The organism is Streptomyces sp. Y20 (assembly GCF_043195475.1).
Taxonomy (GTDB): Bacteria; Actinomycetota; Actinomycetes; order Streptomycetales; family Streptomycetaceae; genus Streptomyces.
On record NZ_JBIDDP010000018.1, the window covers coordinates 54,840 to 112,510 of the forward strand.

The window sequence follows — 57,671 nt, forward strand, 5'->3', positions numbered from 1 at the left end:
TGCGGTACGAAGGTGTGGGGGCGCGCTGGGGGCGGGGGTACGGCGTACGCGTGCGGGGGCGGTCATCCGGCCGGCGCGCTCCCCCCGGTCCGGCCGGTGCCGCGGGTGCCTTCGGGCACGGGCACTGGCACGGGCACATGGGCGTGCGGCTGGGGGGTGGGGGGCGGACCCATGTGGTCCGAACCCATGCCGGAAGGCTCCATGACCGGGGCCTGCGCGGTCGCCGGGTCGTCGTACGCCGGGGCCAGGTGCTGCCGGGCCTCGGCGAGTCCGATCCCGCGCTGGAAGGCGGCCATCAGACCGGGGTCGTGGTCGGCGACGGTGTCGGTGTCCTGACGGGGTGCGGGGCCGCCGCGCAGCTGGGGCACGAGGTGTTCCTGGGCGCGGCGCCGGGGCAGCTGGGGTTTGCCCATGGTGCCGCGCACGGCGTCGGCGCGCGGGGTGGGCAGGATGCCGGCATGGGCCTCCACGACCGGCCGGTCCGCGGCACTGACACCGGGCAGGGCCGCGGCGGGGGTGGGCCGCGTCTGCTGGGCGCCGCGCACGGGAAGCGGTGCCGGGACACCGCCGTGGTGTACGGATCCGGCGTCCTCGGCGGTACGCCGCCCGGAACCGTTGTCGGGGCCGGCCGGCCCGGCGCCGCTCGCCGCGCCGCGCCGCCCGGGTCCGCGCTGGGCGTGCCGCCGTCGTCCGGTGGCCGGAGCCTGCCCGGCGCCCGCTCCGGTCTCGGGCGCGCCCGCGGAGCCACTCCGGGCGTCGCCCTCCGGCCCGGCCGCGCCGCCCGTCGCAGCCGGGCCTCCCGCGACGTGCGGGCTCCCGACCTGGGCCATGCTCCCCGCGCCGGACACGCCTGCGGCAGCCGTCGTCACCGCCGTACCCACCTGCCCGGCATCGCCCTGGCCGGGAGTCACGCCGCCCGGTGTCCGCGGCTGTGACGGCGCCACGGCGTCCGCGCCCGGAGCGGCCGGCGCACTGCCCAGCAACGCCTGCGGGACGACGAGGACGGCCTGCACCCCGCCGTAGATGTTGCTCTGGAGACGGACGTGGATGCCGTGCCTGCGGGCGAGTTGGGAGACGACGTAGAGGCCGATCCGGCCGTCGGCCAGCAGGCTGGCGACGTTGACCTGGTCGGGGTCGGCGAGCAGGGCGTTCATCCGGTTCTGCTCGGTGACGGGCATGCCGAGTCCGCGGTCCTCGACCTCCACGGCGAGCCCGGCGGTGACGAGGCCGGCGCGCAGCAGTACCGGGGTGTGCGGGGCCGAGAACACCGTGGCGTTCTCGATGAGTTCGGCGAGCAGGTGGATGACGTCGGCGACGGCGTGGCCGCGCAGTTCGCCGTCGATCGGCGGCACCAGTTTCACCCGGGAGTACTGCTCGACCTCGGCGATGGCGGAACGCAGCACCTCGGTCATGTCGACCGGGTTGCTCCACTGCCGCCGGGAGACCGCGCCGCCGAGCACGGCGAGGTTCTCGGCGTGCCGCCGGATGCGGGTGGCCAGGTGGTCGACGTGGAACAGGCCCTTGAGGAGGTCGGGGTCCTCGATCTCGTTCTCGAGGTCGTCGAGGATCGAGATCTCGCGGTGCACGAGGGATTGCAGCCGGCGCGCGAGGTTGACGAAGACCTCGAGCTTCTGCTCGCTGCCCGCCTGGCTGGAGAGCTGGGCGGCGCGCACGACGGCGGTGACGGCGCCGTCGTGCGCGCGGGCCAGGTCGGCGGCGAGCAGTTCGAAGTCGTCGGCGTCCGCGGGCGGCCGGCGGCGCGGGCCGCGCCGGGGCGGGGTCTCCCCCTGGCGCAGGGCGTCGACCAGGTCGTGCAGGTCGGCCTCGCCGAGCGCGGCCGTGCGGCGCAGGGCGTCGACGCGGTCGGTGACCGAGCGGGCGGCACGGTCGGCGGCCACGGCGGCGATGAGGATGCCGGCGACGGCCACGGTGACCGCTCCGCCGAGCACGGCCCACAGCGTGGGCCCGGTGCGTACGCCGGTGGAGCGGATGCTGAAGAGGACGGCGGCGGTGGCGCCGAGGGCGACGGCGAGGGGCGGCAGGACGGCGAGCCGCATGAGCTGGGGCCGTATGTGCGTCTCCGGCAGTGCGGGAGCGGGTCGGGCGACCGGTCGCCCGTGCCGGCCGCCCTCGCGGCGCTCGGCACGGTTGGCCGGTGCTCGGAGGTGAGACATCTGCGTCCTCGTACTGGTCCGTCGGGCCTGGGGGTGTTCTGCGATGCGCGCCGCGGACATGCGTCGGCGCGCCGTCGGCGACGGAACCGGGAAATCCGGCCGCGCGTCTCCCGACGGACACTCACCGTAGTCGCCTGAGCCTCATGTGCGGTGGGCAGATGACAAACTCCCCCGAGGAGCGTCCCGCTCTGGTATTAAGCGTCGTACGCCGGACCGATAAGTCGACTGAGCAGCCGGGGCCGTTTCGGAAGTCGACGAAAAGACCTGGTCGAAAGCGGTCGGAAAAAGAAGGTGGGGCGGAGCGGGCCGGGGCGGTTCCTGCTCGCCGTCCGGCGGGCGCCCGCCTCCCGACGCGGCCCGCGCGCGCTTCCCGCTGCCGCGCAGGCGCCCCCACCCCCGCCAGGATGTCACGGACGGTGACACTATGGCCTTGGATGGTCGGTGTCTTCGAGGCCGTGCTCAGCCGGCCGGGTGCCGCCTCCTCGGGGCCGAGGCCGTGGAGCCGCGCACCACCAGCTCCGGCATGAACACGAACTCGCTGTGCGGCGCGGGAGTTCCGCCCACCTCCTCCAGCAGCGCGCGCACCCCGGCCTGGCCCATCGCGGGCACCGGCTTGCGGACCGTGGTCAGGGGCGGGTCGGTGAAGGCGATCAGCGGCGAGTCGCCGAAACCGACGACGGAGAAGTCCCGGGGTACCGCCGCGCCGCGCTGCCGGGCCGCCCGTACCGCTCCGAGCGCCATCATGTCGCTGGCGCAGACCACCGCCGTGCAGTCCAGGTCGACGAGGGCCGCCGCGGCGGCCTGGCCGCCCTCCAGGGTGGAGAGGGAGTGCCGGTCCTGTGGTGGCTGCAGCGGCACCCGACGGGCATCACCCCCGTCGTCGGCACCACCCGCCCCGAGCGCATCGGCGCCTGCGGGGACGCGGTGCCCCGCGAGCCGGACCTCACGCACGAGGAGTGGTACGAGTTGTGGATCACCGCACGCGGCGCCTCACTGCCCTGACAGGAGCCGACGCGGCCCCGCGTGCCCGGGTCCGTCCGCGGTCAGCCCTCGCCCACGAAGTCGAGGTCTTCACGGGGCGCCACCGCGGTGATCTCCGGGACCGGCCACGCGCGGTTCAGCGGCAGGGACACATCCCGCCACCAGGGGCGCGTGGGGAGGACTCCGGCAGGCTCGAAGGACTGGCCCGGAACGGGGAAGGCCGCCGCCTGTCCCACCGCCCCGGCCGCGGCCAGCATCCACTCGCCCGGCTCGGCCCAGGGGTGCGGGGCCAGGTTGAACGTGCCCCAGTGGATCGGCAGGAGCACGCCGTGCGGCACCCCGCCCTGGAGGTCGAGGTGGGCGCGCACGCCTTCTTCGGGAGTCATGTGGATCTCGGTCCAGAACTCGCTGTACGCCCCGACCTGGATCATCGTGGCGTCGAACGGGCCGTGCCCGGCGCCGATGTCCTTGAAGCCGTCGAAATACCCGGTGTCACCGCTGTGGTAGATCCGGTGCTCCTCGCCGGCTACGGCCCAGGACGCCCAGAGGGTGTGCTGGGTGTTGCGCAGGCCCCGGCCGCAGAAGTGGCGGGCCGGGGTGGCGGTGAGGGTGAGGCCGCCGATCCGGGTGGACTCGTGCCAGTCCAGCTCGCGCAGCCGGTCCGGGGAGACGCCCCAGTGTTCGAGGTGGGCGCCCACGCCCAGCGGCACGGCGAACAGCGTGTCGGTGCCGGCCAGCGCCTTGATCGTGGGCAGGTCCAGGTGGTCGTAGTGGTCGTGGGAGATGACGACGACGTCGACCGGTCCCAGCGCGGCCAGCGGCAGCGGCACCGGGTGCAGCCGCTTGGGCCCGGCGAACGGGAACGGGGAGCAGCGCTCGCCCCAGACGGGGTCGAACAGGACCCGGTGCCCGTCGATCTCCGCGAGCACGCTGGAGTGGCCCGCCCAGGTGAGCCGGAGGCCGGTGGCGGGCGGCCGGGCCAGGTCGGCGTAGGTCGTGGGGTGCACCGGGACGGTGCCCCTGGGGGCGCGCAGGGGCCGGGTGTCCTTGTCCAGGAACACCTTGGCGACGTCGAGCGTGGAGCCGGCGGGGCGGGTGCGTGCGGGGCCGCCGGGGTTCTGGAAGACACCGTCCTTGAAGTGGGGCGAGCGGCGGATGCGTGCCAGGCGCTCGCCGCCCGGGTCCGCGCCGAAGGCCGCGGGCCGCAGCGCGCGGAGCCCGGAGTTCGGGGAACGCAGACCGGTCACGGTACCTCCCGGTGGAGTGGGTGAGGTTTCCATTATGGTCGGCCCCGCCGACAGGCCCGACGTACCGGGGTGCCGACTGCCGCCGGCGGGCTTGCGCCGAGCACGTTGACAGGTGCCGGACCGGGTCCGAATACTGACCCACCATTCAGTATCACCAGCTGTCGCACCGACCGGCCGGCAGCCTCGGAGCCGCGCCCCGGCCCCCTTTGGAGACCCCGTGACCGCCCCTTGGATGTCGCTCGTCTGGACCGACCACCTCACCGGCCGCCAGGGCTTCCTGGTGGTGGACCGGCTGGTGCGGGGCGTGGCCAGCGGCGGACTGCGGATGCGGCCGGGCTGCACACTGGAGGAAGTGGCGGGACTCGCCCGCGGCATGACCGTGAAGGAGGCCCTGCACTACCGCCCCGGCGCCCGCTACATCCCGCTCGGCGGCGCGAAGGGCGGCATCGACTGCGATCCGCGGGACCCGGGGGCGTACGGGCTCCTCGTGCGGTACCTGCGCGCCGTGCGGCCGTACATCGAGACCTGCTGGACCACCGGCGAGGACCTCGGCCTCGGTCAGGAGACGGTGGACCGCGCGGCGGCCGAGGCGGGGCTGGTCTCCTCCGTCCAGGCGGTGTACCCGCTGCTGGACGACGAGACGGCGGCCCGCGGGCGGCTCGCGGACGCCTTCGCGGTCGAGGTGGACGGCATCGGCCTGGACGAGCTGGCCGGCGGCTGCGGGGTCGCCGAGTCGGTGCTCGCCGCCCTGGACCGTGCGGGGGTGCCGTACGCGGGGACCCGGGTCGCCGTACAGGGTCTCGGCACGATGGGCGGGGCCACCGCCCGCTTCCTCGTTCGCGCGGGCCTGACGGTGGTGGCCGTCGCCGACATCAAGGGCACGATCGCCAACCCGGCGGGGCTCGACGTCGAGGCCCTGCTGGCCGCTCGGGACGGCTACGGCACCGTGGACCGCCGGGTGCTCGGCCCGGACGACCTCGAACTGTCCGGCGACGCCTGGTTGTCCACGGAGGCGGAGGTGCTGGTGCCGGCGGCCGTGTCGTACGCGATCGACACCGTGAACCAGGAGGAGATCGGCGCTCGTTGGATCGTCGAGGCCGCCAACATGCCGGTCGTGCCGGGGGCGGAGGAGCTGCTCGCCGCGCGCGGGGTGACGGTGCTGCCGGACGTGGTCGTCAACTCCGCGACCAACGCATGGTGGTGGTGGACGCTCTTCGGTGACATCGGTGCCGACGCCGAGGAGGCGTTCGCGTACATCCGCCGGTCGATGCGCGCCCTGGTCGGCCTGACGCTCGACCGCGCGTCGGCCGACGGGACGAGCCCGCGGGCGGCCGCGCACGCCCTGGCGGCGGACCGGCTGCCGCTGATCGCGGAGCGTTTCGGCTGGTACCGGTGACGAGCCCGGGAAGGGAGCGGACGGCGTGGGCCGGGACGGGGACGCCGGACGGCTTCGGCGCCCGCGGGACAACGGCTAGGGTGACCGCGTGGCGAGAGTGCGTTTGAGCGTGGCGGAGCGGCAGGAGGAACTGCTGCGGGCCGCCATAGAGCAGATCGAGGCGCGGGGCGTGGCGGCGGTCAGGATCGCCGACGTGGCCGCGACCCTCGGTGTGAGCAACGCGCTGGTGCTGTACCACTTCTCGACGAAGGAGAAGCTGGTCGCCGCCGCCTTCACGTACGCGGCGGCGGACGACCTCGCGCATCTGCGCGGGTTGCTGGGGCGCCGGACGACCGCGCTGCGCCGGCTGCGGGCGGCGGTGCGCTGGTACGCGCCGACGGGGCAGGCCAAGGGCTGGCGGCTGTGGATCGAGGGCTGGGCGGTGGCCCTGCGTGAGCCCGCGCTCCGCGATGTCACCCGGGACCTGGACAGGCAGTGGAAGGCGGCCATCGCGGAGGTCATCGCCGAGGGCGTGGCGGCCGGTGAGTTCGTGTGCGCGGACCCGGCCGGTGCGGCGCTGCGGCTGACCGCGCTGCTGGACGGTCTGGCCGTACAGCTGACCTCCTACCCGGGCGGGGTGCCGCGGGCCCGGGCCCAGGAGTGGGTGGAGGACGCCCTCGCCCGGGAACTCGGCCTGGACCGGCAGGCGTTGGCCGGCCGCGAGCGCTGAGCGCGCCCACCCGGGTAGCGGCGGGCCGTACCGCCCCGGCGGCACTTTCCCGCACCGGGCGGCCGCCTGGGCCCGGCACCGGGCACGCACCCGGACCCTAGGCCGGGCACGCGCCGAAGGGCGGGACCGCGCACGCGCCGGAACCCGTACCGGGCGCGCGCCGGGCCTCGCGTCCGGGACGGCGGTGAGCGGCGCGGGCGGTGAGCGGCCGGCGGCAGTAGGGCCGAACGTGCCGCACGCCCGGTACCGTCTGCCCCCCCACCGCGCGTGCGGGGCAGACGGTACCGGGCGTGGACCGGCCATGAAGTCAGGCCACCGCTTCGATCCGCATCCTGATGTCGTCCGGCGACAGCAGTCCCTTGGCGATCACGTGGTCGCCGGAGGACTCCCCGCGCAACCGGCGCCCGATCCAGGGGACGAGGTGCTCGCGGGCCCAGTGCACGTCGTCGCGACGGATGTCCAGGGTGCCCCGGGGCGGCAGGGGCGGCCACGGCTGCTCGGGGTCGGCCGGGACCTCCAGGCCGAGGACCTGCCCGGCCCGCAGGGCCACGCGCGTGTGCCCCTCGGGCGAGAGGTGCAGCCGGTCGCGGTCCCACGCCCTGCGGTCCTGCACGGACTTCAGGGACCACAGGTCGAGCACGGGGCAGCCGTACCGGTCGGCGATGGCGCGGACGTGCCCGTTGTACGTGGCGATCTTGCCGCGCAGGTGCTTGAGCACGGGCACGCCACGGGTGTCGAAGCCGGTCGTCACCAGCACCGTGCCGACGGCCTCGGCGAGCCGGGCCACGGCGCGCTCGAAGCGTTCGGCCACCTCGTCGGGGTCGGTGCCCGGGCGGATGATGTCGTTGCCGCCCGCGCAGAAGGAGACCAGGTCCGGGGCCAGTTCGACGGCCTTGGGGAGCTGGTCCGCCACGACCTGGTCCAGCAGTCTGCCGCGTACGGCGAGATTGGTGTACTGGAAGTCGCCCTCGGGACGCCGGTCGGCGAGCAGGACCGCGAACCGGTCGGCCCAGCCCACGAACGCCCCGTCGGGGCCCAGGTCGCCGACGCCCTCGGTGAAGCTGTCCCCCACCGCTACGTACGACCCGATCACTGATCTGTTGTCATTCTTCGAATCGTCTGCCACGTCGGATCATGATTCACCTTCGGATGTGACCTACGCGACCGTAGGCGGGGATTGACTAACGGTGAGATGAGCCACTCCCACGGAATCCGCCGACTCCGGAATAGGGCCGCCGTCAGGCGCGTTGAACGCCCCGCAAGCGGAACACCGAGGGCCGGGCCCCGGGTTCGGGGTCCGGCCCTCGGTGACAGGTCGGGCGGGCGGTGCGAGGGCCGGGCGTCAGCCCACGGCGAGGCCGTGCCGGCGGAGGTAGCCGACCGGGTCCATGTCGGAGCCGTAGTCCGGCGTGGTGCGGATCTCGAAGTGCAGGTGCGGGCCGGTCACGTTGCCGGTGGCACCGGACAGGCCTATCCGCTGGCCCGGGGTGACGCTCTGGCCGGCCGAGACGGAGAGCTGGGAGAGGTGGCCGTACTGGGCGTAGTAGCCGTCGTTCAGCCGGATGACGACCTGGTTGCCGTACGCGCCGCCCCAGCCGGCGGAGACGACGGTGCCCGCGGCGACGGCCTTCAGGGGCGTGCCGGTCGGGACGACGAAGTCGACGCCGGTGTGGTAGCCGCTGGACCACATGCCGCCCGGTACGTGGTAGCCGGTGCCGGTGGCCGCACCGGCCACCGGGAGGGTGTAGCCCGTGGCGGCACCGGTGGACGTGGAGGCCGAGTCGGAGGACGGGGCGGCTTGCGAGGTCCGGGCGGACCGGGTGGACCGGCTGGACTCCTGGGCCGCCGGGGTGTGCCGCGGGGCGGCGGTCCCGGTGCGGGTCTGCGCGGCCTTCGCGCCGAGGCTGAGCCTCAGGCCCGGGTGGATCAGCGACGGATCGGCGCCGACGGCCTGCCGGTTGTCGTCGTAGAGGCGCTGCCAGCCGCCGCTGACACGCTGCTCGTCGGCGATTTTCGAGAGGTAGTCACCGCTGCGGACCGTGTAGGTGCGCAGATCCGTGCCGGGCCGCGCGGCGGCCTTGTCCGCCGTGTCCGGGAGGGACTGCGCGGTCTTGCCGGACACGGTCTGTACGGGGGCGGCGGCCTGCGCGGCGTGCGCGCCGGTGGCCCCGATCAGCGGGAGTGCCAGCGCGGCGCCACCGGTTCCCGCGGCGGCGATGGAACGGGAGAAACGCTGGGGCTTGGGACGTCGGTGCTTGCCCTTGGCGGACATGGCGCGGTTCCTCTCCGGCGCCTGCGAGGTCAGCTGTCGGGTTCGGGCTGGAGCTGCCCGGCCGTGCACCGCACGGCTGCACCCCAAAGCCTGTCGCGGAGACCGGGACAGGCAGTCGTACCTGGTGGGTCCCCCGCTCCTGCCGGACGCGGGTCAAGTGTGTGGGGCTCCGGGCGGCGGCAGGATTCGGCGTTCCGTCCGGATTGGTGGTGAACGTAAGCGAGGGGGAGGCGAGGAAACAAGCATGAGGTTCCCGCTGTTCGTGTTTCGGATGACCCGATACGGGAACTCACGGTCACCCTGCGTACACTTCCGTCTCCCTCGTCCCACAAGTCCCCTTGCCCTGACCGGCATTACGTGGACATGACGTATGACGCAAGGTCACGGATATGACGCTCGTCACGCACGCTCTTCCCACGTCACCCCATTTCGCGCCGAAGGTGGGTGGAAGCGTCTAATTCAGGCAGGTGGCTCAAGTGCGATGCAGCCGGATGACCGCCGCATCCAGGTCGCCCTCGAGCCCCGTACGCAACCCGTGGTGCAGCAGCACCGCCCCCCGATACGTTTCTCCCGTTTCACGGCATTCGTACGATGCCGCCGGGTCGAGTCCGCGCAACCGGACCGCCGGCGCCGGTTCGCCGTAGCGCTGCGCCTGGAGGCAGGCGAGGACCACCGTCTCCTCCCCCAGGAGGTACTGGACCGCGCTGAGGCCGCCCGTCGGGGGTCTCAGCCGGTACAGCTCGCCCCGCTGCACGACCGGCCGGATCTCCTTGTACAGCTCCACCCACCGCCGGGCCTCGGCCAGCTCCCCCGGGGTCCACCGGGTGAGGTCGCCGCCGATGCCGAGCACGCCCGCCATCGCGCTGACGAAGCGGAGACGCAGCGTGCTCACCCTGCCGTTGAGCTGGATGTTCGGGCTGTCGGTGACCCAGGCGGCCATCACGCGGGCGGGATGGATCTGGCTGAAGCCGTTCTGGATGGCCAGCCGGTCCAGCGGGTCGGTGTTGTCGGAGGCCCACACCTGGTCGGTGCGGCTCATCACACCGAGGTCGACCCGGCCGCCGCCGCCCGAGCACGACTCGAAGGCGACCCGGGGGTGGGCCGCGCGCAGCCGGTCCAGCAGGGCGTACAGGGCGTGGACGTGGTCGACCCACAGGCGCTGCGGGTACGGCTCCCCGGGCCAACCGGCGTCGGTGAAGCAGCGGTTGAAGTCCCACTTCACGTAGTCGATCGGGGCGCCGGACAGCAGGGCGTCCAGCCGCTCCCACAGGTGCTCGCGGACATCCTCGCGGGCGAGGTTGAGGACGAGCTGGTTGCGCAGTTCCGTGCGCGCGCGTCCCGGCTGGTGCTGCACCCAGTCGGGATGGGCGCGGTAGAGATCGCTGTCCGGGTTGACCATCTCGGGTTCTACCCAGATGCCGAACCGCATGCCCAGGTCGTGCACCAGGTCGGCCAGGGGCCCGAGGCCGTGCGGGAAGCGGTCCGGGCTGGGCGTCCAGTCGCCGAGTCCGGCGCGGTCGCCGGTGCGGGCGCCGAACCAGCCGTCGTCGACGACGAACAGCTCCACCCCGATGCCGGCCGCCAGCCGGGCGAGGGCGGCCTGCTGCTGCTCGGAGATGTCGAAACCGGTCGCCTCCCAGGAGTTGAAGAGCACGGGCCGGTCCCGGTCCGCGTCCGGGACGACGTACGCGCGCTGGTAGGCGTGCCAGGCGCGGCTCGCGCCGCCGAAACCGCCGTCGCTCCACAGGCCCGCGAAGACGGGGGTGGTGTACGACTGCCCGGGCCGCAGGAGCAGCAGGCCCGAGTCGTCGTGCCCGGCGCCGCCGGTGATCTGCACGCGCGCGTCCGGGAGCTGGGCGACCGCGATGCGCCAGGAGCCGGACCAGCCGAGCGCGCAGCCGTAGACCTCGCCGCGTTCCTCGGTGGCGTCGGTGTCGAGGGCGACCCAGGGCAGGTGCTGGTGGCCGGTGTGGCCGCGGCGGCTGCCGATGACCTTCTCACCGTAGGTGAGGGGGGCGGTGGTGAGCCGGGACTCGGCGGCCCAGCGGCCGTGCAGCTGGGACAGCCGCCAGCCCTCGCGGTCGGGCAGGGTCCAGGTGGCCGCGTCGGCCCGCAGCAACTCCACGGGCGCGGGGCCGCCGTTCGCGACGGTCACCCGTCGCTCCACCACGTCCCCCCGCATCCGGTAGTGCAGCGTGATGGCCAGACCGTCGTCGTCGAAGCGCAGCCGCAGCTCGTCGCCCTCCGTGCCGTACGTGACGAAGCGCCACTCGGTGCCGCGCCGCTCGTCCGTGCGCACGGACAGGGCCGGGCGGACGAAGCGGGGGCCGCCCTCGACGGGATACTCCTCGCGGCCGTCGAGCGGGGACTCGAACGGCCGGTAGCAGGGCGGCGGGCCGGCCGCGAGGGCTTCGGCGTCGGCGAGGGCGATCCGCGGCCCCCAGTGCAGATGGAGCAGTTCGCCGGCGTCGGTGAGATGCAGGGCGTAACTGCTGCCGGGGCCCGACAGGAGCCAGGTACGGCCGTCTTCGGCGATGTCCACCATCGAGACCTCACAGGTGCCGACAATTACGCTCAGACACCAACATCATCGAGGGCGGCGGACCGCGTGGCAATGCCTGTGGACAACTGGTCGCCCGGGGAAATCGATGTCGTATGGTCGTCGCAGTGCCCGCCGGTGAGCCGCGCCGGCGGGGCCGACCGGGAGGAGCCCCCGTGACGCAGCAGGTCCCGTCGACCGAGCCGGAGCTGGCCGGAGTGCGCAATTTCCGTGACGTGGGCGGGCTGCCGACCACGGACGGACGGCGGGTGCGCCACGGCGTGCTGTTCCGCAGCGGGCATCTGGCGCACGCGACCGAGGACGACGCGGCGTTCCTCGCCTCACTGGGCCTGCACACGGTCTTCGACTTCCGCAATACGGCCGACCAGCGGCTGGAGGGCCCCGACATCGAGCTGCCCGGCGTGCGGAACGTGAACCTGCCGCTGAGCGACCCGGCGGACGGCGCCGAGTTCTGGACGATGGTCCGGGACGGCGACCTCGACCAGCTGCGCGCGATCCTCGACGACGGCAAGGCAGCGGCCCGGATGGTCGCCTCCTACCGGAAGATCGTCAGGGAGCGCACCGCCGAGCACTCCCGGGTGCTGCACGCGCTCGCCGACGACAGCGTGCCCGCCCTGATGCACTGTGCGGCCGGCAAGGACCGCGCGGGCATCTCCATAGCGGTGACGCTCCTCGCCCTCGGGGTGGAGCGGGACGCCATCGCCGCGGACTACCTGGAGTCCAACGCCAGGCACCGCCGCTACAAGGTCCGCCGCAGCGGCAGCGCGGACTCCGCGTACACCCCCGAGGTCATGGAGCTGCTCGACCCGCTCTTCGACGCCCGCGCCGAGTACCTGGAGGCGGCCTTCGAGAGCATCCAGGAGAACTGGGGCGACGTCGGCACCTACCTGCGTCAGGGCCTGGGCCTCTCCCCCGGTACCCGGGAACGGCTCCGCGAGCGCCTGCTGGACTGACCGGGGGCGCCGACCCGGCCGTGGGCGCCCGGCGGCTCACGACTTGGCACCCACCGTGAACAGCAGGTACAGGAAGGCGGCCAGGACATGCCCGAGGGCGATGTAGATGACCAGCCGGATCCACAGGGAACGGGGGAACTTGGTCTCGAAGTCGCTCATGGCAGCTCTCCGGTCAGCGGTCCCAGGCACAGCGTGGCCGTGGGACTCTGCAACAGGGTGTGGACGAACAGCAGGTCGACGCCGTCCTGGTCCTCGGCGGCGAGGCGGTGCGGGGTGAGGGAGTCGAAGTGCGCGCTGTCGCCGGCGGCGAGCAGATGCGCGGTGTCGCCGAGCCGCAGCCGCAGCCGCCCCCTCAGGACGTACAGCCATTCCTCACCGGGGTGGACGCGCACGATGTCGCCCTGTGAGCCGTGCGGCACGCGCACCCGCAGGGCCTGCATACCGCGTCCGGGCGCCCCGGCCTGCACATACGTCCATCCACCCGCTCGCGTGGGCTCCATGTCGGCGGCCCGCACGATCGCGTCCCGGTCGGCGACCGTCTCACCGAGCAGCTCGGAGACGGTCGTACCGTAGATACGGGCGAGCGCGAGAAGCATCGGCAGCGAGGGCTGGCGGTGCCCGGTCTCCAGGCGGGACAGATGGGCCGGCGAGAGCCCCGCGGCATGCGCCGCGGCCTCCAGGGTGAGCCCCGCACGCCGGCGCAGGGCGCGCAGCTGGGGCGCGACGGCGGGCAGGCCGTCACCCGGCCCCGTCGGCGGCGGGACGTCTGAGGCGTTCATGCCTCCATTCAGCCGGATTTTTGCCTCTGCGGCAATTTTCTTGCCTCTGAGGCAAATCCGGCGCGCCTGATGACGGCCGAGCCCGGACGCGTACGCCTCGAAGAGGGGATCGCCCCGGCGGATCCGTGGTCAGCGGTTCGCCACCGCCTGTTTGATCAGGGTCTTGCCGAAGTCCCACAGCAGGCCGCTGCCGGTGTGCGCGTCGTCCATCACCGCCGTGAAGGCATCCATGAACCGGTCCACGTCGGTCTCGTCGATGATCAGCGGCGGGATGAGCTTGATCACTTCCAGGTGGTCGCCGGAGACCTGGGTGAGGATACGGTGCCGTTGCAGCAGGGGGACGACGACCATTTGGGCGAACAGTCCCTTGCGTGCCGCCTGGAGCACGGTCCAGCGGCTGCGCAGCGCCAGCGAGGACGGCCGGCCGAACTCGATGCCGATCATCAGGCCCCGGCCGCGCACGTCGGCGAGCAGCTCGTACCTGTCGATGAGCGCGGCCAGCCGGGACTTCAGCAGCTCACCCGTCCTGCGCACCCCGGCGACGATCTGCTCGTTCTCCATCACCGACAGCACGGCCAGGCCGGCCGCCATCGCCTGCGCGTTGGAACCGAAGCTCGCCGAGTGCACCAGGACGCGGTCCATGGAGGAGTAGACCTTCCTGAAGATCCACTCCTTGCCGAGGGTGGCCCCGACCGGGACATAGCCGCCGGACAGCGCCTTGGCCACGCACACCAGGTCGGGTTCGACGCCGTCCTCGTGCTGGTAGGCGTAGAAGTCGCCGGTGCGGCCGAGCCCGGTCTGCACCTCGTCGACGATGAGCAGCGCCCGGTGCCGGTGCAGCAGGTCCTGAGCGGCGCGCAGATAGCCGGGCGGCGTCCGGTGCACGCCCTTGCCCTGGATCGGCTCGACGATCAGGGCGGCCACGTCGCCCTTGCCCAGCTCCCGGGCGAGCGCGTCCAGATCACCGAGGGGGACGGATGTGTCGGGCAGCAAGGGGTCGAAACCGTCCCGGAAGCCGCTCTCGCCGTTCACCGACAGGGACCCGGTGGTCAGGCCGTGGAAGGCGTGGTCGCAGTAGAGGACGCGGGGCCTGCCGGTGGCGTAGCGGGCGAACTTCAGGGCCGTCTCGACCGCCTCGGTGCCGCTGTTGCCGAAGAACACCCGGTCCAGGTGCGGGCTGTGGGCCAGCAGCCGCTCGGCGAGCAGTCCGGGCAGCGGCTGGCAGTCGAAGCGGGTGAGGTCGGCGAGGTCCATGTCCAGGACGTCGCGCAGCGCCTTGCGGACGACCGGGTGGTGCCGGCCGAGCCCCATCACCCCGAACCCGGCGAGCATGTCCAGGTAGTCGTTGCCGTCGGCGTCGTAGAAGTGGGCGCCCTCCGCCCGCTCGTACACCCTGTCGAAGCCGATGGTGTGCAGCATGCGCGGGAGCTGCGGGTTGAGGTGCTTGGCGTGCAGCTCGTAGCGTTCGGCTCCGCGCTGGGCGAGCAGGGCGCCGAGGTCGAACTCGGTGGTCATTCACTCTCCTTGGCTGTGCCGTCGGCATCCTTGACGGCCAGGCCGGCGCTGATCCGGCCGGCGATCTCGACGGGTGTGAGGCCGATGTCGGCCAGCACCTCGTCGCGTCGGGCGTGTGCGAGGAACTGCTCCGGGACACCGAACCGCCGTACGGGCACGTCGACGTCGGCGTCGCCGAGGGCCAGGGCCACGGCCGAACCGACGCCCGCCGCACGGCTGTTGTCCTCGACCACGGCCACCATCCGGTGGCCGGCCGCGAGTCCGGGCAGGGCGGGGTCGACGGGCTTGACCCACCGGGGGTCCACCACCGTGCAGCCGAGGCCGCGGGCTTCGAGCAGCCCGGCGGCCCGCAGGCACACCGGGGCCATCACGCCGACGGCGACGAGGAGCACGTCGGGGTGTGCGGCGCGGTGCAGGACGTCCATGCCGCCGACCCGGCCGAGGGCGGGGACGGGCGGACCGGCGGTCTCCTTCGGGAAGCGGACCAGAGTCGGGGCGTCGTCCACGGCGACCGCCTCGCGCAGCTGCGCGCGCAGCTGGTCGGTGTCGCGCGGGGCGGCGATCCGCAGCCCCGGGACGACCTGGAGGACGGACATGTCCCACATCCCGTTGTGGGAGGCGCCGTCCACACCGGTGACGCCGGCCCGGTCCAGGACGAAGGTGACCCCGCAGCGGTGCAGGGCGACGTCCAACAGCAGCTGGTCGAAGGCGCGGTTGAGGAAGGTGGCGTAGACGGCGACCACCGGGTGCAGACCGCCGGTCGCCAGCCCCGCCGCGGAGACGACCGCGTGCTGCTCGGCGATGCCCACGTCCCACACCCGGTCCGGGAAGCGTTCGGCGAACCCGCCGAGGCCCACCGGGTGCAGCATGGCCGCCGTGATCGCGACGACGTCCTCCCGCTCCTCCCCGATCCGCACGATCTCGTCGCCGAACACCGAGGTCCAGGACGGCCCCCGGGAGGGCACGAGCGGTGCGCACGTCAGCGGGTCCATCACGCCGACGCTGTGGAAGTGGTCCTCCTCGTGGGCGAGGGCGGGTGCGTAGCCGCGGCCCTTCTCGGTGAGGCAGTGGACCAGGACGGGCCCGTGGAAGCGTTTCGCCCGGCGCAGCGCGGACTCGACGGCGCCGATGTCGTGGCCGTCGACCGGGCCGACGTACTTCAGGCCCAGGTCCTCGAACATGCCCTGCGGGGCGAAGGCGTCCTTGAAGCCCTTCTTCGCGCCGTGCAGCAACTCGTAGAGCGTGGTGCCGACGACGGGGGTGCGCCGGAGAAGGTCCTTGCCCCGGGCGAGGACCTTCTCGTAGCCGTCGGTGGTGCGCAGGGCGGCCAGGTGGCCGGCGAGGCCGCCGATGGTGGGGGCGTAGGACCGCTCGTTGTCGTTGACGACGATGATCAGGGGCCGGTCCCTGGCGGCGGCGATGTTGTTGAGCGCCTCCCAGGCCATGCCGCCGGTCAGCGCGCCGTCCCCGACGACCGCGACCACATGGCCCTCCTCCCCGCGCACCCGGCGGGCCTTGGCGAGGCCGTCGGCCCAGCCGAGGGCGGTGGAGGCGTGACTGTTCTCGATGATGTCGTGCTCGGACTCCGCACGCGAGGGATAGCCGGACAGGCCGCCCTTGCCGCGCAGTTTCGAGAAGTCCCGGCGCCCGGTGAGCAGTTTGTGGACGTAACTCTGGTGGCCGGTGTCCCACAGGATGCGGTCGACCGGCGAGTCGAAGACCCGGTGGAGCGCGACGGACAGTTCCACCACGCCCAGATTGGGCCCGAGGTGGCCGCCGGTTCGCGACACCGCCTGAACCAGGAACTCGCGTATCTCCTCGGCGAGTCCACCGAGTTTCGCCTCGGACAGCGCTTTCAGGTCGCGTGGTCCCCGGATGCTCTCCAGAATGGTCACGCTCGGCCCCCTCTCGGTCCGTGCCTTGCCTCGACCCGCTCGTCGCGCCCCACCGCACCCGGCCGCCGCCGGCCCGACGGGGGGGGCGGCGGCCGTCGCGTCAGTCGCGGTTCCCGGAGACGGTCTCGCGCATCGCCCGCAGCGACTCCTTCAGGGAGCCCATGGTGGCGAGGACGGCCGTGGGCTCGTACCCGCAGTGCGCCATGCAGTTGGCGCAGCGCGGGTCCTTGCCGCGGCCGTACTTGTCCCAGTCGGTCTTCTCGATCAGCTCGCGGTACGTCGGCACGTACCCGTCGCTCATCAGGTAGCAGGGGCGCTGCCAGCCGAAGAGCGAGTAGTTGGGGATCGCCCACGCGGTGCACGGGAAGTCGACCTTGCCCTCCAGGAAGTCCAGGAAGAGCGGGGAGTGGTTCAGCCGCCACTTGCGGCGGTTGCCGCCCGCGAAGGCCTTCCTGAACAGCTCGCGGGTCTGCTCGACGCCGAGGAAGTGCTCCTGGTCGGGTGCCTTCTCATAGGCGTACGCGGGCGAGATCATCATCTCGTCGACCTGGAGGTCGTCGTTGAGGAAGTTGAGCACCTCGATGATCGTCTGGGGGGTGTCGGTGTTGAAGAAGGTGGAGTTGGTGGTCACCCGGAAGCCGCGCCGCCTGGCCTCCTTGATGGCCTCCACGGCCTCGTCGAACACCCCCTCCTTCGCCACGGACTCGTCGTGCCGCTCGCGCAGCCCGTCGATGTGCACCGCGAAGGCGAAGTAGGGCGACGGAGTGAAATTGTCGATCTTCTTGCGCAGCAGCATCGCGTTGGTGCACAGGAAGACGTACTTCCTCTTGGCCACCAGCTGCCGCACGATCTCATCGATCTGCGGATGCATCAGCGGTTCGCCGCCGGCGATGGAGACCATCGGCGCGCCGGACTCCAGCACCGCGCCCACGGCCTGCGCCACCGGCATGCGCTGCTTGAGTACACCGGCCGGATGCTGGATCTTGCCGCAGCCCTCGCATTTGAGATTGCAGGCGAAGAGCGGTTCGAGCTCCACAATGAGCGGGAACTTGTCCCGCCTGCGCAACTTCTGTTCAGCCAGGTATGTAGCGACCTTGATGGACTGACGCAACGGCATGGCCATCTGGCTCACCTCCGGGGGAGCGACAAAGAACGGTGCCATTCGAAAAAAGCGGGAAGAACGGAGCGGAGAACACGGAAAGCTGATATTCCCCCGCGTACAGTGCCGATCCGGACGAGTTCGTGTTCGGGAGCGTCCACGACCACCCGGACAGCCGCGGCCGGGCGCGGGCCCGCGCGGACGGCCGCGAGGAGCGTCGCCGCCGACTCCATGTCGACGGCGATCGCTCCGGTCGCGAGCAGGCCGGACCGCTCCTGACCCCGGACCACGTGGTCGGAGCCGGTGAGCGGACCGGTGTGCACCGTGCGTCCGGGCAGCCGGCGCACGAGTTCCTCCACCAGCGCCGCGGTGCCCGCGCACGGGACGGTCCCGCGCGGATCCCGGGTCTCCTCGGCGACGACGAGGTCGCCGGGGTGCATGCCGGGGGCGAGTCCGGCGCAGAAGCCGGTGGCCAGGACGGCCGCGCCGGCCAGTGCGGGGTCACCGAGGTACCGGGTGACGGAGCGTTCCGCCGCGCGGGGGCCCATGCCCGTGCGGACGAGGGTGACCGGCCCGTCCGCCCCGCTCCTGTCGCCGGTGCGCAGGGCGAGGTGCTCGATGCCGAGCGCGCAGGCGATCAGCAGCGGGGCGGCGACGGGCGCGGGTCTCACTCAGGCCCCCTTGGCCTCGGTGAGCGGTCTCCCGGCCCGGGCGAGCGGCCGCCGCTCGAAGGGGTCCCCGTGCAGGTACCGGCCGAGCGCGGTGAGCGGGAACACCTGCCGGTAGAGGTGGTAGTTGATGGAGAAGTCCCAGGGGAAGCCGGTGCCGGTGAAGTACGGCTCGTCCCAGGTGCCGTCCGGCCGCTGGGTGGTGGCCAGCCACCGGATGCCGCGCTCCACGGCCTTGGAGTCCCGTTCGCCCGCCGCGAGCAGGGCCATCAGCGCCCACCCGGTCTGGGAGGCGGTGGAGGCACCCCGGCCGCTCCACTCCTTGACGTACTTGTAGGAGCGCAGGTCCTCGCCCCAGCCGCCGTCGTCGTTCTGGACGCTCTCCAGCCAGACCACGGCCCGCCGGATCGCCGGGTGCGAGCCGGGCAGTCCGGCCGCGGTGAGCGCGGGCACCACCGACCCGGTGCCGTAGAGGTAGTTGACGCCCCAGCGGCCGAACCAGGAGCCGTCGGGCTCCTGTTCGGCGAGCAGCCAGGCGATGCCGCGCCGGGTGCGCGGATCGTGGGCCAGGCCCTCGGCGGCGAGCATTTCCACGACGTGCGCGGTGACGTCCGCGGACGGCGGGTCGATGACCTCCCCGAAGTCGCAGAACGGCAGCCGGTTGGGGAACGGGCTGGTGTTGTCGGCGTCGAACGCGCCCCAGGCGCCGTTCCTCGACTGCATGCCCAGGTTCCAGCGGACGGCCCGGCCGATGGCCCGGTCCACGCGCTCGGGGTCGTGGTGGCGGACCCGGCGCAGCGCGAGCGCGACCTCGGCGGTGTCGTCGATGTCCGGGTAGTTGTCGTTGTGGAACTCGAACGCCCAGCCGCCCGGCGGGAGATGCGGGCGCTTGACGGCCCAGTCGCCGGGCCGGACGATCTCCTCGCCGAGCATCCAGTCGGCCGCCTTGACCAGTTGGGGATGGTCGACCGGGAGTCCCGCGTCGACGAGGGCGATGGTGGCCAGGCAGGTGTCCCACACCGGGGACTGGCAGGCCTCGATCATCCGGGCGCCGTCCTCACGCCAGACCGCGAACCGGTCCAGGGAGGCCAGGCCCTCACGCATCACGGGATGCTGGAGGTCGTAACCGAGCAGGTACAGCGCGATGATGGAGTACACGGCCGGGGGCTGGATGCCGCCCCAGCAGCCGTCGTTCTCCTGGCGTTGGATGATCCAGCGGGCCGCCGAGTCCATCGCCGCCTTGCGCACCCGGCGCGGGGCGACCCTGCGCAGCCGGTGCAGCGCCTTGTCCAGCCGCTGGAAGGCTCCGTCCCAACTGGCCAGCGGGGCGCGGGGCCTTGGGGGGTGGGGCTGGGCGGGGTCGGTGTGCAGCTCGTCCAGCGGGAAGGGCGCCGGACGGACCGGGCGTTTGGCCGAGACGATGGTGAGCGGCACGATGGTCTGCCGGGCCCAGCAGCCGAAGTCGTAGATGTTGAGCGGCATCCAGGTGGGGAACCAGATCAGTTCCGGCGGGAGTTCGGGAAGGTCCTCCCATCTCCACCAGCCGAACAGGGCGAGCCAGATCCGGGTGAACACGCGGGCGGCGGCGATGCCGCCGCGCTCGCGGACCCAGGCCGACGCCTTCGCCATGTGGGGGGCGTCGGGCGCGTCACCGGCCAGCCGGAGGGCGACGTAGGCCTCGACGGTGGCGGACAGGTCACCGGGCCCGCCGTAGAAGGTGGCCCAGGTGCCGTCGTCCCGCTGCTCGCCGCGGATGAACCTGGCGGCGGCCTGCGTGGTGTGCTCGTCCAGGATGTCCAGGAACTGACGCAGCAGCAGGTCCTCGGCGTCCATGGTGACGTTCGTCTCCAGGTCGCCCTTCCACCAGCCCTCGGCGTCCTGCCGGGCCAGCAGGAAGTCGGTGGCGCGCTGCGCGGCGCGTGCGGCGGCTTCGTGTACCCCGGCCGTCTCGGGGATGGTGAAGGTGGTGTCGCTGGCCGCGGCAGCGCGGGACGGCAAGGTCGCCCCGGTGCTTCCGTCGGTCGTCGCTGTCATGGCTTCCCCTTCGTGCAGTCGTGCGAAGTCGTGCTGCTGTGGGAACGCCGTCGGCCGGTGTGCGGACACTCGTCACCGGCCGGCGACTACGCGAGGCCCGTCGAGCCGATGACGGTCATCTCTTCCGTACGACGACGAAGTCGGCGAGGGCCGTGAAGGAGTCCCGCACCCGGCCGGGCATGTCGACGGCGTCGAGGGCCTCGACGGCGATGGTGTGCTGACGGCGTGCCTCCCGCGCCGTCCATTCGCGGCCGCCGGCCTCCTCGATGAGGGCCGCCCGGGCCGCGAACTCCTCCTCGGAGAAGTTCGCGAAGTCGCTGCCCTTGGCGTCGGCGGCGAGGATCTCACCCAGCTGCTCCGAGGCGGGGCCGCCGGCCGCGAGCGCGGCCACCACCGGCAGCGACTTCTTGCGCTGGCGCAGGTCGCTCCACGTCTGCTTGCCGGTGGCCTCCGGGTCGCCCCAGATGCCCAGGAGGTCGTCGACGGCCTGGAAGGCGAGGCCGAGGTGGTATCCGTAGCGCTCCAGCGCGTCGGCGGTGGCGTCGTCGGCGCCGCCGAGGACCGCGCCGATGGAGGAGGCGCAGGCGAGCAGCGCGCCGGTCTTGTTGCCCTCCATCTCCAGGCACTCCTCGACGCTGACGCGGTCGCGGTGCTCGTAGGAGATGTCCTGGGCCTGGCCGTCGATCAGAGCGCGGGTGGCCGTGGTCAGCCGGCGGGTGGCGCGGCCGGCCTCGACGGTGCCGAGTTCCAGCAGGACCTCGTTGGCGAGGGCGAACAGGGCGTCGCCGACCAGGATGGCCTGGGCGGGGCCGTGCACCTTCCAGACGGTGTCCCGGTGCCGGCGCTGCTCGTCGCCGTCCATCAGGTCGTCGTGCAGCAGGGAGAAGTTGTGCACGAGTTCGACGGCTACCGCGCCCGGGATGCCCGCCTCGGGTGCGGCGCCGGTGACCTCGGCGGAGAGAACGGCGAGCGCGGGACGGACGGCCTTGCCGCCGTCACCGTCAGCGGGGTTGCCGGCGGCGTCGATCCAGCCGAAGTGGTAGGCGGCGACGGTGTCCATGGGAGGCGCCAGGCGGTCGACGGCCGCACGCAGAACCGGTGTGGCCAGGGTCCGGCCGCGCTCCAGCAGCGCGGTCACGTCCACCGCGGCCCGTGGAGCGGGCGTCGAGGCCGGGGGCACAGTGGGCACAGTCTCTCCTCTTGTCGCGGTACCGGGGGTGCGGGGGCCTGCCGCCTGCTGATCGGGCATCAGGCCGCCTCCTCGAATCCGAAGAGGCGGCGGGGGCGGGGCCGGCCCAGGGCGCCGAGCGCGGCGTCGGCCGCGCTCACTCCACTTCGGACCGCACTCTCCATGGTCGCGGGCCACCCGGTGGCGGTCCACGCTCCGGCCAGGTACAGGCCGGGGGCCTTGGTGCGGGCGCCGGGCCGCAGCCGCCCGACGCCGGGGGCGGGGGCGAACGTGGCCGCGCGCTCACGGGTCACGAAGAAGTCCTCCACGACGGCCGTGCGCGCGGCCGGGATCAGCCGGGCCAGCTCGGGCAGGTAGCGCTCACGGAGTTCGGCGACCGGGGTGTCGATCTCGTCCTGCGCGGCCGACTGGGACAGGGCGAGGTACTGGCCGGTGCGCAGTCCCGAGGCGTCGGTGCGGTCGAAGACCCACTGCACCGGGGTGCCGAGCGCGGCGAAGAAGGGTTTCGCCAGGACCCGGCGGTCGTAGACGACGTGGACGTTGAGGATCGGCGCGGTGCCGATCTCCAGCAGCCGCCGCGGCGCGTCGAGGGAACCGGACGGCAGCAGTTCGTGGGCCTCCCGCTGGGGTACGGCGAGGACGACGGCGTCGGCCTCCAGCGTCTCGCCGGGGACCTGAACGCTCCAGGAGCCGTTCGCGTGGAGAGAGAGGGAGGTGACGCGTGTACGGACCTCGGTACGCACGCCCGCGGAGTCGAGCGCCCTGCGGGCCAGCCGGTCGTGCAGTTCGCCCAGCGGGACGCGGGCCCAGCCGATGTCGGCCGCGCCCGGGTCGGACAGCAGTCCGGTCTTGAACACCATCGCGGCCAGTCCCAGCGAGGCGTCGCCGGCGACCGCGTTGAGGGTGGCGACCCCGACCAGGTCCCACAGGGCCTCGATGGCGCGCGGCGACTGGCCGTGCGCGGCCAGCCAGCTGCCGAAGTCCTGTCCGTCCAGGGCCGGATCGGCGAGGTCCAGTCCCTTCAGCGCGAGCGCGGCGCGCCCGACGGCCGCGCGCTCGGCGAGCGAGAGGTGCGGATAGGCGGCCAGGCTGCGCCCCAGGTGGAGGGGCACGGGCAGCGGGTCGCGCCGCAGCCTGCCGAGCCGCCTGCCCGCGGGCTTGGTGACATCGACGACGGGCACGTCCAGGCGGTCCTGGAGCGGTGCCAGCGCCGCGCCCCCGATCCGGTCGAGGAACCAGCGGTAGGCGGTGCAGCAGCGCAGGTACACGTGCTGGCCGTTGTCGACGGTCAGCTCGCCGCGCCGGAAGGAGAAGGCGAGGCCGCCCAGCCGGGGCCTGCCTTCGAGCAGGGTGACGCGGACACCGGCGTCGGCGAGGGCGAGCGCCGCGGTGACGCCGGCGAGTCCGCCGCCGACCACGACGGCGCTGCGGCCCGCCGGCTGCGGGGTGGCGGCGTGCGCCGGTGCGGGGCGTGGGCCGTCACTCATCGCGCGTCCTTCCGTGCGGGGCGGGCGTGCTGGTCGAACGCTGCACGCCCGGCCGTCGCAGTGAGGGACGCCACGCCGCGGCGCAGGGTTGCCCGCCCTGCGCCGTCCGGTCCCGGGAGGTCCATCAGGCGCGCCTCCTGAGGGAGCGCCGGGAGACGGGGCGGGTCACGTGCCGGGTGTCGAGCCCGGACAGGCCGCGCACGGCGACGTAGGCCTTCTCGTGTCCGGGCAGCGAGACCCGGCCGCGCAGGACGGCCTCCGGGTCGCGCTCGATGCGGTCCAGCAGCCTGCGGTAGATACCGGCCATCGCGGCCACACAGGCGCCGCTGCGCCGGTCGAGCATGGGCAGCAGCCGGTAGCCCTCGGCGAACAGGGCGCGGGCGCGGCGCACTTCGAAGTGGACGAGGCCCGCGAAGTCGGAGCCGTCCGGTGGTGTCGGTCCGTGGAACCCGGCCGAGCAGCCGAACTTGGCGAGGTCGTCGGCGGGCAGATAGGTACGGCCGTCCCCGGCGTCCTCGCGGACGTCCCTGAGGATGTTGGTGAGCTGGAGCGCGAGACCGAGGGTGTCGGCGTACTCGGGTGCGCGCTCGGCGCCCCGCGCCCCCGGTTCGGTGCCGAACACGCCGAGCGAGAGGCGGCCGATGGCACCGGCGACACACCGGCAGTAGGCCTTCAGGTCGTCCCAGGTCTCGTAGGCCTGGCCGCGCGCGTCCATCTGGACGCCGTCGATCAGCTCGTCCAGGCCGCCGAGCGGGATCGGGAAGGCCTGGGCCGCGTGGGTGAGGGCGACGGCCACCGGGTCGGTGTCGTCCTCCTCGACCTTGCCGTCCCTGACCCGGGCGAGCAGCGTCCGGGTGTCCTCCAGGCGGGCCAGTTTGACGTCGTCGGCCAGGTCGCCGTCGCCGATGTCGTCCACGCGCCGGGAGAACGCGTACAGCGCCGACATGGCGCGGCGCTTGGCCGTCGGCAGCAGCCGGATGCCGTAGGCGAAGTTCCGGGCCTGCTGCCCGGTGACGGCCTCGCAGTAGCTGTAGGCGGCGAGTACCGGTGCGGACACGTGCGGCGGAGAATCCACGGTCCGGATCACCCCTCTCCTCGCAGGATCACGCCCGCCTCACGCAGCAACTGCAGCGTGCCGGGCTTGGGCGGGCCGGGAAGTACGTCGAATTCGGCGGCGGTGATCGCCCGGATCGCCGCCCTCCCCCCCGCCACGAACCCTGCGAGCAGCAGTTTGAGCCTGCCGTGGACGCTACCCACCAGGGGGGCGCCTTCATTCAGCAGATCGCGGGCGCGTTGTGCCTCGTACGCCACCAGGGCGCGCACCGATGCGCCCGCGGTTTTCGCGGCGAGGTCCGATTCCCGGACGTGGAAGCGCTTCATGTCCTGCGCGGGCAGGTAGATCCGGTCGCGGCCGAGGTCCTCGGCGACGTCCTGGAGGTGCTCCACGACCTGGAGGGCGGTGCAGACCGCGTCGGAGAGCCGGATGCGCTCGGGGGTCGAGGTGCCGGTGACGGCGAGAACCAGGCGGCCGACGGGGTTGGCGGACAGCTCGCAGTAGGCGAGGAGGTCGTCGTAGGTCTCGTAGCGGGTGACGAGCTGGTCCTGGCGGTTGGCGGCGATCAGTGCGAGGAACGGCTCGGGCGTGAGGGCGTGGCGGCGGACGGTGGGCGTCAGGCGGCGCAGCAGCGGATGGCGCGGGGTGCCGTCGAAGACGCGGCGCAGGTCGGCCTCGAAGGCGTCGAGGAGGACCAGCCGGTCCTCGGCCGCGTCCGGTGACACGCCGAGCAGACGGGCGTCGCCACCGCCGGGGGCGAGGTCGCCGTCGCCGATGTCGTCCACCAGACGGGCGAAACCGTAGACGGCCATGAGGTCGTCGCGCCACGCCCGGGGCAGGAAGAAGGGGGCCACGGGGAAATTCTCGCTCGCGGCCTTGTCCAGGGTGGCGCGTGCCAGGTCCGGCGCCGGGTCGGTGGCCGTCATCGCACGCTGCCCGGGGCGGGGACGGCACATGCTGCGTCGAGCAGGGGAGTCTCCGTAGCCATTGCCGTCACATCTCCCGTTCTACACTGCCGACCTGATACACACTATTTCGGACACGCCGCCCGGCCGCGCGCGCGGCGCCCTGACGGGGGGTGTCGCGCGTTATCGCCCCACTTGCCGGGTTCGGGCGCCGGTACAGCTTACGTTGTACGACGCAGCACGGACCGCCGGGGTGTCCTGCGCATCACAACAACACACCGATTGACTCCAAGATTCCTGCCACCGGCGGGAGTTGGCCTTTCTTTTGCGGCGCAGGGCCCCCCGGACGCATACCGGCGGGGCCCTGGCCGAAGCGGGTCACTTGCCCGTGAACTTCTCGTACTCCTTCAGGACCTCCTCGGTGGGCCCGTCCATGCGCAGCTCACCGCGCTCCAGCCACAGCACACGGTTGCAGGTGTCACGGATCGACTTGTTGTTGTGACTGACCAGGAACACCGTTCCGGCCTCCTTGCGCAGTTCCCGGATGCGCTCCTCGGAGCGCTTCTGGAACTTGCGGTCACCGGTGGCCAGCGCCTCGTCGATCATGAGCACGTCGTGGTCCTTGGCGGCGGCGATGGAGAACCGCAGCCGGGCGGCCATGCCGGAGGAGTACGTGCGCATCGGCAGGGTGATGAAGTCGCCCTTCTCGTTGATCCCGGAGAAGTCGACGATGTCCTGGTAGCGCTCCTTGACCTGCTCCCGGGACATGCCCATGGCGAGGCCGCCGAGGATGACGTTGCGCTCGCCGGTGAGGTCGTTCATCAGGGCCGCGTTGACCCCGAGCAGGGAGGGCTGGCCGTCGGTGTAGACCTTGCCCCTCTCGGCGGGCAGCAGACCGGCGATGGCACGCAGCAGGGTGGACTTGCCGGAGCCGTTGGAGCCGATCAGGCCGATCGCCTCGCCCCGGTAGGCGACGAAGGACACCCCGCGCACCGCGTGCACCTTGCGCACTCCTCGCGCCGCGTCGTCGGAGCCGCGCCTCAGGATGCGGCTCAGGGCCGCCGTCGCGCTGCCCTTGCCGGTCCTGGCGCCGTTGACGCGGTAGACGATGTGCAGCTCGTCGGCGATGACCGTCGGACGACGCTCGCCGTTGTCGTGTTCAGCCACGGCCGTACCGCTCCTCCGCCTTCCAGAAGTACACGAAGCCGCCGGCGAAGACCGCCACGGCCCAGAACAGGGCGATGGCCCACGCGTGCGGCGGCAGGTTCGAGGCACCGTAGCCGTCGATCAGCGCGAACCGCATCAGGTCCATGTAGATCGCGGCCGGGTTGACCTGGAGCAGCCGGACGATCCACTCGGGGCGCCCCTCCAGCATCTTGTTGATCGAGAACATGACGCCGGAGGTGTACATCCAGGTGCGCAGCAGGAACGGCATGAGCTGCGCGAGGTCCGGCGTCTTGGCGCCCATACGGGCCACGATCATCGCCAGTCCGGTGTTGAACAGGAACTGGAACACCAGCACGGGCACGATCAGCAGCCAGGACACGCTCGGGTAGCTGCCGAAGCCGATCGCCACGACGAACAGCACGATCATCGAGAACAGCAGCTGCTGGAGCTGCTGGAGCGAGAAGGAGACCGGCAGCGAGGCGCGCGGGAAGTGCAGGGCCCGCACCAGGCCGAGGTTCCCGGAGATCGCGCGGACGCCGGACATCACCGAGCTCTGCGTGAAGGTGAACACGAATACGCCGGTGACCAGGAACGGGATGTAGACGTCCCGGGACATGCCGCGGCTGGCGTGCAGGATCAGGCCGAAGATGAAGAAGTACACGGCCGCGTTCAGCAGCGGCGTGGCCACCTGCCACAGCTGGCCGAGCTTGGCCTGGCTGTACTGGGCCGTCAGCTTCGCCTGGGAGAAGGCGAGGATGAAGTGGCGGCGCCCCCACAGCTGACGGACGTACTCCACGAGCGAGGGCCGGGCGCCGCTCACGGTCAGCCCGTACTTGGCGGCCAGCCGGTCCGCCGGCAGTCCCTCGTCGGGCGACGGGGCCGCGGTCACCGCGACCGTGCCGTCGTGCGTGGTCTCACTCACAGGGGGAAACTCTCGTCTTCGGGTTCGCGTTCGTCGTCCGGTGCGTGCGTCCGCGGACGCACGCAGCCCTCACGGACGAGCTTGTCAGATGACCGGGGGACGGCCCAGTCGGGTGAGGCGCCACACCGTACGCCAGCGCATCGGGCGGCGCGGACCGCACGGTGTGGTCCAGCCTTCCCGGAACCCGCCGAACCAGGCCGTCAGGGCCGGCCGCGAGGGGCGGCGCAGGAGGGTGAGCAGCAGCCAGACCCCGAGGTAGACGGGGACCAGGAGGGCGGGCAGGTTGCGGCGGGCCAGCCAGACCCGGTTGCGGGCGACCATGCGGTGGTAGACCGCGTGCCGCGAGGGCGCGGTCGTCGGGTGGTACAGCACCATGTCGGACCGGTAGTCGATCATCCAGCCCGCGTCGAGGGCCCGCCAGGCCAGGTCGGTCTCCTCGTGGGCGTAGAAGAACTCGTCCGGCAGCCCGCCGACCTCGGCGAAGACGCGGGTGCGTACGGCGTTGGCGCCGCCGAGGAAGGTGGTGACCCGGGAGGAGCGCATCGGGTCGGCGGCGCGCAGCCGGGGCACGTGCCGGCGCTGGGTCTCGCCGGTGCCGGGGTCGGCGATGCGGAAGCTGATGATGCCGAGCTCCGGGTCGGCGGCGAAGGCCTCCCGGCACAGCTCGGCGGTGTCCTGCCGGGCGAGCAGGCCGTCGTCGTCGAGGAAGAGCAGGATGTCGGCGTCGCGGCCGCTGGGACCGAAGGCCTCGATGCCGACGTTGCGTCCGCCGGGGATGCCCAGGTTCTCGGGCAGCTCGATGGTGCGTACGCCGGCCGGCACGTCCGGGACCGGCGAGCCGTTGCCGACGACGACGACCTCGACGGGGTCGCCGTCCTGCTTGGCGACGGAGTCGAGCAGGGCGCGCAGCTCCTCGGGCCGGTTGCCCATGGTGATGATGACGGCGCCGACCTTCACGCCACTCACCGCAGCCTGCTGGAGGCGAGGACGGACACCAGGTGCAGCAGCGTCTGGAGCAGGGCGATGCCGGCGAGGACGGCGGTGCCGAGCCGGGTGAAGAACAGGTCCCCGCGGGCCTGGTCCACGATCGCGAGGACCAGGATGAGCAGCGAGGCCTCGATGCCGAGGATGAGCCGGTGGAACCTCAGCGCCGAGGCGGCGCGGCGGGCCAGCGCCATGCCCGCGGAACGCGGCTCGGCGACACCCGCCGCGTCCTGCACCGGCGGCATCCCGGCCTGGTGGCGGGCGACGCCGACCAGGTCGGTCTCGGCCTTGATCAGGATGGCGCCGAGCGCGGCGAGGGTGCCGAGGAAGGCCCACAGCCAGTCGATCCGCCCGCTGCCCCACAGGTCGGCGGCGCGCAGGCCGAGGCCGACCAGCACGGCCGCGTCGGTGAGGTAGGCGCCCACGCGGTCCAGGTAGACCCCGCCGAGCGAGTACTGCTTCTTCCAGCGGGCGATCTCGCCGTCCACGCAGTCCAGCAGGAGGTACAGCTGGGTGGCGACGATCCCGAGGACGGCGCCCGCGATCCCCGGCACCAGCAGGGCCGGGGCCGCGAGCACGCCGCAGACGGTCATCAGGTACGTGAGCTGGTTGGGCGTGACCCTGGTGTTCACCAGGTAGCGGTCGACGCGCAGGGACACCTCACGCATGTAGAGGCGTCCCGCCCAGTGCTCACCGCTGCGCCGGTCCTTCACCCCCGCGGGGTGGACGACCGGACGGAGTTCAGCTACCGATGGCCTTGACATAGTCGGCGTAGATGTCCTTGATCTGATTCGTCTTGAGGTCGAGGTGTTCGATGATCGTGTAGCGGCCGGGCCTGGTCTCCGGGGCGAACTCCACGACGCGGACGAACTCGTCCACCGTGAAGCCGATCTCCTCCGGCAGCACCGGGAGCCCGTGCCGGCGCAGCACCCCGGCCATGTACGCCGACTCCTCGTGCGCGCCGCGCAGGTACATCGCGAAGGCGGCACCGAGGCCGCACTGCTCGCCGTGGGCGGCCGCCCGCTTGGGGTAGAGCAGGTCGAAGGCGTGGTTGATCTCGTGGCAGGCGCCGGAGGACGGGCGGGAGTCGCCCGACACCGACATGGCGATGCCGGTGAGGACCAGCGCCTCGGCCAGTACCTGGAGGAAGCCGTCGTCGCCGACCCCGCCCGGGTGCCTGAGCACCGCCTCGCCGGCCTGACGGGCCATGGCGGCGGCCAGACCGTCGATCTTCTCGCCCTTGACGCGGTGCGCCAGCTCCCAGTCCGCGACCGCGGAGATGTTGGAGATGGCGTCGCCGATGCCGGAGCGCACGAACCGGACGGGCGCCTCACGGATCACGTTCAGGTCGATGACGACCGCGATCGGGTTCGGCACACCGTACGAGCCGCGGCCCGCGTCGTTGTCGAGGGTGGCGACCGGCGAGCACAGGCCGTCGTGCGCGAGGTTGGTGGCGACGGCGACCAGCGGCAGGCCGACGCGGGCCGCCGCGAACTTGGCGCAGTCGATGATCTTGCCGCCGCCCAGGCCGACGACCGCGTCGTAGTGGCCGGCCTTTATGTCGCCCGCCAGCCGGACCGCGTCGTCGATGGTGCCGCCGCCGACCTCGTACCAGGTGGCGCCGGGCAGCGAGGGGGCGATCCGGTCGCGCAGCCGGGCGCCCGATCCACCGCTGACGGCGATGGCGAGCCGGCCCGACTGCGAGATGCGCTCGTCGGCGAGGACACAGGCCAGATCGTCGAGGGCACCCGGGCGGATGTCCACGACGACCGGCGAGGGAATGAGCCGGGTCAGTACTGGCACGCGATCTCCCGTCCCCGGGCGAGGTCGTCGTGGTTGTCGATCTCCACCCACGGAACCTCGCCGATCGGCGCGACGTCGATCCTGAAGCCGCGGTTCACCAGCTCCTGGTACCCGTGCTCGTAGAACTGCTGCGGGTCGGTCTCCCAGACCGTCTTCAGCGCGTCCGCCAGCTCGGGGGCGGCGTCGCCCTCGATCAGGGTGACGCCGATGTACTCGCCGGTCGCCTCGGCCGGGTCCATCAGCTTGGTGATCTTCCGGACGCCCTTGGCGGGGTCGACGACAACCTTCATCTCCTCGTCGGCGAGGGACTTGACGGTGTCCAGCGCGAGGATGATCCGCCTGCCCTCGCCGCGGGCGGCGAGCAGCGTCTTCTCGACGGAGACCGGGTGCACGGTGTCGCCGTTGGCGAGGATGACGCCGTCCTTCAGAGCGTCGCGGCCGCACCACAGGGAGTAGGCGTTGTTCCACTCCTCGGCCTTGTCGTTGTCGATGAGCGTGAGCTTCAGACCGTACTTCCGCTCCAGGGCCGCCTTGCGCTCGTACACGGCCTCCTTGCGGTAGCCGACGATGACCGCGACCTCGGTCAGGCCGATCTCGGCGAAGTTGCCGAGGGTCAGGTCCAGGACCGTCGGTTCGCCCTCTATGCCCGCGGGGCCCACCGGCACCAGAGCCTTGGGAAGGCTGTCGGTGTAGGGGCGCAGACGCCGTCCGGCGCCGGCCGCCAGCACGAGGCCGATCATGCGGGTTCTCCTTCATCGTGTACGGCGGGCGCGCCGCCCTTGTGGGCGGACACCCAGAAGCGGATGCTCTCGACGAGCACCAGCAGGGCGACGGCCACGGCGAGGACCGTGAGCGCGGCCTTGAACTGCGTGGCGGTGAGCACCGCGGCCAGGACGGTGACGAGCAGCGTCCGCCCCTCCTGCCCCCCGACGGCACGCACCAGCCAGGCCGGGGGCGCTCCGGCGTCGCCGCGGATGCGGTACACCGTGTCGTAGTGATGGTAGGCGACGGCGGCCACCAGGCCGAAAGCCGCGGGAAGCGCCCCGTTCACCCCCGCTTTGCCGGCCAGGGCGAGCACGGTGCCGTACTCGGCGGCCCGGAAGACGGGCGGCACCAGCCAGTCGAGGGCGCCCTTGAGGGGGCGGGCGACGGCGAGGGCGGAGGTGAGGACGTACACGAGGGCGCCGGCGACCGGCAGGACCCCGCCGAAGCCGGTCAGCGCCGAGCAGGCGACGACCGCGGCACCGCCGAGCAGGGCGGCGGCGGGCACGGCGAGACCGGGCAGGCCCCGTCCGGCCACGCGCCCGACCGTCTCGGCGAGCGGGCCTGAGTCGGTGAGGTCGGCGAGCGCCCGCGCCGCCCGGTCGGTGCGCCGGGCCCGCCGGGTCACCGAGCGCAGCACGCGGCCGGCCGTGGTGTAGGTGGCCGCGAAGGCGCAGCCGGCGAGCAGGACGTAGAACGTGATCCGCGGCGTCGTCACGGCCGTGAGGACGGCGATCATCGCCCAGCGCTCGCCGATGGGCAGCACGATCATGCGGCGCAGCCAGACCGTCCAGCCGACACTGTCGAGCTTGTCGGAGAGGGCGGCGGTGGGGCTGGTGTTGGCGGTGGCGTCGTGGTTGGCCTCGTTGAAGGAGAAGTCGACCACGTGCCGGCAGGTCTGGAGGATCATCGCGCCGAGGGCGAGGGCCCACACGTCGTCGCCGCCGCGGGCCGCGCCCAGCGCGAGGCCGGCGTAGTAGGCGTACTCCTTGGCCCGGTCGAAGGTGGCGTCGAGCCAGGCGCCGAGCGTGGAGTACTTGAGCGCGTAGCGGGCGAGCTGGCCGTCGGTGCAGTCGAGCACGAAGGACGCGATGAGCAGCACGCCGGCCGCGACGAACCCGCCGCGGGTGCCGGTGGCCGCGCAGCCGGCCGCGATGAGCGCCGTGAGCAGCGAGGCGGTGGTGACCTGGTTGGGGGTCAGGCCGCGGCGGGCGCACCAGCGGGCGAGGTAGCGCGAGTAGGGGCTGATGAAGAACGTGGTGAAGAAGCCGTCGCGGGCCTTCACGGCCGACTTCAGGCGTACGGCCTCGTCGTCCACGGCGGCGACGGCCTGCCGGGCCTCGTTGCGGGCCTGCGGGTCGGCGGGCACGGTGGCGACCAGGCGGCCCAGCTCGGGCCGGTGCACGGCGCTGCCCTCGGCGTCGAGGGCGGTGACCACGTGGTCGGCGAGGCTGTCCGGAGCGAGGGCGGGGGCGCCGCCCGGTGCGAGCGCCGCCTCGCCGGCCGTGCCGGGGCCCGCGGAGGTCTCACGGGCCACGGCCCGGGTCAGCGCCTGCCGGGCGGCCGGCTGGGCGGTGACGGCTCCGGGGACGGCGGCGAGCGGGAAGCGCGGGTCGGTCAGGCCCAGGCGCAGGGCGTGCGGGTGGCCGACGAAACGGGAGTCGACCAGGGCCACGCGCCGGTCGGCGGGCACGGCGGCCAGCAGGGCCTCCGCCCCGGCGGCGTCGGGGGCCGCGCGCACGTCGAAGCCGAGGGAGCGCAGATCGTTCTCGAGTGACGATCCGGGCACCGGCTGACCGGTGACGATGGCGGTCGACAACCGAACTCACTCCCTGGGTGCCGACGCGCGGGCGCCGGTCTTCTGCGTGGTGGGGCGCCCTGCCTGCGGCACCCGGGCGGCATGTCGGCAGAGGCTATCGGATGGGCCGGAGCCCGTGTTCACCGGCCGTTCACGGCCCGGCCCACCTGGGCTGCCCCGGCCTTCGCCGCGATCATCATCGGGGATCCGGGCCCCGGCCCACAAACCCGCGGGCGCAGACCCGGGCATCCGGGACACCGGCCGGCCCGGCATAGGGTGGGCGACCATGACGTGGCTGATCACCGGCGGAGCCGGATACATCGGGGCGCACGTGGCACGGGCCATGGCGGGCGCCGGGGAGAGCGTCGTGGCGCTGGACGACCTGTCGGCCGCCGTGCCCGCGCGGCTCCCGGCCGAGGTCCCGCTCGTCCGGGGCTCGACGCTGGACGGGGCGCTGCTGAGGCGGGTCCTCACCGAGTACGGCGTGACGGGCGTCGTCCACCTCGCGGCGCGCAAGCAGGTCGCGGAGTCGGTGGCGCAGCCCACCCGCTACTACCGGGAGAACGTGGGCTCTCTGGCCACGCTGCTGGACGCGGTCGCCGAGGCGGGCGTCGGCCGGCTGGTGTTCTCCTCGTCGGCGGCGGTGTACGGCAACCCGGACGTGGACCTGATCACCGAGGACACCCCGTGCGCCCCGGTCAACCCGTACGGCGAGACCAAGCTGGCCGGTGAGTGGCTGGTGCGGGCGGCGGGACGGGCGCACGGCATCTCCACGGTGTGCCTGCGCTACTTCAACGTGGCGGGTGCGGCGGCGCCGGAACTCGCGGACACGGGGGTGTTCAACATCGTGCCGATGGTCTTCGACCGGCTCTCCCGGGACGAGGCACCGCGGATCTTCGGCGACGACTACCCGACGCCGGACGGCACCTGCGTGCGGGACTACATCCATGTCGCCGATCTCGCGGAGGCCCATCTGGCGGCGGCGCGGCGGCTCGCCGAAGGCGACGTCACCGGTGACCTGACGCTGAACATCGGCAGGGGCGAGGGCGTCTCGGTGCGCGAGCTGATCACGGTCGTCGGGGAGGTCACCGGGGACCGCAGGGCGCCCGTGGTGGAGGGGCGCCGCCCCGGTGACGCGCCCCGCGCCGTGGCCTCGGCGGAGCGGGCCGCCGAGACGCTGGGCTGGCGGGCCCGGCGCGGGGTGCGGGAGATGACCGAGTCGGCCTGGCGGGGCTGGCGGCTGCACCACGGGGGGTGAACCGGCACGGCACGCGGGTGACGGGGCCGCAGCGCTCTGACCTGCGGAACGTTTGCGCAGGTCAGGGCACATGACAACGGTGTTCAGTGCCGCGTTGCCCGATACCCCCGCCCCGTAGTTGACTGGCCTCCCGGCAGGCACTCGGAAGGCGGTAGTCATGGGGGCAGGGCACGACCACGGGCACGGGCACTCCCACGTGCCGGCCACGGGTACGGCCACGGCCGCGTACCGGGGCCGGCTGCGGATCGCGCTGGGCATCACGCTCACGGTCATGCTGGTGGAGATCGCCGGCGGCCTGCTCGCGGACTCGCTCGCGCTGATCGCGGACGCGGCGCACATGGCGACCGACGCCGTGGGCCTCGGCATGGCACTGCTCGCCGTCCACTTCGCGGGCCGCCCGCCGAGCACCAACCGCACCTTCGGCCTGGCCCGCGCGGAGATCCTCGCCGCGCTGGCCAACTGCCTGCTGCTGCTCGGGGTCGGCGGATACGTCGTGTACGAGGCGGTGCAGCGGTTCGTCGAACCCGCGGACACCCGGGCCGGGTTGATGATCGTGTTCGGTCTGGTCGGCCTGGTCGCGAACTCCGTCTCGCTGGTGCTGCTGATGCGCGGGCAGAAGGAGAGCCTGAACGTGCGCGGCGCCTTCCTGGAGGTGGCCGCGGACGCCCTCGGCTCGGTGGCGGTGCTGATCTCGGCGGCCGTGATCCTCACCACCGGGTGGCAGCCCGCCGACCCGGTCGCCTCGCTGGTGATCGGGCTGATGATCGTGCCGCGGACCGTCAGGCTGCTGCGCGAGACGCTGGACGTCCTGCTGGAGGCGGCACCGAAGGACGTCGACATGGCGGAGGTCCGGGCGCACATCCTGGCGCTGGACGGCGTCGAGGACGTCCACGACCTGCACGCGTGGACGATCACCTCGGGCATGCCGGTGCTGTCGGCGCACGTGGTGGTCAGCTCGGAGGTGCTGAACGCCATCGGCAACGAGAAGATGCTGCACGAACTCCAGGGGTGCCTGGGCGACCACTTCGACGTGGAGCACTGCACCTTCCAGCTGGAGCCGGGCGGGCACGCGGAGCACGAAGCACGGCTGTGCCACTGACCGTCCGTACAGTCGTTCGAGGCCCACGGGTGGTTCCCGGAGGCGGGCGGCGGGCACGATGATCCACCGGATCCGGCGTCGCGTGCCGCACCGCGCGCGGACGGCTCCCGCGCCGGGAAGTGCCGGGAGTGCCGGATTCGTACGGCAGACTTGGGGTGCGAAGACCGAGGCGAAGGATGGGTATGCCGATCACACCTGCCACCGCGACGCACAGCTCGTCGGAGGGCACCGAAGAGGCGATTCTGCTGGAACTGGTCGACGAGAAGGGTGTGACGACCGGTACGGCGGAGAAGCTCGCCGCCCATCAGCCGCCGGGACAACTGCACCGGGCGTTCTCGGTGTTCCTCTTCGACGAGCGGGGCCGGCTGCTGTTGCAGCAGCGGGCGCTCGGCAAGTACCACTCCCCCGGTGTGTGGTCCAACACCTGCTGCGGCCATCCGTACCCCGGCGAGGCGCCGTTCGCGGCGGCCTCCCGGCGCACGTACGAGGAGCTCGGTGTGTCGCCGTCGCTGCTCGCGGAGGCCGGCACGGTCCGGTACAACCACCCGGACCCCGCCTCGGGCCTCGTGGAGCAGGAGTACAACCACCTGTTCGTCGGCCTGGTGCAGGCCGCGCTCGGGCCGGATCCGCAGGAGGTCGCCTCGACGGCCTTCGTGACGGCGGCCGAGCTGGCCAAGCGGCACGCCCGGGAGCCGTTCTCGGCCTGGTTCATGACCGTGCTGGACGCGGCCCGTCCGGCGATCAGGGAGCTGACGGGCCCGTCCGCGGGCTGGTAGGGGCCTCAGGAGAAGTCGGGCTTGAGCGGCAGGGCGGCCCAGATCACCTTGCCGCCGCTCGCGGTGTGCTCGACGTCGACCACCCCGCCCGCCTCCCGGGCCACCTCACGGACCAGCAGCAGGCCCCGGCCGCCGGTCCGGGCGTGGTCGGCCTCCAGGGCGGTCGGCCGGTAGGGGTGGTTGTCCTCGACGGACACCCGCACCCACTCGGCCCCGACGGCGACCTCGACGGCCAGCACCGGCGACAGCAGCGCCGCGTGCCGGACCGCGTTGGTGACCAGCTCGGAGACGATCAGCAGCAGCCCGTGCACCAGGTCGTCGGGGACCGGCACCCCCTGGCGCAGCAGCAGGTCCCGTACCGCGTGCCGGGCCTGCGGGACCGAGGCGTCCACCGCGGCCGCGGTGAACCGCCAGACGCCTTCGTACGGCAGTGGATCGGGCGGCCGGTCGCCGCCCCCCGCTGGGCGCCGGCCGTCCCCGCGCCCGTGGTCGTCCATCGTCAGGTCGCCACCCTCGCACTCGATTGTCACCACGCGTCGAGTGTTGGTAACGATCCGCTCCGATCCGGCTGCCTGAACGCAAGTCAGCGGGTATCGAACGGATTCTGACCGAGTGCGTGTGCCGGGGTCGAGGACGGGACCGTTTCTGTCGCCCGGGCGCCGGTTCGCGAACTAGTCCGACGATACGGCGCCTTCGGTTACGATCCGCCGCATGGAGCCCCAGCTGTCCCACCAGGTCACCGACTCCGTCGCCACCGTGGTGATCCGCCATCCCGCCAAGCGCAACGCCATGACGGCGCGGATGTGGCGGGACCTGCCGCCGCTGCTGGACGCCCTGGGCCGCGACCCGGGCGTGCGGGCGCTGGTGCTGACCGGCGAGGGCGGCACCTTCTGCGCGGGCGCCGACATCTCCTCGCTGCGAGGGGCACCGGAGCGGGCGCAGGGCCTCGCGGTGGCGGCCGAGGAGGCTCTGGCAGCGTTCCCGAAGCCGACCGTCGCCGCGGTGCGCGGGCACTGTGTGGGCGGCGGTGCGCAGCTCGCGGTGGCCTGTGACCTGCGGCTGGCGGAGGAGGGCGCGCTGTTCGGGGTGACACCGGCGAGGCTCGGCATCGTCTATCCGGCCTCCTCCACGCGCCGGCTGGTGTCCCTGGTCGGTCCGGCCACGGCCAAGTACCTGCTGTTCACGGCCGAGTTGATCGGCGCCGGACGGGCCCTGCGGACCGGCCTCGTGGACGAGGTGCTGCCGGACGGCGAACTGGACGGGCGGATCGCCGGGTTGACCCGGGTTCTGGTGTCCCGCTCGCAGCTCACCCAGGCCGCCGCCAAGGAGTTCGCGGACGGCCGCACGGACCGGGACGCCCACTGGGCCGGGCAGGCACAGGGCAGCGGCGACACCGCGGAGGGGGTCGCCGCGTTCCTGGAGCGCAGGCAGCCGCGCTTCACCTGGAACGTGGCTACGTCAGGATGAAACGGCTCGCGGAGCGGAACTCCGCGACGAGGTGGGCGGGCGCCTTCTCCGGCGACCCGGCGTCGTAGGGCGGCTGCGGGTCGTACTCCGTCAGCAGCTGCACCGCCTGGGCGTGTTCGTCACCGGCGATGGTGCCGAGCAGCGTGAGGCCCATGTCGATGCCGGACGACACGCCTGCCGCGGTGACGTACCTGCCGTCCACGACCACCCGCTCCCCCGTCGGCTCGGCCCCGAAGCCGCGCAGCTGGTCCAGGGCCAGCCAGTGCGAGGTGGCACGGCGCCCCCGCAGCAGCCCCGCGGCGGCCAGCAGCAGCGAGCCCGTGCACACGGACGTGGTCCAGGCGCTGGTGGCATCGGCCGTGCGCAGCCAGTCCAGCAGGACGCGGTTGTCCATCTGCGACGCCTGGCCGGGGCCGCCGGGCACGATCACGATGTCCGGACGCGGTACGTCGGCCAGGGCACGGTCGGCGGTGAGCGCGAGGTTCCCGGTGTCGGTGCGGACGGGTCCGGTCCGCTCGGCGACGAACACGGTCTCGGAGTCCGGGAGCCGGCCGAGGGTCTCGTAGGGACCGACGGCGTCGAGGGCGGTGAAGCGGTCGTAGAGGACGACGGCGATCTGCACGCTGTCTCCTTCTCTCGGGGGCGGCCTCGGATCAGGGCGGCCGGCGGCGGCCGGGGAGGGCCGGCCCTGGTCAGGTCACGGGGGTGGGGCGGAAGCGGCGGCGGTACTCGGCCGGGGAGGTGCCGAGGGCGCGGAGGAAGGCGCGGCGCATGGCCTCCGGCGTGCCGTGGCCGCTGGCCCGGGCGACCCGCTCGATGCCGTCGGAGGTGTCCTCCAGCAGGCGGCGCGCGTGTTCCAGCCGGACCCGGTCGACGTACCGGCCGGGTGTCATGCCGGTCTCCGCCCGGAAGGCACGGGCGAAGTGCCGCGGGGAGAGGGCCGCGCGGGCGGCCAGCGCCTCGACGCCGAGGTCGGCCTCCGGGTGCTCGGTGATCCACTGCTGGATGTCCCGGAGGGGGTCCCGCCGAGCCGTCTGGACGGCCAGCTGGGCACTGAACTGGGCCTGGTTGCCCGGCCTGCGCAGGAACACCACGAGGTGGCGGGCGACGGTCAGCGCCGCCTCCCGGCCCAGGTCCTCCTCCACCAGCGCGAGGGCGAGGTCGATGCCCGCGGTCACCCCGGCCGAGGTGGCCACGTTCCCGTCCCGCACGAAGATCGGATCGGGGTCGACGTGGACGGCGGGGTGGTCCCGGGCGAGCTTGTCGCAGTACGCCCAGTGGGTCGTGACACGCCGGCCGTCCAGCAGCCCGGCCCGGGCCAGCGGGACGGCGCCCGTGCAGACGGAGACCAGGCGCGTGGCCCGGGGGCCGTGCACGCGCAGCCACTCCACCAGCCGAGGATCCGGGTCGCGGGTGCCCGCGCCGCCGGGGACCAGCAGGGTGTGGGGATCCGCCGCGTCGGTCAGGGAGCCGTCCGGTACGAGGGTCAGCCCGCTGGAGGTGCGCACGGGGCCGCCGTCCGGCGAAGCCGTACGGATCCGGTACGAGCCCGGGGTGTGCCGCTCCGCACCGGCGAAGACTTCCACCGGGCCGGTGACGTCGAGGCTCTGGAGGCCGTCGAAGACGGTGAGGAGTACGGATCGCTGCGGCATGGCACCGATTGTTCGCGGCCCCGGCGATGGCCGCAATGACGTGTTTCCCACCTTTCCGGCCACGCGGAATCCCGCGGGGCAGGGCGTCCACGATCGGGGGCCGGCGCCCCGCCGCGTGTCGCCTGATCCCCGCTTGCCGGTGTCACCTGCCACAATTGCCGCGCAACCTCAGTGGAGAAGGCGGTACGGGCTCGTGACGACACCCGGTTCCCTGGCAGCAGGGTCCATCGAAGGCAGGATCGCCGAGGAACTCGGCGTACGGGAGCGGCAGGTGAAGGCCGCGGTGGAACTGCTCGACGGCGGATCCACGGTGCCCTTCATCGCCCGCTACCGCAAGGAAGCGACCGAGATGCTCGACGACGCGCAGCTGCGCACGCTCGAGGAGCGGCTGCGTTATCTGCGGGACCTGGAGGAGCGGCGGACCGCGATCCTGGCGTCGGTGCGGGAGCAGGGCAAGCTGACCGAGGAGCTGGAGGCCCGTATCCGCGGCGCCGAGACCAAGGCGCGCCTGGAGGACGTCTACCTGCCCTACAAGCCCAAGCGGCGCACCAAGGCGCAGATCGCGCGGGAGGCGGGCCTGGAGCCGCTGGCGGACGGGCTGCTGGGCGATCCCGCCGTCGATCCGGCGGCCGCCGCGGCGGCGTTCGTCGACGCGGACAAGGGCGTCGCCGACGCGCAGGCCGCGCTGGAGGGCGCGCGGGCGATCCTCACCGAGCGGTTCTCCGAGGACGCCGACCTGATCGGTGAGCTGCGCGAACGCATGTGGGTGCGCGGGCGGCTGGTCGCGAAGGTGCGGGAGGGCAAGGAGGAGGCGGGCGCCAAGTTCGCCGACTACTTCGACTTCGCCGAGCCGTTCACCGCGCTGCCCTCGCACCGCGTCCTGGCGATGCTGCGCGGCGAGAAGGAGGAGGTCCTGGACCTCGTCCTGGAGCCGGAGGAGCCCACGGAGGGCCCGTCCTCGTACGAGGGCGTCGTCGCCGCGAGGTTCGGCATCGTGAACCGGGGCCGCCCGGGTGACAAGTGGCTGAGCGACACGGTCCGCTGGGCCTGGCGCACCCGCCTGCTGGTCCACCTCGGCATCGACCTGCGCGTGCGGCTGCGCACGGCGGCCGAGGACGAGGCGGTGAACGTGTTCGCCGCGAACCTCCGCGACCTGCTGCTGGCCGCGCCGGCCGGCACCCGCGCGACGCTCGGCCTGGACCCCGGTTTCCGCACCGGTGTGAAGGTCGCCGTCGTCGACGCCACCGGCAAGGCCGTCGCCACGGACGTGATCCACCCGCACGTGCCGGCCAACAAGTGGGACGAGGCCATCGCCCGGCTGGCGGAACTGGCCCGGGAGCACGCGGTCGAACTGATCGCCATCGGCAACGGCACGGCCTCCCGCGAGACCGACCGGCTCGCCGGCGAACTCATCGCCCGGCATCCCGAGCTGAAGCTCACCAAGGTCGTGGTGTCCGAGGCGGGCGCGTCCGTGTACTCCGCCTCGCAGTACGCCTCCCAGGAGCTGCCCGGCATGGACGTGTCGCTGCGCGGCGCGGTCTCCATCGCCCGGCGCCTGCAGGACCCGCTGGCCGAACTGGTGAAGATCGACCCCCGGTCGATCGGTGTCGGCCAGTACCAGCACGACCTGTCCGAGGTGAAGCTGTCCCGCTCGCTGGACGCGGTCGTCGAGGACTGTGTGAACGGCGTCGGCGTGGACGTCAACACGGCGTCGGTGCCGCTGCTGTCACGCGTCTCCGGCATCTCCGCCGGGCTCGCCGAGAACATCGTCGCGCACCGGGACCAGAACGGTCCCTTCGTCTCCCGGGCGGAGCTGCGGAAGGTTCCCCGGCTCGGCCCGAAGGCGTACGAGCAGTGCGCGGGCTTCCTGCGCATCCGGGGCGGCGCCGACCCGCTGGACGCCTCCAGCGTGCACCCGGAGGCGTACCCGGTGGTGCGCCGCATGGTGAAGACCACGGGTCAGGAGGTGGCCTCCCTCGTCGGCAACACGGGCGCCCTGCGCTCGCTGCGGCCCGCCGACTTCGTGGACGACACGTTCGGTCTGCCGACCGTCACCGACATCCTCAGGGAGCTGGAGAAGCCCGGCCGCGACCCGCGTCCCGCGTTCCGCACGGCCACCTTCAAGGAGGGCGTGGAGAAGATCTCCGACCTGTCCGCCGGGATGATCCTGGAGGGCGTGGTGACGAACGTGGCCGCGTTCGGCGCGTTCGTGGACGTCGGTGTCCACCAGGACGGTCTGGTGCACGTGTCGGCGATGTCGAAGACGTTCGTCAAGGATCCGCGCGATGTCGCGAAGCCGGGTGACATCGTCCGGGTGAAGGTCCTGGACGTCGACATTCCGCGCAAGCGGATCGCACTGACGCTGCGCCTGGACGACGAGGCGGCACCCCAGGGCGAGGACGGCGGCAGGCCGCAGCGGGGCGGCGCCCGGCCGCCCCAGCAGCGGCAGAGCGGCGGCGGCCGGGGACAGCGGCAGGGCGGTGGCGGCCAGGACCGGCGCCAGGACCGTGCGGGTGGCGACCGAGGCGGCCGGCAGGCGCCGGCACCGGCACCGGCCAACAGCGCCATGGCCGACGCCCTGCGCCGTGCGGGCCTGCTGAATCCGAAGAAGCGCTGACCGGCCGGGGCCGGAGCCACCCGGCTCCGGCCCCGGGGAGCCTCCGTCCCGCGAACATCAGCGCCGCAGAGCATCCGGCCCCTCGGACGGCGCCCCGCGGCGGCACCCGCTGTGGATCACCGGCCGCTGGAGGTGACGACCGCCCCCGGCGGGGTCAGAGCTCGGTCACCTTGCCGGCCGTCACCTCGAGGCGTCGGGTCACCCGGACCGCGTCCAGCATGCGCCGGTCGTGGGTGACCAGCAGCAGGGTGCCCTCGTAGGCGTCGAGGGCCGACTCCAGCTGCTCGATGGCCGGCAGGTCCAGGTGGTTCGTCGGCTCGTCCAGGACCAGGAGGTTGACGCCCCGGCCCTGAAGCAGGGCGAGGGCGGAGCGGGTGCGTTCGCCCGGGGAGAGGGTCGCCGCCGGGCGCAGGACGTGGCCGGACTTCAGGCCGAACTTGGCGAGCAGCGTGCGGACCTCCGCCGGTTCCGTGTCGGGCACGGCCGCGCAGAAGGCGTCGAGCAGGGACTCGGGCCCGTGGAACAGCTTGCGGGCCTGGTCGACCTCGCCGACCAGGACACCGGAGCCCATGGCCGCATGCCCCGCGTCGAGCGGGACCCGGCCCAGCAGCGCACCGAGCAGCGTGGACTTGCCCGCGCCGTTGGCTCCCGTGACCGCGACCCGGTCGGCCCAGTCGATCTGCAAGGACACCGGGCCGAAGGAGAAGCCGCCGCGGCGCACCTCGGCGTCGCGCAGCGTCGCCACGACCGCGCCGGAACGCGGCGCGGACGCGATCTCCATGCGCAGGTCCCACTCCTTGCGCGGCTCCTCGACCACTTCCAGGCGCTCGATCATGCGCTGGGTCTGGCGGGCCTTGGCGGCCTGCTTCTCGCTGGCCTCGCTGCGGAACTTGCGGCCGATCTTGTCGTTGTCGTTGCCGGCCTTCCGCCTGGCGTTCTTGACGCCCTTGTCCATCCAGGACCGCTGCGTCTGGGCGCGGTCCTGGAGGCCGGCCTTCTTGTCGGCGTACTCCTCGTACTCGTCGCGGGCGTGCCGGCGGGCCACGTCCCGCTCCTCCAGGTAGGCCTCGTAACCGCCGCCGTAGAGGTTGATCTGCCGCTGCGCGAGGTCCAGTTCGAGGACCTTGGTGACCGTGCGGGTGAGGAACTCGCGGTCGTGGCTGACGACGACCGTGCCCGCGCGCAGGCCGGTGACGAACCGTTCCAGACGCTCCAGGCCGTCCAGGTCAAGGTCGTTGGTGGGCTCGTCCAGGAGGAAGACGTCGTACCGCGACAGCAGGAGGGACGCGAGGCCGGCACGGGCCGCCTGACCGCCGGAGAGCGAGGCCGTCGGCTGGTCCAGGTCCACGGCCAGGCCGAGGGAGGAGGCGACCTCCTCGGCGCGTTCGTCCAGGTCGGCGCCGCCGAGACCGAGCCATCGCTCGAGGGCGGTCGCGTAGGCGTCGTCGGCGCCGGGCGCGCCGTCGACCAGCGCCTGGGTGGCCTCGTCCATGACCCGCTGGGCCTCGGCGACGCCGGTGCGGCGGGCCAGGAACTCCCGGACGCTCTCTCCCGGCCGGCGCTCCGGCTCCTGCGGGAGGTGGCCGACGGTCGCGGCCGGCGGGGACAGCCGCAGTTCGCCCTGCTCGGGCGGGGTGAGGCCGGCGAGCATCCGCAGCAGGGTCGACTTGCCCGCGCCGTTGGCGCCGACCAGCCCGATGACGTCGCCGGGCGCGACGACCAGGTCGAGCCCGGCGAACAGGGAGCGGTCGCCATGGCCGGCGGCGAGGTTCTTGGCAACGAGGGTGGCAGTCATCAGACGTCGATCCTAATGGCCGCACGTGCCTGGCCCAGCCCCGTTTCCGCCGCTCACCGGCGCGTGGGGCACGCCTGTCCGGTCCTTCGGCCGCCTTCGGCCGCGGGGTGCCGCCGGACACTCGCGGAGCCTATCGTCCTGCCGTGGACAGCGAGCCGAGTGACGAAGTGATCGTGGTCGGAGGCGGGATCGCCGGACTGACGACGGCCGTGCTGCTGGCCGGGTCCGGACGGGCGGTGCGGGTGTGGACGCGGGAGCCGGCCGAGCGGACGACCTCCGCGGTGGCGGGCGGCCTGTGGTGGCCGTACCGCATCGAACCGGAGCCGCTGGTCGGCGCCTGGGCGCTGCACTCCCTGACGGTGTACGAGGAGTTGGCCGCGCGGCCCGGGGAGACGGGCGTGCGCCTGGTGGAGGGCGTGCACCACGGGGCACGGCTGGAGGAGCTGGGCGCGTGGGCGGCCCGGGTGCCGGGGCTGCGGGCGGTGGCCGGGGGGCTGGCGGCGCGGCTGCCGGTCATCGACATGCCGGTGCACCTGGCGTGGCTGCGGGAGCGGCTGGTGCGGGCGGGAGGGGTGGTGGAGGAGCGGGCGGTGACCGACCTGACGGCGGTGCCCGCCGCCGTGGTCGTCAACTGCGCCGGTCTGGGCGCCCGTTCGCTGGTGCCGGATGCCGCGGTGCGTCCCGTGCGCGGGCAGCTGGTGGTGGTGGAGAACCCGGGCGTCACGACCTGGTTCACCTCCGTCGACCACTCCTCGGCCGCCTCCGCCTACTTCATCCCGCAGCCGGGCGGGCTGCTCCTCGGCGGTACGGCGGAGGAGGACGACTGGTCCCTGGAGCCGGACCCGGACACCGCCGCGGCGATCGTCGCCCGCTGCGCGGCGGTACGGCCGGAGATCGCCGGGGCCCGGGTGCTCGCCCACCGGGTGGGACTGCGCCCGGCCCGCGAGGCGGTACGGCTGGAACGCCGGCCCCTGCCGGACGGCCGCACGGTGGTGCACAACTACGGACACGGCGGCGCCGGCATCACGGTGGCGTGGGGCTGCGCCCGGGAGGCGGCCGCGCTGGCACACCCCACGGCATGAAACACGCCCCACGACGGACTCCCTGCCTCCGGAGACGCAGGGCACCACCACGAGCGGGGTCCCGGCCGGGGTGGAGTGGGTGACTCCGGCTTGGCGTGCGGTTTCCGGTCGGGATGGGCGTGCGTCTCCCGTCGGGCGCGCGGCTCACGGCCGAGGCGGGCAGGCGACTCCCGTCGGCTGTGCGCGTCCCGGCCCAGGCGGGCAGGCGACTGCCATCGGCTGTGCGCGTCGCGACCGGGCGGGCAGGCGACTCGGGTCTGACGACGGGGTCGCCGACCGGAGTGGGCGAGTGGCTCACGCCTGCTGCACGGGGCCCGGCCGAGGCAGGGCGGTGACTCGGCTCTGATGCACCGGGCCCGGCCGAAGCGGGCGGGTGACTCGGCTCCGTTGCGCGAGCCCCAGCTGCGTGCGCGAGCGGTTCGCGCCCGGTGCACGGGCCCCCAACCGGAGTGGGCGAGCGGATCAGACCTGATGAACGGGGCGCAGCCGCGTGAGCGGGGCGTACGTCGCCGTACGCGGCGGGCACGGGCGCCTGCGAGTGCCGGGGCCCGGTGCTGGGAGTAGACGGACCCGGCCGCCTGTCGTGGCGGCAGGCGGCCGGGGTGGTGCGAGGGGGCGGGTCGTCAGGCCGCCGGGAGGTGCCGGACGGCCCGGGGCGCGTGGACACCGGACAGCGTCCGTGGCGCGGGCTCCGGGGCGCTGCCCGACGTGGCGCGGGCGAACGCCGCCGCGCCGCCGACCAGCGGGAGCCGCGCGCTCGTACCGGACAGGTCCAGCGTGAGCGTCGGGCCGGCCGCCGGGGGCGGGTCGATGAGGTCGCGGTCCGTGCCGGCGACGATCAGCGCCAGCCGGTGCCCGGCGGGGACGACGTGGTCGGTGGCGGCGAGGTCGAGGGTCATCGTGTACGGCTTGCCGGGAGTGAGCGGGACGCCCTTGTCCAGGGAGGCGTGATGGCCGAGGTCGGCCCAGCCGCGGCTGAACACCGTGTAGTCGACGGCGGCCGTCCTGGCCCTGGTCTCCTTGAAGCAGGCGCTGTCCCCGGCCGTGCTCGCGCCCCAGCAGGTGCGGTCGGTGAGGGTGGTGATGCCTTCGGCGCTGTCGGCGTAGTCGCGGATGGTGTCCGGGCCGAGGTCGACCAGGACGGCGGACAGGTGGGCGGAGGTGGTGGTCGGGGTCGCGGTGACCGTCACCCGGGAGGAGCCGGACAGGCGCAGGTCGCGGGTGAGCGGTGCCGTGAGGAACCCGGCCTTCTCGGGGGTGGGCGTGGTCAGGTGCGCGGCCCAGTCGGTCTCGCTCAGCCTCGGGTCGTCGGTGAAGGTCTCGGTGCCGGTGGCCGGGGGCCGCCCGAGCGTGCCGACGCCGGCCCGGGTGCCGGGGGCCGGGTGCAGGACGGTGGCGCGGGTGCCGCGCGGGGGCCAGGCCGCCGAGGTGACCCACTGGTCGGGGTGGCGTTCGACGTCGGCCACGGGTTCGCGGTCGATGCCGTTGTCGTAGCCGAGGAGTTCGTGGTCGAACCAGCGGTGCAGGGTGTCGACCCAGGCGCCGCGCCGGTAGTCGAACGGGTCGACGTGACCGGTCTGCGACAGCCAGATCTTCCGCTCGACGCCGTGCTCGGCGAGGGCGTCCCACCACTGCCCGAGGTGCTTGGTGCGGACGTTGAGGTCCTGCATGCCGTGCACGAGGAACACGCTGGCGCGCACCTTGCCCGCGTCCTTGACGTAGTCCCGTTCGCTCCACAGCGGGGTCCGGTCGCCGCTGCGCGGGCTGCCGTCGGCGAGTTTCCGCTGGACGGCGGCGCAGTGGGCCTGCGCGCCGTCGCTCTCGACGTAGCCGGCCAGTTCGGCGGGGCCGCCGTCGTAGAGGGGGGCGCCCTGCGCGAAGTAGTAGTCGTACCAGGAGGAGATGGCGCTGATCGGGACGATGGTCCTCAGGCCCTTGACGCCCGTGGCGGCGACGCCGTTGGCGATGGTGCCGTCCCAGCTCTTGCCGATCATGCCGGTTCTGCCGTTGGTCCAGCCGGCCCGCACCGGGGTGCCGCCGGTGCGGCCGGTGTACGCCCGGGCGCGGCCGTTCAGCCAGTCGACGACGGCCTTCGCGGACCGGACGTCGGAGCGCCCGCCGACGTCGACGCAGCCGTCGGAGCGGTCGGTGCCGGCGAGGTCGACGCCGACGAAGGCGTAGCCGCGGGGCACGAAGTAGTTGTCGTAGAACAGCGGCATCTGTACCACGCGGCCCTGGGCGTCGTACGTCTTGCGCTGGCTCTCGTTGCCGCGTCCGCAGCAGGAGTAGTAGGGGCTGGCGTCCATGATGACCGGCACCTTGCGGCCCTGCCGGGCGGGTTCGGCGGGGCGGACGATGTCGGCGGCGACGCGGTCGGTGTGTCCGTCGCGGTCCTCGTCCAGGCCGGTGTCCACCCACACGGACTCGCGGATGGCGTCGGCGTAGGAGTAGACGGGTCTGCTCTCCCGGGGTGCGGCCTGTGCGCCGGCCGGGGCGAGGAAGACCGCCGTCAGGGCGGCGACGGCGGCGATGACGAGCGTTCTCCGGAGTGTGGAGCGCTGGCGTTTCGGCATGCGCGGACGGTACCGCCGTCAACTGCCGTGCAGAAGAGGGCTCTCCGGGAGCCGTGACGGCTGAATGGCGATCGTGTGACAGCAGGGGTCATGGACAGGTCAGGGGCCACAGGGTCTGAATAGGCTGCGAACAGACTTCTCCGAACGGACTCTCCCTCCCGACGACTTGGAGCTGACGTGCACCGCAGAATCATCGCGCCGGGCACCCTGGCGGCGGCCTCCCTCCTGCTGGCGATCCCGGCATCGGCCGCGAGCTACTCCCCGGGCGCGCCGGGCATCGGCGACCCCTACTACCCGGACTACGGCAACGGCGGCTACGACGTCTCCCACTACGACCTGAGGCTCCGGTACCAGCCGGCGACGGACGAACTGGAGGGCACCGCCACCATCCAGGCGAAGACGACCCAGGACCTGTCCAGCTTCGACCTGGACTTCCTGCTGGACGTCGGCGAGGTGCGGGTCAACGGCACGAAGGCGGCCTTCACCACCTCCGGCCAGCACGAGCTCGTCGTCACCCCGAAGACTCCGCTGGCGAAGGGCACGCCGGTCACGGTCGTCGTCCGCTACCGAGGCGTGCCGTCCACGAAGAGCGCCTACGGGTTCACCGCGTGGCACCGCACCCCGGACGGCGGGGTGGCCGCCGACGAGCCCGAGGCCGCCTGGTGGTGGTTCCCCAGCAACGACCACCCGAGCGACAAGGCCACCTACGACGTGTCGGTGGCCGTGCCGGACGGCACCCAGGCCATCTCCAACGGCACCCTCCAGTCGACCGCGTCGAAGCTGGGCTGGACCCGCTACAACTGGCGGCAGAACAAGCCCCAGGCGACCTACCTGGCCACCCTGGCGCTCGGCGGGTTCGACATCACCACCGGCACCTCCGACGGCGGAGTGCCCGTGATCAACGCCTACAGCAAGGACCTCGGCGACAACGACGGGGCCGCGCGGGCCAGCGTGGAGCGCACCGGGGAACTCGTCGACTGGCTGAGCGGCTACTTCGGGCCGTATCCCTTCAGCTCGGCGGGCGGCTACGTGCCGAACACCACCACCGGGTACGCGCTGGAGACGCAGGGCCGCGTCTACTACAGCCCGAAGCAGTTCGCGAACGGCTCCAACACCTCCGTGGTCGTGCACGAGCTGGCCCACCAGTGGTACGGCGACGACGTCTCGGTGAAGGGCTGGAAGGACATCTGGCTCAACGAGGGCTTCGCCCGGTACGCGCAGTGGCTGTGGTCCGACGCGGAGGGCGAGGGCACCACGCGGGAACTCGCCGACTACGTGTACGCCTCGCACCCGGCCGACGACCCGTTCTGGACGGTCAAGCCCGGCGACCCGGGCCCCGACGAACAGTTCGGCGCCGCCGTCTACGACCGGGGTGCCCTCGCCATCCAGCGGCTGCGCGAGACCATCGGTGACGACGCGTTCTTCGCGATCCTCAAGGGCTGGCCGAAGACGCACGCGTACGGCAACGCCTCGGTGGCCGACTTCCAGAAGTACGCCGAGCAGGTGTCCGGCAAGCCCCTGTCCGCGCTGTTCGACACGTGGCTGTTCCAGCCGTCGAAGCCGGCCGCGACGACGGCCCGCGCGCTGGCGGGGACGGGTGGGCCGGTGGCGCAGCCGAAGTCGTGGAAGAAGATCGAGGCGACGAACGACGTGCACGGGCGCTGACCCGCGCGGCCGGGAGGTAGGCGGCGGCGAAGACGCGCGCCCGCGCCGTGGGTGTCACCACCGGCGCGGGCGGGGCCGCCGCCGCTGTCCGGGCGGGCGCCGCAGAGCTACTTCGCGGCCGGGGCGTCCGTCGTGTCCTGGCCGGTGTTCCGGGCCACCCGGCGGCGGACGCCGAACCAGCCGGCGACCAGCATCACGGCGATCACCGGAATGAGGAGGAGGGTCTTGCGGCCGACCTCGGCGTCGTTCCACATCAGGCCGAGGCAGACCATGAGGAAGGCGATGGTGGCGATCTCGGTGACCGGAGTGAACTTCAGCTGGAAGTGCGGACGGGTCACCAGCCCCGCGCGGGCGCGGCGGACGAAGACCACGTGACAGACCATGATGATCACCCAGGTGCTGATGATGCCGAGGGAGGCGACGTTCAGCACGATCTCGAAGGCCTGGTCGGGCAGGCGGTAGTTCAGGGCGACGCCGAGGACGCAGACCGCGCAGGTCAGCAGAATGCCGCCATAGGGGACCTGGCTGCGGTTCATGCGGGCGGTGAACTTCGGGGCGGAGCCGGCCGTGGCCATGGAGCGCAGGATGCGGCCGGTGGAGTACAGCCCGGAGTTGAGCGAGGACATGGCGGCGGTCAGCACCACCAGGTTCATGACGTCACCGGCCGCCGGGATGCCGATCTTGGACAGCACGGTCACGAACGGGCTCTGGTCGGCGGAGTACACCGAGCCGGGCAGCAGCAGCGCGAGCAGGACGACCGAGCCGACGTAGAACAGGCCCACGCGCCACATGATCGAGTTCACCGCGCGCGGGACGATCTTCTCCGGCTCGGCGGTCTCGCCGGCGGCGACGCCGACCAGTTCCAGGGCGGCGTAGGCGAAGATCACGCCCTGCATGACGAGGACGACCGGCATCATGCCGTGCGGGAAGACGCCGCCGTGGTCGGCGATCACGCTGAGGCCGGGCTTGGTGCCGTCCACGTCGTGCTGGGTGGCCAGCAGGAAGATGCCGATGAGCATGAAGCCCACGAGGGTGGCGACCTTGATGATCGCGAACCAGAACTCCATCTCACCGAAGATCTTCACCGAGATCAGGTTGACGGTGAGGACCACCGCGAGGGCGATCAGCGCCAGCACCCACTGCGGGATGGAGGTGAACATGCTCCAGTAGTGGGCGTAGAGCGCGATCGCGGTGATGTCGGCGATACCGGTGGTCGACCAGTTCAGGCAGTACATCCAGCCGGCGACGTAGGCGCCCTTCTCGCCGAGGAACTCGCGCGCGTACGACACGAAGGAACCGGACGACGGGCGGTACAGGACCAGCTCGCCGAGGGCCCGGACGACGAAGAAGGCGAAGACGCCGCAGACCAGATAGGCCAGGGCGAGCGCCGGGCCCGCGTTGTGCAGGCGTCCGCCGGCGCCCAGGAACAGACCGGTGCCGATGGCGCCACCGATGGCGATCATGTTGACGTGGCGGGCCTTGAGGTCCTTGCTGTAACCGGCGTCGCCCGCGTCCGCGGGCGTCCGGGCCACCTCTGGACGGTCGGCGGCCTGAGCTATGTCCACGGCGTCCTTGCTGCTCACGGGTGGTTCCACTTCCTGGTGCGCCCGGACCTCGTGGGCCGGGGTTCGTGCAGGTCCTGGCCCGCACCACCCTGGTGTGTCGCGGCACAGACCAAGACAGCAGCTTCCCAGAGAGTTCCGCCGACACGCGGTGGCCCACGTCACACAGCGGCCTTTCTCACAGGCCCGAAGGGCGGGAAAGCAGACGTCACGGGACGTTTCACTGCGGCGCGTGAGGTGTTACAGCGTTGGTGGGACAGCGATACTGCTGCACATGACGACCGAGACCACGGAGCAGACGGATCCGGGCGGGCCCACGCTGACGATCGACGAGCTGGCCGCCCGGGCGGGGGTCACCGTCCGTACCGTCCGCTTCTACGGCACCAGAGGGCTGCTGCCTCCTCCGGCGCTCGGTCCACGCCGGGTCGGGCACTACGGACCGGAACACCTGGCGCGTCTCGCCCTGATCGACGAGCTGCAGCGGCAGGGCATGACGCTGTCGGCGATCGAACGGCATCTGCGCCGGCTGCCGCCGGACCTGAGCGCGCAGGACCTCGCCGTCCACCGTGCGGTGGTGGCCTCCTGGGCGCCGGAGACGGTGGAGACGGTGACACGGGAGGAACTGAGCCGGCTCGCGGGACGGGAGCTGAGCGACGCGGACGTGGCCCGTCTTGCCGCCCTTGACGTGGTCACGCCCGAGCACGGTGGCCACCGGGTCGACACGGGTCTCCTGCGGCTGGGCGTCGAGCTGCTCGACGTACCGCTGTCCCAGGACGTGGTCCTCGCGGCCCGGGAGGTGCTGCTGGAACACTCGCGCGCGGCGGCGCAGGAGCTCTCCCGGCTGCTGCGCGAGGCGGTGTCCGAGCTGGCCGCGGACGATGTGAAGTCGCTGACGGCCCACATGCACCCGCTGGTGGTGCAGGCGCTGCTCACCACGTTCCAGCGCTCCCTGCGGCAGGAGCTGCGCGGCTGGCTGAGCGACCCCCGCGAGAACGCCGAGAACGGCGAGGCCGGTGAGGACGGGCAAGACAGACAGGACGGACAGGACGGCGGGAGCGGGCGGGGCTGAGGCGCGCGCCGCCCCTGCGGGCCTGCGGGTCGGCAGGCCCGCAGGCCAGTGGGTCGGCAGGCCGGCGGGTCAGCGGGCGTCGGTGAAGGTCTCCCCCCGCTCGGCCTTCGTCACGAGCAGCGCGGGCGGGGTGAACCGCTCGCCGTAGCGCTCGGCCAGCTCGCGCGCGCGGGCGACGAAGCCGGGCAGGCCTCCTTCGTAGCCGTTGATGTACTGGAGGACGCCACCGGTCCAGCCGGGGAAGCCGATGCCCAGGATCGAGCCGATGTTGGCGTCGGCGACCGAGATCAGGACGCCCTCCTCCAGGAGGCGTACGGTGTCGAGGGCCTCGGCGAAGAGCATGCGCTCCTGCATGTCCCGGAACGGGATCTCGTACCCGGCCGTGGTGAAGTGCTCGCGCAGGCCCGGCCACAGTCCGGCCCGCTCGCCCTCCTCGGTGTAGTCGTAGAACCCGGCGCCGCCGCTGCGGCCGGGGCGGCCGAACTCGTCGACCATGCGGTCGATGACCGCCTCCGCCGGGTGCGCCGCCCAGGTGCCGCCCGTCTCCTCCACGGCCCGCCGGGTCTCCTCACGGATCTTGCGCGGGAGGGTGAGGGTCAGCTCGTCCATGAGGGACAGCACCTTGGCCGGGTAGCCGGCCTGGGCGGCGGCCTGCTCGACGGAGGCGGGCTCGATCCCCTCGCCGACCATGGCGACGCCCTCGTTGATGAAGTGGCCGATCACCCGGGAGGTGAAGAAGCCGCGCGAGTCGTTGACGACGATCGGCGTCTTGTTGATCTGCCGGACCAGGTCGAAGGCGCGCGCGATGGCCTCCTCGCCGGTGCGCTCACCCTTGATGATCTCGACCAGCGGCATCTTGTCGACCGGCGAGAAGAAGTGCAGCCCGATGAAGTCGGCCTGGCGCTCCACGCCCTCGGCGAGGGTGGTGATGGGCAGCGTGGAGGTGTTGGAGCACAGCAGCGCGTCGGGGGCGACGACGGACTCGGTCTCCTGGAACACCTTGTGCTTGAGGGCGGTGTCCTCGAAGACGGCCTCGATGACCGCGTCGCAGCCCGCGAGGTCGGCCACGTCGGCGGTGGGCGTGATCCGGGCGAGCAGCGCGTCCGCCTTCTCCTGGCTGGTGCGGCCCTTGGCGACGGCCTTGGCGCACAGCTTCTCGGAGTAGCCCTTGCCCTTGACGGCCGCCTCCAGGGAGACGTCCTTCAGGAGGACGTCGATGCCCGCGCGGGCGCACGAGTACGCGATGCCGGCGCCCATCATGCCGGCGCCCAGGACGGCGACCCTGCGGACCGGGCGGGGCTCGATGCCCTGGGGGCGGCTGACGCCGGAGTTGACCGCCTGGAGGTCGAAGAAGAACGCCTGGATCATGTTCTTCGCGGTCTGCCCGGTGACCAGCTCGGTGAAGTAGCGGGTCTCGATGGTGATCGCGGTCTCGAAGTCGACCTGGGAGCCCTCGACGGCGGCGGCCATGATGTTGCGCGGGGCCGGATAGGGGGCGCCGCCCGTCTGCTTGCGCAGGCTGGCCGGGAACGCGGGCAGGTTGGCCGCGAACTTCGGGTGGGCCGGGGTGCCGCCGGGGATCTTGTGACCGGGGACGTCCCAGGGCTGGTGCGACTCGGGGTGGGCGTCGATGAAGGCGCGGGCCTTGGCGAACATCTCCTCCTCGCTCGCGGCGACCTCGTGGACGAGGCCGTTCTCCTGGGCGCGCCGGGGGGTGTACTGGGTGCCCTGGAGCAGCACTTTCAGCAGGGCGTCCGTGATGCCCATCAGCCGTACCGTGCGGGTGACGCCGCCGCCCGCGGGCAGCAGGCCGAGGGTGACCTCGGGCAGGCCGATCCGGGAGCCGGGGGCGTCCAGGGCGATGCGGTGGTGGGAGGCGAGCGCGATCTCGTAGCCGCCGCCGAGGGCCGCGCCGTTGATGGCGGCGACGACCGGCTTGCCGAGGGTCTCGATGCGGCGCAGCGCGTTCTTGATCTCGGTCGCGGTGTCGAAGACCCGCTGGGCGTCCTCGGGGCGGGCCTTGATCATGTCCTTGAGGTCGCCGCCGGCGAAGAAGGTCTTCTTGGCGGAGGTGTAGATGATGCCGCGGATGGAGTCCTTCTCTGCCTCCGCGCGCGCGGCGATCGCCGTGACGGAGGCCCGGAAGGCCTGGTTCATGGTGTTCGCGGACTGGTTCGGGTCGTCCAGGACGAGGGTGACGACACCGGTGTCGTCCTGCTCCCAGCGGATGGTGGTGCTCTCGGTCATGACAGTCGTCTCCGTTGAGGTCGCTTGTTTCCGCAGGGAGTTCAGATGCGCTCGACGATGGTGGCGACGCCCATGCCGCCGCCCACGCAGAGCGTGGCGAGGCCGTAGCGCTTGTCCTGGCGCTCCAGTTCGTCGATGAGCGAGCCGAGGATCATCGCGCCGGTCGCGCCGAGCGGGTGGCCGAGGGCGATGGCGCCGCCGTTGACGTTGACCTTGTCCAGGGACAGGCCCATGTCCCGCACGAAGCGCAGCACGACCGCGGCGAACGCCTCGTTGATCTCGACGAGGTCGATGTCGTCGATGGTGAGGCCGGCCTTGGCCAGGGCCTTGCGGGTGGCGGGGGCGGGGCCGGTGAGCATGATGGTGGGCTCGGAGCCGGAGACGGCCGCGGAGACGATCCGGGCGCGGGGGGTCAGGCCGTATCGCTCGCCGACCTCCCTGGAGCCGACCGCGACGAGCGAGGCGCCGTCCACGATGCCGGAGGAGTTGCCCGCGTGGTGGACGTGTTCGATCTTCTCCACGTGGTGGTACTTCTGGAGCGCGACCGCGTCGAAGCCGCCCAGCTCGCCGATGTCCGCGAAGGACGGCTTCAGCCTGGCGAGGGAGTCGGCGGTGGTGCCGGGGCGCATGTGTTCGTCGTGGTCGAGGACGACCAGGCCGTTGCGGTCCCTGACGGGCACGACCGAGCGGTCGAAGCGCCCTTCCTTCCAGGCGGTGGCGGCGCGCTCCTGGGACAGGGCCGCGTATTCGTCGACGTCCCGGCGGGAGAAGCCCTCGATGGTGGCGATCAGGTCGGCGCTGATGCCCTGGGGCACGAAGTTGACAGCGAGGTTGGTCATCGGGTCGTTGAACCAGGCGCCGCCGTCGGAGGCCATCGGGACGCGGGACATGGACTCGACACCGCCCGCGAGGACCAGGTCCTCCCAGCCCGAGCGGATCTTGGCGGCGGCCAGGTTGACGGATTCCAGGCCGGAGGCGCAGAAGCGGTTCTCCTGCACGCCCGCGACCGTGTCCGGCAGCCCGGCGGCGATGGCGGCGATCCGGGCGATGTCGGCGCCCTGGTCGCCGACGGGTCCGACGACGCCCAGCACGATGTCGTCGATCGCCGCCGGGTCCAGGCCCGGGAAGCGGTCGCGGATCTCGTGGATGAGGCCGACGACCAGGTCGATGGGCTTCGTGCCGTGCAGGGCGCCGTTCGCCTTGCCGCGCCCGCGCGGGGTGCGGATCGCGTCGTACACGTACGCTTCGGTGCTCACTGGTTGTGCCTTTCGGAAGGGTGGGCCGAGCGGGGGGCGGGGTCAGCCGCCGTCGGTGACCAGGTCGTCGGTCGGGCGTGCGGGTATGCCCCAGTCCCGGGCGACCGCCTCCGTGTCCGCGCCGGGCCGGGCGGGGCCGCCGCGGACGGTGGTGGGCGTCGCGGAGAATCGGGGCGCGGGGGCGGGCTGGGTGATGCCGTCGTGGTCGGTGAAGGTGCCGCGGGCGGCCAGGTGCGGGTGGTGCGGGGCCTCGCGCAGCGTCAGTACGGGTGCCACGCAGGCGTCGGAGCCCTCGAAGACGGCGGTCCACTCGGCCCGGGTGCGGGATCCGAAGCGGGCGGCGATCCGATCGCGCAGCTCGTTCCAGCGGGCCGGGTCCGTGCGGGCGGACGCCAGGCCGTCCAGGCCGAGCAGGCGGAGGAACTCGTCGTAGAACTTCTCCTCCAGGGCGCCGACCGCCATGTGGCCGCCGTCGGCGGTCTCGTAGGTGCCGTAGTAGGGGCAGCCGCCGTCCAGCAGGTTCGCGGCGCGCCGGTCGTGCCAGGCGCCGGCGGCGAGCATGCCGTGGATCATCGTGGAGAGGTGGGCCGTGCCGTCGACGATGGCGGCGTCGACCACCTGGCCGCTGCCGGTCGCGCGCGCGTGGTGCAGGGCGGCGAGGACGCCGATGACGAGGTAGAGGGAGCCGCCCGCGTAGTCCCCGAGGAGGTTGGCGGGGGCCGCCGGGGGCTCGCCGGGGCGGCCGGTCATGCCGAGCGTGCCGGTGAGTGCGATGTAGGCGATGTCGTGGCCCGCGCGCCGGGCGAGGGGGCCGTCCTGGCCCCAGCCGGTCATGCGGCCGTAGACCAGCCGGGGGTTGCGGGCGTGGCAGTCCTCGGGGCCGACGCCGAGCCGCTCGGCGACGCCCGGGCGGTAGCCCTCGACGAGGATGTCGGCCCGCTCGGCGAGGTCCAGGACGCGCGCGGGGCCGTCCGGTGCCTTCAGGTCGACCATGACCGAGCGCTTGTTGCGGTTGGTGATGTCGTACGCGGGGTCGATGGCGAGGCCGGGGCCGCCCGGGCGGTCCACCCGGACGACGTCGGCGCCCAGGTCGGCCAGCAGCATGGCGGCGAACGGGCCCGGTCCGATGCCGGCCAGCTCGACCACGCGCACGCCGTGGAGCGGACCGGCACCCGGCGTCGGCGTCCCTGCCGTTGTCATGCGACCAGCTCCCCGAGCATGTGTGACACAACTGATGTAACACCGATGATGCTAAGAACGCGTTCCACCGGGCACAAGACCTGAACGAGCAAGCGCTTAGCCGAGTGCCCGTACCGTTCACTCCTCACCCGGGAGAGTGACGCGCCCCCCGACGCCTCTCCGGCGCCCGGGCGCAGCGGGGCATTCCCGGCCACCGCCATCGCTTCCTCCGGGTGACGTGTCGGACTGCGCACACCTCACGCTAGCCTCAGCCACCGACAGCGGCGCGGGCTGCGCGGCAGGCCGCACGAACCGAGGGGTGTCATGAGCAGGCTGAACAGGACAGACCGTCCTTACGACCTCGTGCTCTTCGGAGCCACGGGCTTCGTCGGCACACTCACGGCCCGGTATCTCGCCGCGCACGCGCCGAAGGACCTGCGCTGGGCCGTCGCCGGCCGCGACGAGCGCGGGCTGGAGGAGCTGCGCGAACAGCTGCCCGGCGGCGCGGACCCCGGCGTGCTGCGGGCCGACGTGACCGAACCGGCCACCCTGCGCACCCTCGCCGAGCACGCGCGCGTGGTCGCCACGACCGTGGGGCCCTACGTGCTGCACGGCGAGGAACTCGTCGCCTCCTGCGCCGACACGGGGGCCGACTACCTGGACCTCACCGGTGAGCCGGAGTTCGTCGACCTGATGTACGTCCGGCACGACGCACGCGCGCGCGAGACGGGCGCGCGCCTCGTGCACGCCTGCGGGTTCGACTCCGTACCGCACGATCTCGGCGCGTACTTCACGGTCCGGCAGCTGCCGGAGGGGGTCCCGCTGACGGTGGACGGCTATGTGACGGCCGACGCGGCCTTCTCCGGCGGCACCCTCGCCTCGGCGCTGAATCAGCTGGCCCGGGGCCGGCGGATGCTGGGCGCCGCCCGTGAGCGGGCCCGGTACGAGCCGCGGCTGCCGGGCCGCCGGGTGACGGCGCCGACGGGCGCGCCGAGGTTCGCCGGCGAGGTCGGCGCGTGGGCGCTGCCGCTGCCGACCATCGACCCGCAGATCGTGCGCCGTTCGGCACGGGCGCTGGAGCGGTACGGCCCGGACTTCCGTTACCGGCACTACGCCGCCGTCCGGCGCCTGCCGGTCGCCCTCGGCTCGGTCGCCGCCGTCGGCGCGCTGACCGCGGCGGCCCAGCTGCCGCCCGCCCGCCACTGGCTGTCGGACCGGCTCCGGCCGGGCGACGGACCCAGCGCGCAGAAGCGGGCGAAGAGCTGGTTCAAGGTGCGGTTCGTCGGCGAGGGCGGCGGACGCCGCGTGTTCACGGAGGTCGCCGGCGGCGACCCCGGCTACGACGAGACGGCGAAGATGTTCGCCGAGGCGGCCCTGAGCCTGGCCTTCGACGACCTGCCGCCGACGGCCGGACAGGTCACCACGGCCGAGGCGATGGGCGACGCCCTGACCGAGCGGCTGCGCGCCGCCGGAATCACCTTCCGGGTGGCGGCGGAACGCTGACGCCTTCGCCCTGATCCTGCCGCGGTCGGCCGGGATCGGCCTGATCCGGGGGTGCAGCCGTGACGGCCGCCCGCAGGGCCCGCCGGCACAGGGCGTCCGCCCGGCGCGTGGTCTCGGGCAGCCGGTAGCGCGGGGTGAGCGCCAGGGTGTGTGCCAGGGCGGTGCCGAGGCCCACCCGGTGGCCGGCCGAGACGAACACCGGCTTGACGCCGTCGCGGGTGCGCAGGGCGCGCCCGACCTCCTCGGTCCCGTCGAGCAGGGGCGCGGAACTGCCCCGCGCCGGTGCCGGGTCGTCGTAGGTGAAGGTGAACGGGTTCTTGGCGACGCCGATGGTCGGCAGGTCCATGAGCACGCCGAGATGGCTCGCCAGGCCGAAGCGGCGCGGATGGGCCACCCCGTAGCCGTCGCAGACCACCAGGCCGGGCGGGCACATCAGCCGGTCCAGGGCGGCCCGCACGGTCGGGATCTCGCGGAAGGCCAGGAGCCCGGGCACGTACGGGAAGGAGACCCGGCCCACG

Annotated in this window: 47 protein-coding genes, 1 pseudogene and 1 riboswitch (1 of these 49 only partly in view); of the genes and pseudogenes, 13 read left to right on the top strand and 35 right to left on the bottom strand. The window is 72.9% G+C overall.

Features of this window, described 5'->3' with window-relative positions:
- Positions 1-62: 62 nt before the first annotated feature.
- Positions 63-2,174: an ATP-binding protein gene (locus ACGFT1_RS32620; protein ID WP_373912587.1), complete on the bottom strand. Its 2,112-nt coding sequence runs from the start codon at positions 2,172-2,174 to the stop codon at positions 63-65.
- A gap of 459 nt (positions 2,175-2,633) precedes the next feature.
- Positions 2,634-3,008, bottom strand: a pseudogene (locus ACGFT1_RS32625) (substrate-binding domain-containing protein); the annotation flags it as partial.
- Here ACGFT1_RS32625 and ACGFT1_RS32630 point away from each other — a divergent pair.
- Complete coding sequence (locus ACGFT1_RS32630) at positions 3,003-3,176, top strand: hypothetical protein (protein WP_373912588.1); 174 nt, start codon at positions 3,003-3,005, stop codon at positions 3,174-3,176. The pseudogene ACGFT1_RS32625 and the gene ACGFT1_RS32630 overlap by 6 nt on opposite strands.
- Before the next feature lie 41 nt (positions 3,177-3,217).
- Here the strand turns inward: ACGFT1_RS32630 and ACGFT1_RS32635 are convergent, their stop codons facing one another.
- The gene (locus tag ACGFT1_RS32635) at positions 3,218-4,402 is read right to left on the bottom strand and encodes an MBL fold metallo-hydrolase (RefSeq protein WP_373912589.1); all 1,185 of its coding nucleotides are present in this window, start codon (positions 4,400-4,402) and stop codon (positions 3,218-3,220) included.
- A 217-nt stretch (positions 4,403-4,619) separates the two neighbouring features.
- Between ACGFT1_RS32635 and ACGFT1_RS32640 the strand changes: the two genes are divergently transcribed.
- Positions 4,620-5,798 (top strand): Glu/Leu/Phe/Val dehydrogenase dimerization domain-containing protein, encoded by a 1,179-nt coding sequence (locus ACGFT1_RS32640; protein WP_373912590.1) that lies wholly within the window; start codon positions 4,620-4,622, stop codon positions 5,796-5,798.
- An 88-nt stretch (positions 5,799-5,886) separates the two neighbouring features.
- Entirely contained in the window at positions 5,887-6,507 is a 621-nt protein-coding gene (locus ACGFT1_RS32645) for a TetR family transcriptional regulator C-terminal domain-containing protein (RefSeq protein ID WP_373912591.1), read from the top strand.
- Positions 6,508-6,814: 307 nt separating this feature from the next.
- On the opposite strand, the gene ACGFT1_RS32650 is transcribed toward ACGFT1_RS32645, so the two are convergent.
- The 3 genes from ACGFT1_RS32650 to ACGFT1_RS32660 form a co-directional block, all read right to left on the bottom strand.
- On the bottom strand, positions 6,815-7,600 hold the full coding sequence (locus ACGFT1_RS32650) for an SGNH/GDSL hydrolase family protein (protein ID WP_373912650.1): 786 nt from the start codon (positions 7,598-7,600) through the stop codon (positions 6,815-6,817).
- Positions 7,601-7,849: 249 nt separating this feature from the next.
- A complete protein-coding gene (locus ACGFT1_RS32655; RefSeq protein WP_373912592.1) occupies positions 7,850-8,779 on the bottom strand; it encodes a LysM peptidoglycan-binding domain-containing M23 family metallopeptidase in 930 nt (309 codons plus the stop codon).
- A gap of 5 nt (positions 8,780-8,784) precedes the next feature.
- Positions 8,785-8,943, bottom strand: a riboswitch (cyclic di-AMP (ydaO/yuaA leader).
- A 308-nt stretch (positions 8,944-9,251) separates the two neighbouring features.
- Entirely contained in the window at positions 9,252-11,324 is a 2,073-nt protein-coding gene (locus ACGFT1_RS32660) for an alpha-galactosidase (RefSeq protein ID WP_373912593.1), read from the bottom strand.
- 170 nt (positions 11,325-11,494) lie between these two features.
- Between ACGFT1_RS32660 and ACGFT1_RS32665 the strand changes: the two genes are divergently transcribed.
- Positions 11,495-12,292, top strand: a complete 798-nt coding sequence (locus ACGFT1_RS32665) for a tyrosine-protein phosphatase (protein WP_373912594.1) — start codon at positions 11,495-11,497, stop codon at positions 12,290-12,292.
- Between the two features lie 36 nt (positions 12,293-12,328).
- On the opposite strand, the gene ACGFT1_RS32670 is transcribed toward ACGFT1_RS32665, so the two are convergent.
- The 19 genes from ACGFT1_RS32670 to ACGFT1_RS32760 form a co-directional block, all read right to left on the bottom strand.
- Positions 12,329-12,451, bottom strand: coding sequence for a DUF6126 family protein (locus tag ACGFT1_RS32670; RefSeq protein ID WP_356944375.1), 123 nt, complete (start codon positions 12,449-12,451; stop codon positions 12,329-12,331).
- A complete protein-coding gene (locus ACGFT1_RS32675) occupies positions 12,448-13,071 on the bottom strand; it encodes a helix-turn-helix domain-containing protein (protein WP_373912596.1) in 624 nt (207 codons plus the stop codon). The genes ACGFT1_RS32670 and ACGFT1_RS32675 overlap by 4 nt, the downstream gene beginning before the upstream one ends.
- A 129-nt stretch (positions 13,072-13,200) precedes the next feature.
- Positions 13,201-14,586 (bottom strand): aspartate aminotransferase family protein, encoded by a 1,386-nt coding sequence (locus tag ACGFT1_RS32680; protein WP_373912597.1) that lies wholly within the window; start codon positions 14,584-14,586, stop codon positions 13,201-13,203.
- Positions 14,583-16,481, bottom strand: a complete 1,899-nt coding sequence (dxs, locus tag ACGFT1_RS32685) for a 1-deoxy-D-xylulose-5-phosphate synthase (RefSeq protein ID WP_373912598.1) — start codon at positions 16,479-16,481, stop codon at positions 14,583-14,585. Before dxs ends, ACGFT1_RS32680 begins: the two co-directional genes overlap by 4 nt.
- 100 nt (positions 16,482-16,581) lie before the next feature.
- Positions 16,582-17,604, bottom strand: a complete 1,023-nt coding sequence (gene hpnH, locus ACGFT1_RS32690; RefSeq protein ID WP_373912599.1) for an adenosyl-hopene transferase HpnH — start codon at positions 17,602-17,604, stop codon at positions 16,582-16,584.
- 5 nt (positions 17,605-17,609) lie between these two features.
- Complete coding sequence (locus tag ACGFT1_RS32695) at positions 17,610-18,251, bottom strand: 1-hydroxy-2-methyl-2-butenyl 4-diphosphate reductase (protein ID WP_373912600.1); 642 nt, start codon at positions 18,249-18,251, stop codon at positions 17,610-17,612.
- The gene (gene shc, locus ACGFT1_RS32700) at positions 18,252-20,282 is read right to left on the bottom strand and encodes a squalene--hopene cyclase (protein ID WP_373912601.1); all 2,031 of its coding nucleotides are present in this window, start codon (positions 20,280-20,282) and stop codon (positions 18,252-18,254) included.
- A gap of 115 nt (positions 20,283-20,397) precedes the next feature.
- Positions 20,398-21,531 carry a polyprenyl synthetase family protein gene (locus ACGFT1_RS32705; RefSeq protein ID WP_373912602.1) on the bottom strand — a complete coding sequence of 378 codons (1,134 nt, stop codon included), beginning with the start codon at positions 21,529-21,531 and terminating at the stop codon, positions 20,398-20,400.
- Positions 21,531-22,958 carry a hydroxysqualene dehydroxylase HpnE gene (gene hpnE / locus ACGFT1_RS32710; protein WP_373912603.1) on the bottom strand — a complete coding sequence of 476 codons (1,428 nt, stop codon included), beginning with the start codon at positions 22,956-22,958 and terminating at the stop codon, positions 21,531-21,533. The genes ACGFT1_RS32705 and hpnE overlap by 1 nt, the downstream gene beginning before the upstream one ends.
- Positions 22,955-23,083: a DUF6380 family protein gene (locus ACGFT1_RS32715; protein WP_373912604.1), complete on the bottom strand. Its 129-nt coding sequence runs from the start codon at positions 23,081-23,083 to the stop codon at positions 22,955-22,957. Before ACGFT1_RS32715 ends, hpnE begins: the two co-directional genes overlap by 4 nt.
- Positions 23,083-24,045 (bottom strand): presqualene diphosphate synthase HpnD, encoded by a 963-nt coding sequence (gene hpnD / locus ACGFT1_RS32720; RefSeq protein WP_373912605.1) that lies wholly within the window; start codon positions 24,043-24,045, stop codon positions 23,083-23,085. The genes ACGFT1_RS32715 and hpnD overlap by 1 nt, the downstream gene beginning before the upstream one ends.
- Positions 24,042-24,938 carry a squalene synthase HpnC gene (gene hpnC / locus ACGFT1_RS32725; protein WP_373912606.1) on the bottom strand — a complete coding sequence of 299 codons (897 nt, stop codon included), beginning with the start codon at positions 24,936-24,938 and terminating at the stop codon, positions 24,042-24,044. Before hpnC ends, hpnD begins: the two co-directional genes overlap by 4 nt.
- 357 nt (positions 24,939-25,295) lie before the next feature.
- Complete coding sequence (locus ACGFT1_RS32730; protein WP_373912607.1) at positions 25,296-26,084, bottom strand: ABC transporter ATP-binding protein; 789 nt, start codon at positions 26,082-26,084, stop codon at positions 25,296-25,298.
- A complete protein-coding gene (locus ACGFT1_RS32735) occupies positions 26,077-27,006 on the bottom strand; it encodes an ABC transporter permease (RefSeq protein ID WP_373912609.1) in 930 nt (309 codons plus the stop codon). The genes ACGFT1_RS32730 and ACGFT1_RS32735 overlap by 8 nt, the downstream gene beginning before the upstream one ends.
- Before the next feature lie 84 nt (positions 27,007-27,090).
- Positions 27,091-27,963, bottom strand: coding sequence for a glycosyltransferase family 2 protein (locus tag ACGFT1_RS32740; protein WP_373912651.1), 873 nt, complete (start codon positions 27,961-27,963; stop codon positions 27,091-27,093).
- Positions 27,964-27,968: 5 nt separating this feature from the next.
- Positions 27,969-28,754 carry a CDP-alcohol phosphatidyltransferase family protein gene (locus tag ACGFT1_RS32745; RefSeq protein ID WP_373912611.1) on the bottom strand — a complete coding sequence of 262 codons (786 nt, stop codon included), beginning with the start codon at positions 28,752-28,754 and terminating at the stop codon, positions 27,969-27,971.
- Positions 28,732-29,793, bottom strand: a complete 1,062-nt coding sequence (locus tag ACGFT1_RS32750) for an iron-containing alcohol dehydrogenase family protein (RefSeq protein ID WP_373912613.1) — start codon at positions 29,791-29,793, stop codon at positions 28,732-28,734. Before ACGFT1_RS32750 ends, ACGFT1_RS32745 begins: the two co-directional genes overlap by 23 nt.
- Positions 29,781-30,533, bottom strand: coding sequence for a phosphocholine cytidylyltransferase family protein (locus ACGFT1_RS32755; protein ID WP_356820352.1), 753 nt, complete (start codon positions 30,531-30,533; stop codon positions 29,781-29,783). Before ACGFT1_RS32755 ends, ACGFT1_RS32750 begins: the two co-directional genes overlap by 13 nt.
- Entirely contained in the window at positions 30,530-32,374 is a 1,845-nt protein-coding gene (locus ACGFT1_RS32760; RefSeq protein WP_373912615.1) for a DUF5941 domain-containing protein, read from the bottom strand. The genes ACGFT1_RS32755 and ACGFT1_RS32760 overlap by 4 nt, the downstream gene beginning before the upstream one ends.
- Before the next feature lie 265 nt (positions 32,375-32,639).
- Here ACGFT1_RS32760 and galE point away from each other — a divergent pair, with 265 nt between their 5' ends.
- The 3 genes from galE (at position 32,640) to idi (ending at position 35,486) form a co-directional block, all read left to right on the top strand.
- Positions 32,640-33,611 carry a UDP-glucose 4-epimerase GalE gene (gene galE / locus ACGFT1_RS32765; protein WP_373912616.1) on the top strand — a complete coding sequence of 324 codons (972 nt, stop codon included), beginning with the start codon at positions 32,640-32,642 and terminating at the stop codon, positions 33,609-33,611.
- 157 nt (positions 33,612-33,768) lie between these two features.
- Positions 33,769-34,710 carry a cation diffusion facilitator family transporter gene (locus ACGFT1_RS32770; protein ID WP_373912617.1) on the top strand — a complete coding sequence of 314 codons (942 nt, stop codon included), beginning with the start codon at positions 33,769-33,771 and terminating at the stop codon, positions 34,708-34,710.
- Between the two features lie 182 nt (positions 34,711-34,892).
- Positions 34,893-35,486 (top strand): isopentenyl-diphosphate Delta-isomerase, encoded by a 594-nt coding sequence (gene idi / locus ACGFT1_RS32775; protein ID WP_373912619.1) that lies wholly within the window; start codon positions 34,893-34,895, stop codon positions 35,484-35,486.
- A 5-nt stretch (positions 35,487-35,491) separates the two neighbouring features.
- Here the strand turns inward: idi and ACGFT1_RS32780 are convergent, their stop codons facing one another.
- Positions 35,492-35,983, bottom strand: coding sequence for an ATP-binding protein (locus ACGFT1_RS32780; protein ID WP_373912652.1), 492 nt, complete (start codon positions 35,981-35,983; stop codon positions 35,492-35,494).
- 214 nt (positions 35,984-36,197) lie between these two features.
- On the opposite strand from ACGFT1_RS32780, the gene ACGFT1_RS32785 reads away from it, so the two are divergent.
- Positions 36,198-36,953, top strand: coding sequence for an enoyl-CoA hydratase/isomerase family protein (locus ACGFT1_RS32785; protein WP_373912620.1), 756 nt, complete (start codon positions 36,198-36,200; stop codon positions 36,951-36,953).
- On the opposite strand, the gene ACGFT1_RS32790 is transcribed toward ACGFT1_RS32785, so the two are convergent.
- Positions 36,940-37,575 (bottom strand): DJ-1/PfpI family protein, encoded by a 636-nt coding sequence (locus tag ACGFT1_RS32790; protein ID WP_373912621.1) that lies wholly within the window; start codon positions 37,573-37,575, stop codon positions 36,940-36,942. The two genes, ACGFT1_RS32785 and ACGFT1_RS32790, sit on opposite strands and share 14 nt — an antisense overlap.
- Before the next feature lie 70 nt (positions 37,576-37,645).
- Positions 37,646-38,605 (bottom strand): GlxA family transcriptional regulator, encoded by a 960-nt coding sequence (locus tag ACGFT1_RS32795; protein WP_373912622.1) that lies wholly within the window; start codon positions 38,603-38,605, stop codon positions 37,646-37,648.
- 193 nt (positions 38,606-38,798) lie between these two features.
- Between ACGFT1_RS32795 and ACGFT1_RS32800 the strand changes: the two genes are divergently transcribed.
- Positions 38,799-41,222 carry a Tex family protein gene (locus tag ACGFT1_RS32800; protein ID WP_373912623.1) on the top strand — a complete coding sequence of 808 codons (2,424 nt, stop codon included), beginning with the start codon at positions 38,799-38,801 and terminating at the stop codon, positions 41,220-41,222.
- A gap of 154 nt (positions 41,223-41,376) precedes the next feature.
- Here ACGFT1_RS32800 and ACGFT1_RS32805 read toward each other — a convergent pair whose 3' ends face one another.
- Positions 41,377-43,017 (bottom strand): ABC-F family ATP-binding cassette domain-containing protein, encoded by a 1,641-nt coding sequence (locus tag ACGFT1_RS32805; RefSeq protein ID WP_373912624.1) that lies wholly within the window; start codon positions 43,015-43,017, stop codon positions 41,377-41,379.
- A gap of 167 nt (positions 43,018-43,184) precedes the next feature.
- Between ACGFT1_RS32805 and ACGFT1_RS32810 the strand changes: the two genes are divergently transcribed.
- Positions 43,185-44,099: an FAD-dependent oxidoreductase gene (locus ACGFT1_RS32810; RefSeq protein WP_373912653.1), complete on the top strand. Its 915-nt coding sequence runs from the start codon at positions 43,185-43,187 to the stop codon at positions 44,097-44,099.
- Positions 44,100-44,722: 623 nt separating this feature from the next.
- Here ACGFT1_RS32810 and ACGFT1_RS32815 read toward each other — a convergent pair.
- Entirely contained in the window at positions 44,723-46,672 is a 1,950-nt protein-coding gene (locus ACGFT1_RS32815; RefSeq protein ID WP_373912625.1) for a Xaa-Pro dipeptidyl-peptidase, read from the bottom strand.
- Positions 46,673-46,849: 177 nt separating this feature from the next.
- Between ACGFT1_RS32815 and ACGFT1_RS32820 the strand changes: the two genes are divergently transcribed.
- Entirely contained in the window at positions 46,850-48,337 is a 1,488-nt protein-coding gene (locus ACGFT1_RS32820; protein ID WP_373912626.1) for a M1 family metallopeptidase, read from the top strand.
- A 107-nt stretch (positions 48,338-48,444) separates the two neighbouring features.
- On the opposite strand, the gene ACGFT1_RS32825 is transcribed toward ACGFT1_RS32820, so the two are convergent.
- On the bottom strand, positions 48,445-49,920 hold the full coding sequence (locus ACGFT1_RS32825) for an amino acid permease (RefSeq protein WP_373912627.1): 1,476 nt from the start codon (positions 49,918-49,920) through the stop codon (positions 48,445-48,447).
- A gap of 253 nt (positions 49,921-50,173) precedes the next feature.
- On the opposite strand from ACGFT1_RS32825, the gene ACGFT1_RS32830 reads away from it, so the two are divergent.
- A complete protein-coding gene (locus ACGFT1_RS32830) occupies positions 50,174-50,968 on the top strand; it encodes a MerR family transcriptional regulator (protein ID WP_373912628.1) in 795 nt (264 codons plus the stop codon).
- Between the two features lie 69 nt (positions 50,969-51,037).
- On the opposite strand, the gene ACGFT1_RS32835 is transcribed toward ACGFT1_RS32830, so the two are convergent.
- The 3 genes from ACGFT1_RS32835 to ACGFT1_RS32845 are packed head-to-tail and all read right to left on the bottom strand — an operon-like array spanning position 51,038 to position 55,671.
- Positions 51,038-53,215, bottom strand: coding sequence for a 3-hydroxyacyl-CoA dehydrogenase NAD-binding domain-containing protein (locus ACGFT1_RS32835; RefSeq protein ID WP_373912629.1), 2,178 nt, complete (start codon positions 53,213-53,215; stop codon positions 51,038-51,040).
- A 41-nt stretch (positions 53,216-53,256) separates the two neighbouring features.
- On the bottom strand, positions 53,257-54,471 hold the full coding sequence (locus tag ACGFT1_RS32840) for an acetyl-CoA C-acetyltransferase (protein ID WP_373912630.1): 1,215 nt from the start codon (positions 54,469-54,471) through the stop codon (positions 53,257-53,259).
- A gap of 42 nt (positions 54,472-54,513) precedes the next feature.
- Positions 54,514-55,671, bottom strand: a complete 1,158-nt coding sequence (locus tag ACGFT1_RS32845) for a CaiB/BaiF CoA transferase family protein (protein ID WP_373912631.1) — start codon at positions 55,669-55,671, stop codon at positions 54,514-54,516.
- A 303-nt stretch (positions 55,672-55,974) separates the two neighbouring features.
- On the opposite strand from ACGFT1_RS32845, the gene ACGFT1_RS32850 reads away from it, so the two are divergent.
- A complete protein-coding gene (locus tag ACGFT1_RS32850) occupies positions 55,975-57,153 on the top strand; it encodes a trans-acting enoyl reductase family protein (RefSeq protein ID WP_373912632.1) in 1,179 nt (392 codons plus the stop codon).
- Here ACGFT1_RS32850 and ACGFT1_RS32855 read toward each other — a convergent pair.
- A protein-coding gene (locus tag ACGFT1_RS32855) for an endonuclease V (RefSeq protein WP_373912633.1) crosses the window boundary here: on the bottom strand, positions 57,125-57,671 show its 3' portion. It continues 227 nt past the right edge of the window; the window shows 547 of its 774 coding nt (coding positions 228-774); the start codon falls outside the window, past its right edge; it ends in the stop codon at positions 57,125-57,127. The two genes, ACGFT1_RS32850 and ACGFT1_RS32855, sit on opposite strands and share 29 nt — an antisense overlap.

Bases quoted from the DNA above. Each gene is read 5' to 3' on its own strand.
- ACGFT1_RS32620 (WP_373912587.1), bottom strand. From the start codon at position 2,174: ATGTCTCACCTCCGAGCACCGGCCAACCGTGCCGAGCGCCGCGAGGGC.
- ACGFT1_RS32655 (WP_373912592.1), bottom strand. From the start codon at position 8,779: ATGTCCGCCAAGGGCAAGCACCGACGTCCCAAGCCCCAGCGTTTCTCC.
- ACGFT1_RS32660 (WP_373912593.1), bottom strand. From the start codon at position 11,324: ATGGTGGACATCGCCGAAGACGGCCGTACCTGGCTCCTGTCGGGCCCC.
- ACGFT1_RS32670 (WP_356944375.1), bottom strand. From the start codon at position 12,451: ATGAGCGACTTCGAGACCAAGTTCCCCCGTTCCCTGTGGATCCGGCTG.
- ACGFT1_RS32675 (WP_373912596.1), bottom strand. From the start codon at position 13,071: ATGAACGCCTCAGACGTCCCGCCGCCGACGGGGCCGGGTGACGGCCTG.
- ACGFT1_RS32680 (WP_373912597.1), bottom strand. From the start codon at position 14,586: ATGACCACCGAGTTCGACCTCGGCGCCCTGCTCGCCCAGCGCGGAGCC.
- hpnH (WP_373912599.1), bottom strand. From the start codon at position 17,604: ATGGCCATGCCGTTGCGTCAGTCCATCAAGGTCGCTACATACCTGGCT.
- shc (WP_373912601.1), bottom strand. From the start codon at position 20,282: ATGACAGCGACGACCGACGGAAGCACCGGGGCGACCTTGCCGTCCCGC.
- ACGFT1_RS32705 (WP_373912602.1), bottom strand. From the start codon at position 21,531: ATGCCCGATCAGCAGGCGGCAGGCCCCCGCACCCCCGGTACCGCGACA.
- hpnE (WP_373912603.1), bottom strand. From the start codon at position 22,958: ATGAGTGACGGCCCACGCCCCGCACCGGCGCACGCCGCCACCCCGCAG.
- ACGFT1_RS32715 (WP_373912604.1), bottom strand. From the start codon at position 23,083: ATGGACCTCCCGGGACCGGACGGCGCAGGGCGGGCAACCCTGCGCCGC.
- hpnC (WP_373912606.1), bottom strand. From the start codon at position 24,938: ATGACGGCCACCGACCCGGCGCCGGACCTGGCACGCGCCACCCTGGAC.
- ACGFT1_RS32745 (WP_373912611.1), bottom strand. From the start codon at position 28,754: ATGTCAAGGCCATCGGTAGCTGAACTCCGTCCGGTCGTCCACCCCGCG.
- ACGFT1_RS32755 (WP_356820352.1), bottom strand. From the start codon at position 30,533: ATGATCGGCCTCGTGCTGGCGGCCGGCGCCGGACGGCGTCTGCGCCCC.
- galE (WP_373912616.1), top strand. From the start codon at position 32,640: ATGACGTGGCTGATCACCGGCGGAGCCGGATACATCGGGGCGCACGTG.
- ACGFT1_RS32770 (WP_373912617.1), top strand. From the start codon at position 33,769: ATGGGGGCAGGGCACGACCACGGGCACGGGCACTCCCACGTGCCGGCC.
- idi (WP_373912619.1), top strand. From the start codon at position 34,893: ATGCCGATCACACCTGCCACCGCGACGCACAGCTCGTCGGAGGGCACC.
- ACGFT1_RS32780 (WP_373912652.1), bottom strand. From the start codon at position 35,983: ATGGACGACCACGGGCGCGGGGACGGCCGGCGCCCAGCGGGGGGCGGC.
- ACGFT1_RS32785 (WP_373912620.1), top strand. From the start codon at position 36,198: ATGGAGCCCCAGCTGTCCCACCAGGTCACCGACTCCGTCGCCACCGTG.
- ACGFT1_RS32795 (WP_373912622.1), bottom strand. From the start codon at position 38,605: ATGCCGCAGCGATCCGTACTCCTCACCGTCTTCGACGGCCTCCAGAGC.
- ACGFT1_RS32805 (WP_373912624.1), bottom strand. From the start codon at position 43,017: ATGACTGCCACCCTCGTTGCCAAGAACCTCGCCGCCGGCCATGGCGAC.
- ACGFT1_RS32815 (WP_373912625.1), bottom strand. From the start codon at position 46,672: ATGCCGAAACGCCAGCGCTCCACACTCCGGAGAACGCTCGTCATCGCC.
- ACGFT1_RS32830 (WP_373912628.1), top strand. From the start codon at position 50,174: ATGACGACCGAGACCACGGAGCAGACGGATCCGGGCGGGCCCACGCTG.
- ACGFT1_RS32835 (WP_373912629.1), bottom strand. From the start codon at position 53,215: ATGACCGAGAGCACCACCATCCGCTGGGAGCAGGACGACACCGGTGTC.
- ACGFT1_RS32845 (WP_373912631.1), bottom strand. From the start codon at position 55,671: ATGACAACGGCAGGGACGCCGACGCCGGGTGCCGGTCCGCTCCACGGC.
- ACGFT1_RS32850 (WP_373912632.1), top strand. From the start codon at position 55,975: ATGAGCAGGCTGAACAGGACAGACCGTCCTTACGACCTCGTGCTCTTC.